The following is a 57,671-nucleotide window of genomic DNA, read 5'->3' on the forward strand; positions in this document are numbered from 1 at the left end:
CAGTCGGTCGGCTGGTCCGGCATGGGCAGGGGATCCCAGCGCATGCGGTTGGGATTGGGCGGGGTCTCGACGAAGGGACCGGAACGCACCCGGCCCTGCGCGAACGGCTGATACGGCCCGTGCTGGGCCGAGGGCCGCAGGCGGTAGAGCCAGCTTCTCAGATTATGGTCGCGCGGGGCGGTGAAGGCCGTCCCCGACAACTGCTCGGCGTACAGCCCCAGGGCCGGACGTTGCGGCGAGTTCCGACCCTCCGGCAGCGCACCCGCCACCGCCTCCGTCGCGAAGTGATTGCCGAAGCCGCTCTGGTAAACGGGCGCGTTGGGTCGGGCGGACGACATGGCGAAATCCCGGGCTACGTGAAACTTTGGAAGAAAGGGTCAGGGACGGGAGATGCAGGAACCGCCCCTGACCGCCGGGTCAGGCGTCGACCTTGATGACGCCGCGTCGGATCTGGTCCAGCTCGATGGACTCGAACAGGGCCTGGAAGTTGCCGTTGCCGAAGCCTTCGTTGCCCTTGCGCTGGATGATCTCGAAGAAGATCGGGCCGAACAGGTTGTCGGTAAAGATCTGTAGCAGCAGGCCTTCGTCCCCGATGTTCCCGTCGATCAGGATGCGGTTCTTCTTCAGGCGCTCCAGATCCTCGCCATGGCCGGGGACGCGCTTGTCGACCAGCTCGTAATAGGTCTCGATCGTGTCCTGCAGCTTGACCCCGCGGGCGCGCAGCTTCTCGACGGTCTCGTAGATGTTGTCCGTCGTCATCGCCAGGTGCTGGATGCCCTCGCCGTTGTACTGGCGGATGAATTCCTCGATCTGGGACTTGTCGTCCTGGCTTTCGTTCAGCGGGATGCGGATCGCCTTGTCCGGGGCGATCATGGCCTGGGAGAAGAGGCCCGTGGCCTGGCCCTTGATATCGAAATACTTCTGCTCCTCGAAGCCGAAGATCTGGTTGTAGAAGGTCGACCAGGTGCGCATCTGGCCGCGCTTCACGTTGTGGGTCAGGTGGTCGAGGATATCGAGGCCCACGGCGTTGGCCGCCTCGGCTTCACGCCAGCCTTCGATCTCGGTCCAGCCGTCGTAGAGCGAGTCCTTCGCGCCGTGCCGGTCGACCAGATAGAGGTAGGAGCCGCCGATGCCTTCCAGCACCTTGGCGTCGGCGTCCAGGGCGCCGACCGAGGCGTCCGCCGCCTTGGCGCCGCGCGACAGGGCCAGGTCATAAGCCTGGGCGGCGTCGGCGACGCGGAAGGCCATGCCGCTGGCCGAAGGGCCGTGGGCGGCACGGAAGTCGGCGGCCTGGCCGGTCGGCTCGTTGTTGACCAGCAGGTTGGTGCGACCCTGCTTGTAGCGGACGATGTCCTTGGTCGGGTGACGGTGTGTCGGCACGAAGCCCAGCTGTTCGATGAGGCCCTTCATGGCGGCCGGGTCGGGGCTGGTGAACTCGACGAACTCGAAGCCGTCGAGGCCGATGGGGTTTTCCGGGGTGATGGTCATGCTGGGGCTCCGGCGCGTCGGCGCTTTGGGAAAATCAGTTGGACAGGACGGCGTCGAACGCCTGGACGAAGCGGGGGACGCTTTCGAGGGTCAGGCCCGCGATGTTGATGCGGCCGGAACCGGCCATGTAGACCGCGTGATCCTTGCGGATGGCGATCACCTGATCCGGCGTCAGGGGCAGAAGGGAAAACATGCCCTTTTGGCCGCCGAGCGGGGCCAGGCGGGGGTGGGCGGCGGCCAGGGCCTGGCGGACGGCGTTCAGTCGCTCGCGGACCGTGTCCAGCTCCATGCGCCAGTCGGCGGCCAGGGCGGGCGTCTCCAGGATGATGCGGGCGGCGGCCGCGCCGTGATCCGGCGGCATGGACCACATGTAGCGCGCCAGGGCGTGCAGGTTCGATCGCGTCGCGTCGATGCTGCCGGCCGCCTTGACGAAAAGGGCGCCGGTGCGTTCGCGATAGAGGCCGAAATTCTTGTCGCAGCTATAGGCGACCAGGGCCTCGTCGACGGCGGCGACGACCAAGCGGGCGCCGGCGGCGTCTTCATCCAGGCCTTCGCCTAGGCCCTGATAGGCGAGGTCGATCAGGGGCACGACGCCGCGTTCGGCCGTCAGGCGGGCGATCTCGGCCCACTGACCCGCGTCCGGATCGGCGCCCGAAGGATTGTGACAGCAGCCGTGGATCAGGAAGACATCGCCGGCGGACGCCTGACCCAGGGCTTCCAGGATGTCTTCGAAGGCCAGGGCGCCCGTGGCCGGGTCGTAATGGCGATAGCTGCAGACCTTCAGCCCGGCGCTTTCGAAGATGGGGGCGTGGATGGGCCAACTCGGGGCGCCCAGCCATACCGTCCCGCCGGGACGGGCGCTCTGCACCAGGGCGGCGGCCAGCCGCAGGGCGCCGGTGCCTCCGGGCGTCTGGACGCCGATCAGGCCCTCAGCCTGTGGTCCCATGGCCAGGCGCGCGGAAAGAGCGACGAAGCCGACGTCGCCTTCGGGGCCGAGGTAGGACTTGGTCGGCTGCTCATCGACCAGCTTTCGCTCCGCCGCCTTCATGGCGCGCATGATGGGCGTATGCCCCGCTTCATCGCGATAGACGCCGACGCCCAGGTCGATCTTCTCGGGGCGAGCATCCTCGCGATAGAGGGCGATCAGGGACAGCAGGGGATCCGGCGCCTGGGGCGTCAGGGCGGCGAACAGGCCTTGGGCGGGACGGTCGAACATCAGGCGGCGCTCCGGTTTTGCGCCCAGGCCTGCGTGCCGCGCGTATGGACGCGATCGGTCAGCAGGACGTCGGCGGGGGTCAGTTCGTCCTGATCCGCCAGTTCGGCGTAGATCGGGGCGAAGTCGGTATCGAGCGTCTGCTTCAGCAGGTCGTCGAAGCTGTCGATGACGAAATAGGTCTGTTGGAAATCATCGATGCGATAGCGGGTGCGCATGACCCGCTTCATGTCGAAGCCGATGCGGTTGGGCGAGGCGTCGTCCAGGGCGAAGACCGATTCAGACCGGCTGGACACGATCCCGGCTCCGTACAGCCTCAGGTCGTCGTTCTCGCGGATCAGGCCGAACTCGACCGTGTACCAGTAGAGGCGCGAAAGCTGGTGGATGGCGTCATGCTTCATCGCCTTCAGTCCGCCCAGGCCGTAGGCCTGCATATAGTCGGCGAAGACAGGGTCGGCGAGCAGGGGGACGTGGCCGAAGACGTCGTGGAAGACGTCGGGCTCCTGCAGGTAATCCATCTGCTCGGGCGTGCGGATGAAGGAGCCGGCGACGAAGCGGCGATTGGCCATGTGCTCGAAAAAGACGCCGTCCGGCACCAGGCCCGGAACCGCCACGACCGACCAGCCGGTCAGCTTCTGCAGGCGCTCGGACAATTCCTCGAAGTCGGGGATGCCGGACCGGGACAGGCGAAGCGTCTCCAGGCCCTTCATGAAGGCCGGCGTGACGCGGGACGGCAGCATCTCGACCTGACGCGCATAGAGGGCGTCCCAGAGCGCATGCTGTTCGGGGGTGTAGGCGGACCAGTCCTGGGGAATGCTCCAGTCGGCGGCCGCTCCGGGCGGAGGGGCGGTTGTTCCTGCGGCCATGGCGATCCTCCCCTCGCACGTCAGGCCGACAGATTGCGCTTCATTCCGCGCGATTTCTTTTCATTGTTCTACGATTTCAGGCGTGTGATGATTGGTTTGTTTCATAAAGGCGAAAAATGTGAATGGCATGATGCTTGATGCGGTGGATCGCAGAATTCTGGCCGTATTGCAGGAAGATGCGGCCCTGAGCCATGCGGCCCTGTCCGAGAAGGTCGGGGCGTCTTCCGCATCCTGCTGGCGGCGGGTGCGGGCTCTGGAGGAAGCGGGGGTGCTTCTCGCGGCCGTTCGTCTTGTCGATCCCGAAAAGGTCGGGCGCAGCGTCAACGTCATGTGCCAGGTGCGGATGCGTTCCCATGCGCCGGACGATCGCCAGGCCTTCGAGAGCTTCCTGCAGACCAAGCCGGAGGTGATGGAGGCCCACTCCATGTCGGGGGAGTGGGACTATCTGCTGCGGATCGTGGCGGCGGACGTGGCGGGCTATGAGCGTTTCCTGATGCGCGAGCTGCTCAACCACTCGAACGTCGCCACCGCCGCCTCTCATTTCGCCCTCAGCCAGGTGAAGTATTCGACGGCCCTGCCGGTCTGACCTGACGGCTTGGGATCATCTCAGACTGTAGCCGCCGTCGGAAAAGAGGGTGGCGCCCGTCATGTTGCGGTTGTCCAGCAGGAAGAGGGCGGCCTGGGCCAGGTCCTCGACCGCGCCGGGACGACCGACGAGGCTGAGGCGGCTGAAGGCTTCATAGGCCGGTTCGCGCACCTCGGCCGGGCGACGACGCCACAGGTCGCTGTCCACGGTTCCGGGCGACAGGCAGTTGACGCGGATCGGCGACAGTTCCTGGGCCAGGGCGCGGGTCAGCCCCTCGACGGCGGCGTTGCAGGCGGCGTAGGCCGGGTGGCCCAATGGCCGCACCGAGGCGGCGCCGGACATCAGGACCACGCCCGCCTCCGGCAGCAGGCGAAGCAGGGCGGCGCGGACGGCCCAATACTGACCCCAGAACTTGGAGCGGAAAGCGCTCTCGGCGACTTCCGGCGTGGCGTCGGCGAAGGATCCCGTGACATAGGCGGCGCCGGGGGTGAACAGGCCGGACAGCGGCGGCGCCTGCTCGAAGAACGCTTGGAGCGAGGCGTGATCGCCGGTGTCGACCGGGCAGGCGAGGACGTTCGATCCCAGGCTGTCGCGCGCCCTAGCAAGACGATCCTGCGACCGACCGCCGATCAGGACTCGATCTCCGCGTTCGACGAGGATTTGCGTCAGGGCCAGGCCCATGCCGGAGCCGCCGCCGATGACGGCGTATGTTTTCTGTTCCATACGTCGAGATTAATGTGGATTCATGCGATCCAATCCTGATCATTCTTCTCATCAATAAGGAAAAAAATGCGTCAATGAGCATGGACGACATCGGTCCAGGCGGAGCCGTGCGGGTGTTCCTGTCCGTCTGCGAACATGGCGGATTCGCGCGTGCGGCCGACGACCTGGGCCTGACGCCGTCTGCGGTGGCCAAGGCGATCGCGCGACTTGAGAGTCGTCTCAAGGTGAGGCTGTTCGACCGCACCACCCGACGTTTCGCGGTGACGCAGGAAGGGGCGGCCTATCACGCCGTTTGCAGCGCGGCGGTGGCTGCGATCCGACGTGTGGAACGCGACATGGTTTCAAGCGCCGCCGAGCCGGTCGGCCTTGTGCGGATATCCATGCCGCCCTTGTTCGGGGCCGAGGTGATCGCTCCGGCCCTGTTTGAATTGGCGGACCGTCACCCGCGTCTGGACTATGAACTGTCCCTGAGCGGAGAGCCTGTCGATCTTCTGAGCGGCGGTCATGATCTGGCGGTGCGGATCGGCGAACCGCCGGACGTCGCGGGCGTGAAGGGGCGGTTGATCGGGGAGCAGCGCCTGACGCTGTGCGCCTCCGTCGCCTACCTGGAGCGCGCGGGGCGTCCGACGTCCTGGCGGGACCTTGCGGGGCACGACCTGATCGCCTCGGCGCGGCGAGGACGCATCGCGCCCTGGCGATTCAGGGAGGACGGCGCCGAGGTTTCCTGGACCCCGACGGCTCGTCTGGTTCTGGACGGCGCGGCCCTGTCCCTGGCCGCCGTACGGGCGGGACGGGGCATAGGCCTGGCGCCGACCTGGCTTGTTGCACGCGATGTGGCGGAGGGGCGGCTGGTCTCTGTTCTGGAAGATCAGGTCGCGGGTCATCGGCCAGTCTATCTGCTGTGGGCGGAGACGCCTGTTCTCATCCCCCGGCTGAGGGCGACGATCGACGCCGTCGCGGAGGCGGCTGCAGCGGTCGTCGGGCGCTGAGATGCAGGAAAGCTGCATCCTCGCACAGCATTTCTACATTTGGCGGAACGAGGCGGCGTGAGAGGTTGGAACTGTCTCCCGAGAGACATTTCCTCCCCTTTTGAAACTGCGGGCCGCGATGCGGCCCGCATCTTTCCATTGTCGAAGCTATTCGGGCGGAATGTGATCGTCGCCCTCGACGCGGTCGCGATAGACGGCGGCGCGCGCCAGCAGGACGAGAGTGACGGGCGTCGTGACCGTCAGGAAGACGCCGATCAGCAGATCCTTGAGCGCCAGTCGTCCCTCGACGAACGACCAGAACATCGTCGAGCCGATCACGATCAGAGCCATGCCAAGCGTGGCGCCGAGGGTCGGCGCATGCACCCGTTCGTAGAACCGCTTGAACACGATCAGGCCGACCGAGCCGGTAAGAGCGAGCAGACTGCCGCTGATCGCCAGGGCGACCACGATCCAGGCGGCCCAGATGGGAAGTTCGGACGGCGTGTTCATTCAATCACCTCGCCCCGCATCAGGAACTTGGCCAGGGCGACCGTGGCCGTGAAGCCCAGCATGCCGATGATCAGGGCGGCTTCGAAATAGAGGCCGCCTGCGCTGCGCATGCCGTGGACCAGGATCAGCAGCATGGCGTTCAGATAGAGGGTGTCGAGCCCGAGGATGCGGTCCTGGGCGCGGGGGCCGCGCATCATCCGCCAGGTCGCGAGCAGCATGGAGAGCAGCAGCAGGGCCTGAGCCACGCCCAGTCCCCAGAAAAGAACGGCGGCGGCGCTCAAGGAAAGATCTCCAGCAGCAGGCTCTCGTACCGGCCCTTGATCAGCTCGATCCATTCATCCTCTTCGGTCAGGTCGAGGACGTGCAGCAGCAACCGGCCGCTGGGGCGGTCATACTGGACCCACAGCGTGCCCGGCGTGCTGGTCAGGACGATGGCCAGCACCGCCAGGCCGTATCGGTTCCGCAGGTCGAGCGGCACATGGATGAAGCCGGATCGGCGCACGCGGCGCTTGCGCCCCATGATGAGGGTCGCGACGGCGTAGTTGGACTTCACGACATCCACGGCGACGTAGCCGGCCAGCCGGAGGATAGCCAAGGGAGAGCGGACGCCGGATCGGTCCGGCTCCAGCACGCGCATGACTTGGGGGATGGTCAGGGCCGCCAGGGCGGCGACCACGACGTCGCCGGCCGAGACGGGGCCGTTCAGCAGCAGCCAGGTCAGGAAAAGGCCCGCAGCGAGGAGGGGGTGGGGGAGAAGGGCCTTGATCATGCGCCCCCTCCCAGCACGGCGCCGATGTAGTCGCGCGGCGTCGCCAGCCACTCGCCGGTCTTGTCGGCATAGGTCAGACCCGCCGCGGCGCCCATGCTGAGCCACAGGCAGCAGAGCACCAGCCCGCCTATCGCCAGGAATTCCGGACTATGGACCAGCGGCGGGGCGCCTTCGCGTTTCCAGAAGCCCGCCACCCCGAGCCGGGTCAGCGCGACCAGGGCTGCGAAGCTGGACAGGGTCAGGACGGCGATCAACACCCAACTGGCCGCCGACAGGACGCCTGAGCCGGACAGAAGCGCCGCGAAGATGGTCAGCTTGCCGGCGAAACCGGCCAGGGGCGGCAGGCTGATGGTCACCAGGGCGGCCAGGATGAAGGCGCCGCCGAGGAAGGCGGTGGAGGCGGGCAGGACGCGCCCGACCTCCTGTACGTCGTCTGCGGCGAAGGGGTCGTCGTACTCGTCGTCGAACACCGCATCCTGGGGCGACACCGCCTGATCCTCGCCGCGCGCCAGGACCTCGGCGATCAGGAACAGGGCGCCCGCCGCCAGGGTGGAGGCCGCCATGTAGAAGAGGGCGCCGCCGACGGCTTCAGGGCGGGCCGTGCCCGCAATGGCCAGGACCGTGCCTGACGACACCATGACCGCATAGCCGGCGGCCTGTTCCAGGCGGCGCGAGGCGAGCATGCCCGCCGCGCCGAACAGGACCGTCGCCGCGCCAGCCGACAGCAGCCATAGGTTTCCGAACCCGGCGGACGCGCCGGCGTCAGCGCCGAACAGCAGGGTCGCCAGTCGCAGGATCACATAGACTCCGACCTTGCTGAGAATGGCGAACACGGCCGCGACCGGGGCGCTGGCCGCCGCATAGGCGCCCGGCAGCCAGAACCCCAGGGGCCAGGCCGCGGCCTTGACCAGGAAGGCCACGCCCAGGACCGCGCAGCCGATGTGGAACAGGGCCCGGTCGTGCGCGGGAATGGTCGCGACGCGGTCGGCGATGTCGGCCATGTTGAGCGCGCCGGTCACGCCGTAGATCAGGCTGACCCCGATCAGGAAGAAGAGCGACGCCGTCAGGTTGATCGCCACATAGCCCAGGCCGGCGCGCACCCGCTTCTCTCCCGAGCCGTGCAAGAGCAGGCCGTAGGACGCCGCCAGCATGACTTCGAAGAAGACGAAGAGGTTGAAGAGGTCCCCGGTCAGGACCGCGCCGTTCACGCCCATGACGAGCAACAGATAGAGGGCGTGGAAACGAGGACCGGCCCGGTCCCAACGCGCCAGCGAGAAGAGCAGGCCGCCGGCCGCCAGGGTCGCCGTCAGGGCCAGCATCAGGGTCGAAAGCCGGTCCGCCACCAGGGTGACGCCGAACGGCGCAGCCCATGCGCCCAGGCTGTAGACGCGCGCCGTGTCGTCGCCGCCCGGTCCGCCCACGGCGGCTTCATGCAGCAGGGCGTAGGCGGCGCCGACCAGGGCCATCAGGCAGCAGAGGCTGATCAGGGCCTTGAGCCGATAGCGTTGCTCCTTCAGCAGCAGCATGGCCGCCGCCGCCGCCAGCGGCAGGACGATGGGGACGACGATCAGGTGGTCCTGCCAATTGATCATTCGCCAGGCTCCTGTCCGTCGATATGGTCGCTGCCGGTGATGCCGCGACTGGTCAGCAGCACGACCAGGAACAGGGCCGTCAGGGCGAAGCTGATGACGATGGCGGTCAGGACCAGGGCCTGGGGCACCGGATCGGCGTAGGCGGTCGGATCGACCGGACCGGAGTCCTTCAGCACCGGCGGCGCTCCGGCGCGAAGGCGTCCCATGGCGAAGATGAACAGGTTGACCGCATAGCCGAGCAGGGACAGGCCGATGATGACCTGGAAGGTCCGGGGGCGCAGCAGCAGCCAGACCCCTGCGGCGGTCAGCACTCCGATGCCGAGGGCGAGGACGACTTCCATCAGGCGGCCTCCTCGTCAGCGACAGCAGCGCGCGACTTGCGCAGCGACTGGTGGGCGATGGCGACCAGCATCAGGACGGTCGCTCCGACCACCAGAAGGGCTACGCCTGCGTCGAACACCAGGGCCGAGGCCAGCGGCGTCTTGCCGACAAGGGGCAGGTCGACATAGCGGAACCAGGAGGTGAGGAAAGGATAGCCGAAGAGCCATGAGGCCGCGCCCGCCAGGACGGCGATCAGCAGCCCGCCGCCGATCCACACCAGGGGACGGATCCGCAACCGCTCCTCGACCCAGCGCGCGCCGGACGCCATGTACTGAAGGATGAAGGCGATCGACAGGGTGATCCCGGCCGCGAAGCCGCCGCCCGGCAGGTCATGGCCGCGCAGGAACAGATAGAGGGCCAGCAGGATGATGAAGGGGAACAGCCAGCGCATCACCACGCGCGGGATCAGCATGGTTTCGGACAGGGTGTCGCCGACCGCTCGATCCTCCCGGCGATCATCGCTGTCGTTCTGAATCCGCTTCTGTTCGGTCTCGCCCAGGCTGTCGGCCGCTGGACGGAAACGACGCAGCAGGGCCCAGATGGTCAGGCCCACAATGCCCAGGACGGTGATTTCGCCCAGGGTGTCGAAGGCGCGGAAGTCGACGAGAAGGACATTGACGACGTTGCGGCCGCCGCCCTCTGAATAGGCGTGATCCAGGAAGTATTTCGCCAGGGGCGACCCTGATGGGCGCGTCATGACGGCGAAGGCGATCAAGGCCGTGCCGGCGCCCGCGGCCGTCGCTATGGCCAGGTCCGTCAGGCGGCGTCGGCGCGCCTTGGCTTCCTGTACGGTCGTCAGGCCCGGCAGGCGCTTGGGCAGCCAGCGCAGGCCAAGCAGCAGCAGCACGGTGGTCACGATCTCGACCAGCATCTGGGTGGTGGCCAGGTCGGGTGCTGAGAACCAGACGAAGGTCAGGCAACTGACCAGGCCGACGCCGCCGACCAGGACCACGGCGGCCAGGCGATGATACTTGGCCTGCCAAGCTGCAGTGACGGCGCAGGCGCCGCCGACGACCCACAGCAGGGTGAAGCCCAGGCCCGGCCGCTGAACGGTCAGGCCCGCCTCGTCGAAGCCCAGTCCGGCCAGACCGCTGGCCAGGAGGGCGGCCAGCATGCAGGTCAGGATGATGGCGCGCAGGCGGGCCTGTTGTCGGGATGCGCCGAGGCGGCGCACGATCCATTCGGCGGCGAGGTTGAAGCCGCGCATGACCCGGTCATAGGCGCGAGCGCCGTTGAAGCGGCCGACCACCCACGGACGATCGCTGCGATTGATGCGCGGTCCCAGCACCTTGTAGAGGGCCACGCCGCCGATCAGGGCGACGGCGCTCATCAAGAGCGGCAGGTTGAAGCCATGCCACAGGGCGAGGCTGTAGTAGGGAACCTCGGGCCCCAGGACCGAGCGGACAGCGACGGCCAGCACCGGACCAATGGTGACTGCGGGCAGGACGCCGACGATGATGCAGAGACCGACCAGCACCTCGATCGGGAAACGCATCCATCGCGGCGGCTCGTGCGGGGTCTTGGGCAGGTCTACCGGCTCGGGGCCGAAGAAGGTCTGGTGGATGAAGCGGACGGAGTAGAGAACGCTGAGCAGGCTGGCGACAGTGGCCAGGACAGGCAGGGCCAGGTTCAGGTGCCGGCCGCCGGTGTGGGCGACGGCTTCGGCCAGGAACATCTCCTTGGACAGGAAGCCGTTGAGCAGGGGAACGCCCGCCATGGCCGCCGCAGCCACGATGGCCAGGGCCGCCGTGACCGGCATAGAGCGTCTGAGGCCGCTGAGTCGGCGCATGTCGCGCGTGCCGGTCTCATGGTCGATGACGCCCGCCGCCATGAAGAGCGAGGCCTTGAAGGTCGCGTGATTGACGGTGTGGAAGATGGCCGCGACCGCCGCCAGCGGACTGCCCAGCCCCAGCAACAGGGTGATGAGGCCCAGATGGCTGATGGTCGAATAGGCTAGCAGGCCCTTGAGATCGTTCTGGAAGACGGCGCTCCAGGCGCCGAAAAGCAGGGTCGCCATGCCCGCCGATCCGACGATGACATACCAGGCGTCGGTTCCCGCCAGGACCGGCCACAGGCGGATCATCAGGAAGACTCCGGCCTTCACCATGGTGGCGGAGTGCAGATAGGCGCTGACCGGCGTGGGGGCCGCCATGGCGCGGGGCAGCCAGAAGTGGAACGGGAACTGGGCGCTCTTGGTCAGGGCGCCGGCCAGGATCAGGATGAGGGCGGTCAGGTAGTAGGGGCTGTTCTTTATCGCGTCGCCGGACGCCAGAACCACGTCCAGGTCGAAGCTGCCCGCGATCCGCCCCAGGACGACCACTCCGGCCAGCAGGCAAAGCCCGCCTGCCGCTGTAACGGTCAGCGCCATACGCGCGCCGTCGCGCGCCGCCGCATTGTGATGCCAATAGCCGATCAGCAGGAAGGAAAAGAGGCTGGTCAACTCCCAGAAGGCGGCCAACTGGATCAGGTCGCCGGCCATGACCATGCCGGTCATCGCCCCCATGAAGGCGAGCAGGAAGGCGAAGAAGCGAGGAACCGGATCGTCCGCCGACATGTAGTAGCGGGCGTAGAGCACCACCAGCGCGCCGATCCCCTGCACCAGGACCGCGAACAGCCAGGCCAGGCCGTCCAGGCGCAGGGTGAAGTTGACGCCCAGGGTCGGCATCCAGGGCGTGGACCAGCGGACAGGTTCGCCCGTCGCCACGGCAGGGAAGAGGAAGGCCAGGCAGATCAAGCCGATCAGCGACGCCGACCAGGCCAGCCCCGCCGCCAGGTTCCGAGCGCGTGACGGCAGGAAGATCGCCAGCACAGCCGCCGCGAAGGGCGCCCCGAACGGAACAAGCAGCAGGAGGGCGTGAGGCATGCGTGCGGGGGCTCCTGGTGCGGAAGGCTTTGAACCGAGAGCCTAAACGGCGGCCTGACGGCGAACCATAGGAAGTCTGCGGCTATCGGCCCCATATCGACACACGGTCTCGTGAAGTCCGCGTTATCCGGAGTGAGGTCGGGACTGCGACCGGGGCGGCCGGACGCAGTCCCGCTTCGTCAAGCGGACAGGGCCATCACCACGAAGGCGGCGCCCGCTGCGGCGACCAGGCCGCCGACCAGTCGGGTGAAGACCGCGTGACGCGCCGCCAGCCAGCGCGCGGCGACGAGGACGGCCGTGGCCACGAAGCCCTGGATCAGGACAAGGCCGGCCAGATAGGCCCAGACGGCGCCTGTCTGAGCGCCAACCATGGTTTCCGCCAGGGCGTAGCCGTGCAGCAGACCGCTGATTCCGAACAGGCCCAGGGTCAGGGGCAGGGGCGCCGTCGGCCGCAAGGCCGCCGTCAGACCTACGGCGAAGACCGACAGGGCCACCCAGATTTCCAGAAGGGGCAGGTCTACTTTTGCGAAATGCAGGCCGCATCCGGCGGCCATGGCGATGATGAAGACGAAGGGCAGGCTGAGGCCGCGCTGGAAACGGGCGGCCAGCAGTCCCACGCCGATCAGGATGGCGAAGTGGTCCAGGCCCAGGACCGGGTGGGCCAGGCCGGCCGCAAAGCCTTGGGCGGGCGTGGACGGCTGGTCTCCATGCATGCCGTGGTGGGCCAGGGCGGGCCCGGCGGACAGGGCCAGCAGGACGGCCGGAGCTGCGAAGGCCAGGGCTTTTCGGTGCAGGTTTCTCATTTCAGTTCCTCTCATGGTCGGCGGGGGATTGTGGAAAGGGAGAGCGGCGGCGTCGGCTCGTCCGGGCTGCAGTCAGAGCATGGCTCAGGCCCGAGATGTCGCGCCCGATGCGGCGGAAGCTCATCCAGGCGCCGGTGGCGCAGACCAGGGTGACGCCGAACAGCAGGGGCAGGACCACCAGATCCCAGATCGGGCGCGTCCGCAGACCGTCGAAATCCAGGCCGTGCAGGCCGTTGCGGATCCAGCGCGACCATCGTCCGTCGCGATCGACCACCCGGCGAACCTGTCCCGTGTCGGCGTCCAGATAGACGCGGGTCTTCTGGGCGTCGGACAGGACGGCGCGCCAGACGGGCAGGGCGGGCCGATCGCCCTTGCGCCCGTAGTAGTAGGCGTCTTCCCGCGTCAGGCGCTCGATCGAGACGGGCTTCAGCGGCGCCAGCATGCTCCGCACCTCGGCCTCGGTCACGGGATCGGGGAGGCCCGTGGGGGCGAGACGAACCTGGCTCCCGTCGCCGTGGACCGCCGCCAGGCGGACCTGACCCGCTATGGGGACGGCGACCAGTTGCGCCGTCTTAGCGTCGGGCGTGATGCGGGCCGCGTCGGTCAGGGCTTGCCGGAATTGCTCGCCCGTCGCCTCGCCGGTCAGCACCTGGCGCACCGGACGGTCGCCGCCCCCTTCCAGAAGGCCCCAGGGGTTCATGGTCATCAGGCCGCTGAACACCCAGGTCAGGGTCAGGACGCCGAAGATCAGTCCGATCATATGGTGCCAGAACCATAGACCCCGAAACGGCGACATGCGCCCGTTCCGGCGTCGTCCGAAATGGACGACGCCGACATAGAGGCCGGTGACGGTCAGGAACGAGCCCGCGACCGAGGTCCAGACCACCACGTCGTTCCACAGCTTGCCGTTCTGGCGCAGGACGGTCGGGTAGAGCCAGTGAGGCACAGCGCCCAGCCAGCCCAGCAGACGTTCGCGCGCATTGGTGTGCTGAAAGGCCTGGCCGTTGACGCCGGAGACATAGATGTCGCTGCGTCGCGGGTCGTCGAAGCGGACCTGATAGAGGGGCTGATGACGCTTGGCGAACTGGACGGTCCATTGATCCTGCCTGATCGGCCGAACCCAGGCGGGATCGGCCCAGATCTCCAGCGCCTCGGCCTGTCGTCGCGCCATGCGGCCGGCCATGTCCGCGTCGATATCGCCGAAGGGAAGGCCGGTGGTCAGGTCATAGGTTTTCCCCGCCGAGCCGCGTCCCATGGCCGCCCGCAGGATCGGGCGGCCGTCCAGCATCTCGATGCGGAAACCGGACAGGGCCGCCGCATCTTCCGGATCGAGTTCAGGCACGACGCAGCAGTCGTGCAGGTCCAGGGGCTGCAGACCGGCCAGGCGTTCCGGTTCGGTCAGGGCCGGATAGCCCTGGTACATCATGACGAAGCCCGACAGGCACCAGACCGTCATCAGCACCCCGGTCGCCACGCCCAGATAGCGATGGATCACCATCAGGGCGCGGAACAGAGGGCCTCTTGTCTTCGGCGCGCGGGGCGTTCCGCCCTGCGTCGCAAGGGAGGCGCCGCGCATCAGAAGCTGTAGCCCAGGGTGACATAGGCCGTGCGGGGCATGCCCAGGCGGCGATAGAGGAAGCGGCGGCTGGGGCTGGAACCGCGCAGCACCGCCGAGGCGACAGAGGTGGCGTAGTCCTCGTCCAGGGCGTTCTCCAGCCGCAGGTTCAGGCGCGTCCGCCGCGCCTCGCCGTCGATGAACCAGTGGGCGGACAGATCGACCACGGCGTAGTCGCCGTAGGGCTGGACGCCGAAGCCGGAAACCGTGTTCTCCGTCTGGCCCACGTATTTGACGGCGGCGGAAGCGCCGAACGGGCGATCGACCGGGGCGTAGTTCAGATTGAACTTGGCCGAATGTTCGGGGCGCCCGGCGATCTGCACGCCCGTCGTGCGCGCTCTTTCGCGGCTATAGCTGTAGGCCAGGGTGTAGTTGAACGATCGCGCCAGGTCTCCGCGCACCGTCAGCTCGGCGCCGGAAACATCGGTCTTGCCGTTAATATTGACGTAGATCCCGTCGAAGCCGTCCGGCGGGTTGCTGTTGTCGGCGGCGATCAGATTCTTGACTTCGCGCCTATAGGCCGTGACCTGCCATGACAGGGGCCGGGCGGCGTCGAGCCGGCCGCCGAAAGCGAGGTTGAAGTTCAGGCTCTCTTCAGGCTTGAGGTTCGGGTTGCCGCGCGTGCAGCAGGGATCGACGCCGTATAGCTTCTCCGCGTCCGGCAGCAGGAAGGACGTGCCGACGGACCCTTCGACATAGAGACTGTCCGTCAGGTCATAGACGCCCGAGGCGCTCCAGACCACGGTGTCGGCGCCGCCGGCATGGTTGTAGCGAGCGCCGGCGGTCAGGCGGGCGCGGGACGAGAAGGCCTCGGTCGTTCGAACCTGGCCATAGACGGCGTGAACCTGTTCGGTCTCGCCCTCGATCAGCAGGACTTCGTCGCGACCCTTGTAGTTCTGGAAGTCATAGCCGAGATCATAGTCGGCGAGCCGCGTGCGGAACCGGGCCAGGCCGCTGAGACCGAAATCCTTGTAACCCCAGTATCTGGACGGGTTCGGGCGGGTGTAATAGTCCGTATCCCATTGGTGATAATAGGATTTCAGGAAGAACTGAGGGCCGGTGTCAGGCGTGTAGTCCAGGCGGACGATGCCGATGGTCTCGTCGCGGTCATTCACGGACACGCCGGACTGGCTGGGGTAGTCCAGGGCGGCCGCGGTGCGGATGTACTGCAACGTCAGCGACAGGTCGTCGGTGAAGTCATAGCCGTATTTCACCCCGCCGCTCAGCACGTCATAGCCGCGCTTCTTGTCGGTCACGTCCGGCTGATAGGCGTCATAGAGGTCGTAGCCGTCGCTCTTGTCCTTGGACGCCCAGACAACGAACTTGTGGCGTCCGAAGGCATCGCTGACGGCGCCGTTCACATGAAGGCCGTCGTTCGTGTCGGCGCCGAGGTTCACGGCGCCGGTCAGGTCGCGGCTGAACGGACGGCTGACGACATTGACGACGCCCGCGGCCGCCTGGGTGCCGTACAGGACGCCGTGGCCGCCCTTCAGCACCTCGATCCGCTCGACCATGGCCGCGGGCAGGGTGTCGGCGGGGCTGGTGGAGTTGTACAGGCGGTTGTTGATGCGGACGCCGTCGATGGTCCACAGGACGTCGCTGCTCCGCGATCCCTGCAGCGAGAGGTTCACATAGCTGAACGGGCCGGCCTGGGTGGTCATGAAGGCGCCGGGGACCAGCATCTCGATGGCCTGGGACACATCGACGAAACCGCGGTCGCGCAGTTGGCGCGCACTGATCGTCTCCACGTCGAAACCATGGTCCGACAGAAGTTTGGGCAGGGTCTCTTCAAGGCTTTGACCCGTCACGACCACATCGGCGACGGCGTGGGCCTGATCGGTGGAGAGAGGCGTTTGGGTCGAAGTCTGAGCCAGGGCGACGGCAGGCGAGCAGGCGAGGGCGGCCGCAATCGCGGCGCGCGAAATCATATGGGACACGCGGTCCTCCATCAGCGTCCGTGCGACATGACGGAGAGCGTCCTCCGGAACCTGGGAAGGCGCCCGGCGGTCGACGCGCCGGCGGGCGCAGGACGCGAGAAGGCGCCCGGCCGGACCGGTCGATGCGGCTCTCCGCCGCTTCGTCGTCGCTCAGACGGAGTTCCGCGCCTGGACCATCCCCTGGACCCGGGCAAGAGCGACTCGCGACGGCCGGTCTCCTGGCTTGCGGATCAATGCGCGATGCGCGGCCTTCCCAGGGCGAGCCCCAGTGGCTGCGATCCCGACGCCTTTCGGCGGGCCGGGACCACGATGCGCATCGCACTAGCCGCTCACAGTTGCAGGGACAGCCTCGGACCCGGCGCGAACGCCTCACCGATGTTCCCGTAGAGCCCTCGCGGGCGCCGGCGCGATGTCAGAGGCAGGCCGCAGGGCCTGTCCCATGAATAGGCCATATCCCCAATCCGGCGGCCCGCCAAGCTTGATGTCGTCGGCTTGACCCGCAGGCGTCGCCCGGCCTATCGACGCGAGCGTCAAGGTTGGAGGGCTTCGGTCCTCCTTGGGAATGCGGTGCGGTCGTCAGACCAAATCCGCAGCTGCCCCCGCAACTGTAAGGGTCCGTCGACCGCGCGGCGAACGCCACTGGAGCCCAGCGCTCCGGGAAGGCGCCGATGCGATAGGGCCTGAGCCAGGAGACCGACCTGACGCGACAGACGACGACGGTGCGGAGGGCGCCGGACGGTGCGAAACGGCGACCGGCCGCGCTTTCGCGTGCGCCTGCGCCTTCACGCCGTCATTGCCCTCGATGGATGATCACGAGGGACGGCTGATGGCGAAAATTCCGACGACGGTGGTGACCGGTTTCCTGGGCGCGGGCAAGACGACCCTGATCCGAAGCCTGCTGGAGAACGCGGGCGGGCGCCGCCTGGCGGTGGTGGTCAATGAGTTCGGCGACGTGGGCGTGGATGGGGAAATCCTGCGCGGCTGCGGCATAGAGACCTGCTCGGACGACGACATCGTCGAACTCGCCAACGGCTGCATCTGCTGCACCGTGGCCGACGACTTCCTGCCGACCATGCGCAAGCTGATCGACCGGGCCGATCCGCCGGAACATATCCTGGTTGAAACCTCGGGCCTGGCCCTGCCCAAACCGCTGGTGAAGGCCTTCACCTGGCCGGAAGTCCGCACCCGCGCCACCGTCGACGGGGTGATCGCCCTGATCGACGCGGACGCCGTGGCGGCGGGACGCTTCGCCCATGACGAGGCCGCCCTGGACCAGGCGCGCCGCGCTGACGCGACCCTGGATCACGAGACCCCGCTGGAGGAGTTGTTCGAGGAGCAGTTGGCCTGCGCCGACCTGGTGGTGCTGAACAAGACCGATCTGCTGGACGCCGAAGTCATGGTCAGGGTGGAAGCCGAGGTGCGCGCCCATATGCGGCCCGGCGCCAAGTTGATCCACGCCGCCCATGGGCGGGTCGATCCCGCCGTCCTGCTGGGGCTCGGCGTGGCGGCCGAGGATGATCTGGACAGCCGTCCTTCGCACCACGACGGCGCGGACGACGATCATGACCACGACGATTTCGACACCTTCGTGGTTTCCGGAGAGGAGATCGCCTCGCCTGAAGTCTTGTCCGATCAACTGGCGGGCGTGATCGCCGAGCACGACATTCTGCGCCTGAAGGGCGTCGTCGCCGTCAAGGGCAAGCCGTCGCGTCTGATCCTTCAGGCCGTTGGACCGCGCATCCAGACCTACTTCGACCGACCCTGGCGCGCGGGCGAGGCGCGGGTCAGCCGTCTGGTCGTGATCGCGGAGAAAGGCGTGGACCGCGCCGCCGTGACGCCGCGCATGCAGGAAGCCCTGATCGCGACGGACGCCTGATGCATCTGCTGGCGGTCCAGGCCGGCGCCGTCCTGGACGGCGAGGAGGCGATCGACCTGGGGCAGAGCCCCGGCGACATCGTCATCCTGTCCAGCAATGATACGGACCTGGCCTGCCTGTCGGCGGCGGCCGCCGGTTTGCTCGACGACTTTCCTTCGGTGCGTCTGGCGAATCTGTTGCATCTCAAGCACCCGTTGTCGGTGGACCTCTATGTCGAGCGGGTCGTGTCGCGGGCCAGGTTGGTGGTGGTGCGTCTGCTGGGCGGGCGCGGCTACTGGCCCTACGGCCTCGATGAGATCCGGCGCGAATGCCGCCTGCGGGGCCTGCCCTTCATCGCCCTGTTGGACGACGGGGCGGGGGAGGCTGAGTCGGCGGAACTCACCACGGCGCCGGCGGAGGCGCGACGACGCCTGGCGCAGTTCCTGCGCGCGGGCGGGCTCGTCAATGCGACGAACGCCTTGCGTTATGCGGCGGAATTGATCGGCTGGACGGACAAGGGCGGCGAGTCCTGGCGTGAACCCGCGCCCGTGCTGGACGCGGGCCTTTTCCTGCGGGGCCACGCGGGACCTTCGCTGGACGATCTCAAGGCCGGGTGGGTCGAAGGGGCTCCGGTCGCGGCGGTGATCTTCTATCGCGCCCTGTTCCTTTCCGGACAGACGCAGGCGGTGGAGGCGGTGCTCGCGGCGCTGTCGGCGCGGGGGCTGAACCCGTTGCCGATCTATGTGCAGAGCCTGAAGAACGGTTTCGCCGCCGAATTGATCGGCGACCTGTTCCGTCGTTGCCCGCCCCAGGTCGTACTGAACGCCACCGCCTTCGCCACGGCGGCGCCGGGGCAGGAGCGATCACGGGGCGTTCTGGACAAGGCCGACGCCCCGGTGTTGCAGCTGGTCTTCGCGGCCACGCACCGCGCGGCCTGGATCGACAGCGCGCGCGGGCTCGCGGCGCGGGACCTGGCCATGAACGTCGCCCTGCCGGAGGTGGACGGCCGCATCCTGGCGGGCGCCGTGGCCTTCAAGGCCGAGGAGCGGTTCGATCCTCGGACCGAGTGCGCGGTGGTGGGGCATGACCCCGACCCGATCCAGATCGCTCACGCGGCGGACATGGCGACGGCCTGGGCGCGATTGAGGCGGACATCCGCTTCGCAAAAGCGCGTCGCTCTTATCCTGGCCAACTACCCTAATCGCGACGCCCGTATCGGCAACGGCGTCGGCCTGGACACCCCCGAAAGCGCGGCCTGCGTCATCCAGGCGATGAGGGAGGCCGGCTATGATGTCGGGCATGGGCCGGAAGACGGGACCGCGCTGATGGCCTGCCTCCTGGCGGGACCGACCAACGCCGGAGGCAAGACGACGGAGGCCGGTGCTCCGGCCTTGTCCTTGGGCGACTACGTGGCCTTTCTTTCCGATCTCGATCCGGCCGTCGGGGCGGCGGTTCATGAACGCTGGGGCGCGCCGCAGCAGGATCCCTTCTTTGCCGAAGGCGCCTTTCGCTTGCCGCTCCATCGGTTTGGAAACCTGACGGTCGGGATCCAGCCGGCGCGCGGCTACAATATCGATCCCAAGGGCAGCTATCACGATCCGGCCCTGGTTCCGCCTCATGGATACCTGGCCTTCTACGCCTGGCTGCGGCGCGACTTCGACGCCCATGCCATGGTCCATATGGGCAAGCACGGCAATCTGGAATGGCTGCCCGGCAAGGCCCTTGCCCTGTCGCCGCGCTGTTTCCCCCAGGCGATCGCCGGGGCGACGCCCCAGCTCTATCCCTTCATCGTCAACGATCCGGGCGAAGGCGCGCAGGCCAAGCGGCGCATCGGCGCCGTCATCATCGACCATCTGACGCCGCCCCTGACGCGGGCCGAGACCTATGGACCGCTCCGGACGCTGGAGGGCCTGGTCGATGAATATTATGCGGCGGCGGGGATGGACCCGCGTCGGTTGACCTCGCTGCGCGACGACATCCTGGCCCTGGCCGCCAGCGAAGGCCTGGACGTCGACTGCGGCGCGGACCTGTCCGACGGCGATCAGGCCCTGTCCGCGCTCGACAACTATCTGTGCGAACTGAAGGAGATGCAGATCCGCGACGGACTGCATGTCTTCTCGCGTTCGCCGCAGGGGCGTTTGCGGACAGACCTTCTGGCCGCCTTGGCGCGTATCCCTCGCCGACTGGGACGCGACGGCGACGCCTCGCTGCCGCGAGCGCTCGCCGACGATCTGGGGCTGAATTTCGATCCGCTGGACTGTCGTCTGGGCGATCCATGGTCTGGCCTGCGCCCGGCCGTCCTGGCGGAGATGAGCGAAGAGGCCTGGCGGACCTGCGGGGATACGGTCGAGCGGCTGGAGGGCCTGTGCGCGGACTTGATCGCGGAACGCGTGGTCGTCGATCCGGGCTGGACGAAGACGGCTTCGGTTCTGGCCATGATCGCCGCCGACCTGGCGCCGCGTGTGGACGCCTGCGGCGGGGCGGAGATGGAGGCGCTGTTGGCCGGGCTGGACGGGCGGTTTGTCACGCCGGGGCCGTCGGGCGCGCCCACACGCGGGCGGCCCGAGGTCCTGCCGACGGGGCGCAACTTCTATTCGGTCGATACGCGCGCCGTGCCGACGCCGACGGTGTGGAAGTTGGGCTGGGCCTCGGCGCAGATGTTGGTCGAGGATCACCTGCAGCGCACGGGCGACTATCCGCGAGCTGTCGCCCTGTCGGCCTGGGGCACGTCCAACATGCGGACAGGAGGCGACGACGTGGCCCAGGCCCTGGCCCTGATGGGCGCGCGCCCGACGTGGGAGGCGACGACAGGCCGGGTGACGGGGTTCGAGATCCTGCCGTTGGCGGCGTTGGGACGGCCCCGGGTCGACGTCACCGTGCGTATCTCGGGCTTCTTCCGCGACGCCTTCGTGGAGCAGATCGATCTTCTGGATTCGGCTGCGCGCGCCGTTCAGGCCTTGGATGAACCGGAAGAGGACAATCCCGCCGCAGCCCGTTTTAGGGCCGAGAGCCTGGCTGAGGCAGCCGCCGGGGCGTCTCCGACCGAGGCGGCGCGCCGTGCCGGAACGCGCGTCTTCGGTTCGCGTCCGGGCGCCTATGGAGCGGGACTGCAGGCCATGATCGACGAAGGCCTGTGGGAGGCGCGAGGCGATCTGGCCGAAGCCTATATGGTCTGGGGCGCCTATGCCTATGGCGCGGGCCAGGAGGGAGCGGACGACCGGCGGGGTCTGGAGGTTCGACTGAGGCAGGTCGACGCCGTGATCCACAGCCAGGACAATCGCGAGCACGACCTGCTGGACTCCGACGACTATTATCAGTTCGAGGGCGGGATGACGGCGGCGGTCGAGGCTCTGAAGGGCGTCGCGCCGCTGGTCTATCACAACGACCACTCGCGACCGGAACGGCCGGTGATCCGCACCCTGGAGGACGAGATCGCCCGCACCCTGCGCGCCCGTCTGGTCAATCCCAAGTGGATCGCAGGCGTCATGCGTCACGGCTACAAGGGGGCGTTCGAGATTGCGGCGGGGGTCGACTACCTGTTCGCCTTCGCCGCCGCCACTGATGCGGTGAAGAGCCGCCATTTCGATCTCGTCCACCGCGCCTTCATCGAGGACGAGGCGGTGCGCGCCTTCCTGCGCGACGCCAATCCGGATGCGCTGCGCGACGTCGCCGCTCGCCTGTCGGAGGCGATCGAGCGCCGTCTATGGACCCCGCGCTCAAACAGCGCCCAGACCCTGCTTTCCGACCTGATGAAAGGCTCGCCATGACCGTGACCGACGACAACGACCGCCACGCCGAGAAGATGAGGAAGATCCAGGCGGCCCGGGCCCGGATGATGCAGTCCAAGACCGTCGAGCGCGGCCTGGTCATCGTTCACACGGGGACGGGCAAGGGCAAGACGACGGCCGCCCTGGGCATGGTCTGCCGGATGATCGGCCATGGGATGAAGGTGTCGATCATCCAGTTCATCAAGGGGGCCATGGAAACCGGCGAGCAGGCGGTGTTCGACGCCTTTCCGGATCTGGTGGAGATGCGGCCGCTGGGCGAAGGCTTCACCTGGGACACCCAGGACCGCGAACGCGACATCGCCAAGGTGCGCGAGGCGTGGGAGGCGGCCAAGGCGCGCATCCTAGACCCCGAATGGAAGATGGTCGTCTGCGACGAACTGAACATCGCCCTGCGCTACGACTATCTGCCGGTCGAAGAGGTGCTGGCGGTTCTGGCGGCCAGACCGGCTGACACCCATGTCGTCATCACCGGGCGCAACGCCAAGCCGGAACTGATCGAGGCCGCGGATCTCGTCACGGAGATGGGGTTGGTGAAGCATCCCTTCCGCAGCGGCGTGAAGGCCCAGGCGGGCGTGGAGTTCTGATGACGGGATCGCGGCGATCCCTGATCACGGCGGCGGTTTCCAGTTCGGTCGCGGCGGGAGCGGCGATCGCCTCGGCCGCCTCCCGCGCGGGCCAGGGTGGGTCTGAGCCACGCGTCGCGAGACAAGCGAGGGTGGAACCTCGTCGGATCGTCTCTCTCGGCGCCTGCCTGGACGCTGTCCTGCTACGGGTCGCGGAGGCTGATCGGATCGTGGCTTTGAGCCGCTATTCGCGCGACCCAGACACATCGACCGTGACGGCCGAAGCTGTCGCCTTCGACGTCGTCGGAGAAACGGCAGAGGAGGTGATGCGTCTGGAGCCGGACCTGATCCTGGCCAGCCGTCGCACGGGCCTGCATACACGCCAGGCGCTGACCCGTTTGGGCCTCGAACTCTCAGCCTTCCCTCCGCCTGAAACCATCGCCGACAGCATGGAGCAGGTCAGGACGATCGCAGAGCTGGTCGGTCGGCCGGAGCGTGGCGAGACGCTGGTCGCGGCGATTGAAGCCGCCATGATCCGCCATCAGCCGGCGTGCTTATCCGCTTCGCGTCCTACGGCCCTGATCTATCAGCATGACGGCCTTTGTCCGGGCGCGGGAACCCTGATGGACGAACTGCTCGACCGGATGGGGTTCGAGAACGCCGCGGCGCGTTTCGGCGTCCGGCGTTGGGGCAGGGTTTCGTTGGAGCGTCTCGTCGCCGACCCGCCCCGGGTGCTGTTCGTGAGCGAAGGGCGGCACGGCGCAGGGGCGCTGGACGACCGCGTCGTCTCGCACCCGGCCTTGCGAGCGGTGCGCGATCATATGCGGCTGTTCGTTTTTCCGAGCCGTTACCTCTATTGCGCCGGACCCACCTTGATCGAAGCCTCCAGGATCATGGCCGCTGCCCGCGAACGGATCGGGGCGGAGATCAGACCAGAAAGCAAAGTCGTCGAAATCTAGCGGGACAGTTGCGGGGGGAAGGGCAGTTCGAATTCCGAACGTTCCGGCGCGACGCCGAACGTGGCCTCTCCGTTTCGGCCCGCATGGCGGTCGAGGAGGGTGGAATAGGTGTAGAAGCGGATCACCCTGGCCTCGGTGTCGAAGGCCATGAAGCGCAACCAGCCCGCGCCGCCGTTGGCCGAACCTGCGAGGCCGTCCGGACCGACCGTATTGCCCTGATAGTCCTGGATCAGTTGATAGACCGGCCGGCCGGCGTCGTTGCGGTCGATCCGCAGGTTTTCGCCGTTCGACACGCCGTCCACCGGGCGGGTGTAGTTGTGCCCGCTCAGGATCATGAAGATCATCGGATTCTTGCGGACGAAGCGGTCCCACACCTGGTCCGGCGGCAGGTTGTCGGCCCCGGCGAAATAGCTGTCATAGCCGTTGGAGCGTTCCTGGACGTCGGGCTTCAGCCATTCGTGAGTGGTGAGGATGACGGCGGCGTCGGGGTGGGCGTCGATCACGCCCTGGGCCCAGTCCAGCGTGACCTGGGGCGGCTGCATTTCCAGCGACAGATGCAAAAAGGACAGGCCGCCGGCCGTGAAGGTCTGGAAGCTGTTCAACCCGTTCGGCGAGGCGCCGCCGTACCAGGCCTTGTCCGCGAAATGGCGGGACTGGGGACCGAAGTAGAAGGTCCAGGCGCGGCCGCCGGCCAGGGGCTTGGACGCGCCCGGGCCGTCGCCGATCCACCAGGAATAGTTGTCGTAGTCGTGATTGCCGAGAACCATGCCGAACGGCAGGCCGCTGCTCGACAGGATGGAGATGGAGCGGTTGGCGATGTCCCATTCCTCGCGCGTGTCGAAGCGGTCGAACTGGCCCTCCGCGCCGGGCCGGGGTCTCTGGAACTGGCCGTCGCCGTGCTGGACGATGTCGCCGACGAAGGTGACGAAGGCCAGGTTCTTTTCTTCGCGCGTTTCGACCAGATAGCGCATCTGCTGGGCGAAGGTGTCGGCGCCGCGCGGTTGGGGCAGGGTGACGTCGGAATAGTTCTGCGTGTCCGACACCACGGCGATGGTGAAGATTTCGGCCCAGGCCGGGGCGGCCGAGCCTATGACGGCGGCGCCGAGGGCGAGGGCGGCGGCCAGGGATTTGAACATCTTCATGCGCGGGGTCTCGAAAGCGGGTGCCGTCCGCCCATAGCGACGCCGTGTGACGTTTCGACTTCAGTGCTGATACGGAAATGTCGTGCGACCGACATCAGGCGGTGACGCGGCGCCGTCATCAGCGCGCCTCGTGAGCCAGTCATCGAGTCAGCCGTACGACATGGGAGGCGCGCCGTCCGGCGCGGCGCAGGACGAGGCGTTCGCCGCCTTGACGCGACGCCTGCGCGGCCCCCTGACCCAGTTCTTCTTGCGGCGCACGAAATCTGCGGCCGATGCGGAGGAAATGGTTCAGGAACTTTTCCTTCGCCTGCTTCGTCGAGCCGATCTGCTGAGCCTTGGCAACGTCGACGGCTATGTGTTCGAAGCGGCGGCCAACATCGCTCGGGATCGCGGACGCTATGACCAGGCGCGGGGGCGGGGGCTCCATGTCGAGATCAACGAGGTCGTCGCTGAAAGCGACCAACCGGACGCCGAACAGATCGTCGCCGGAAAGCAGCGCTTGAAAAGGATGCTGGCGATCCTGAACACGCTGCCGCCCAGGGCGCGCGAGGTGGTCATCCTGCGCCGCTTCGAGAACCTGACCTATCCCCAGATCGCCGATCGGCTGGGCATCTCGGTCAGCGCGGTCGAGAAGCACATGGTGCGGGCGATGTCGGCCCTCAGGGTGAAGCTGATCGAGGGGGAGGGCTGATGCGGCAGGATCCTCTCTCGCCAGACGCGTCCGAGGCCGACCTTGCCGCCTTCTGGTTCGCGCGCATGAACGGCGGCCATGCGCCCAGTCCGCAGGATGAAGCCCTCTTCCATCGGTGGTTGGACGAAGGCGCGGCGAACATGCAGGCCTACCGCGACTGTCTCGAGGCGTGGCGGATGCTGGACATGGATGCGGGCGAGCCGGAAGTTCTGGCCCTGCGGGCGGCGGCCCTGAGGCGCGATGAGCGTCTTACGACGCGCCGTCGCGCCCTGTTCGGCCTGACCGGCGGCGCCGTCGCGGCGGCGTGCGGCGGGTTGTGGGTAATGACGTCGCCGTCGTCTGCGCGGGCCTTGATCTCGACCCAGGCGGGGCAGAGGCTGACCGCCCCCCTGCCGGACGGGTCGGAAGTGACCCTGGCGCCTTCGTCCCGACTGCGGCTCGACTACGCCGGCGATCGGCGCGGCGCGGTGCTTGAAACCGGCCAGGCCTATTTCGATGTTCGTGCGGGGACGGCGCCCTTTGTCCTGCAGGTCGGCGACCAGGTCCTGGCGACCGAGCAGGGGCGTTTCCAGACGACCTATCGCGCCGAACGGCCCGAGACGGTCGTCGAGCAGGGAAGACTGCGGATATCGGATCGTCGCGACGGGAAGCCGCCGGTTTCCCTGATCGCAGGTCAGAGCGCCGAGGGACGGACAGTCGTCCAGGCTGATGTCGAGGCCGAGACGGCGTGGCGGCTTGGGCGCCTGGTGGTGCGCGACCGTCCGCTGCGCGAGGTGGTCGAGCGGTTCAATCTCTATTCTTCCGAACGCCTGGTCCTGCAGGACCAGGCGGCGGGCGATGTCCGTATTTCAGGCTCGTTCCGATACGACGGGGGCCGGGAATTCGCCCTGGCCCTCGCCCAGGGTTTCGACCTGTCGGTGCGACGGACCGCGGACGGAGTCTGGCGGATCGGCTCGCCTGACCGTGCGGCGACGCTTTGATGAAATTTCCAAGACGGGGTGAGGAGGCGGGCGGGGCCTCCCGTTTCTGAGGGGGAGCCGACGACGAGCGGCTGACCAGATTTCAGGGGCTACCCATGTTCATTTCCAAGCCGCGTATCGGCGCTTTCAAACGCACGCTGCTGGCCTGTTCGGCCGTCGCGGCGATCTTCGCCGCGACGCCGGTTCTCGCCCAGTCGCAGGGCGGCGCTTCCGTCGCCTTCGCCATCGAAGGCCAGTCGATGGAGCAAGGTTTGACAAACCTGGCGCGCGCCGCCGACGTCCAGGTGCTGTTCGCGCCCGAGACGGTGCGCGGACGGCGGGCCAATCGCGTCGTCGGCGTCCTGTCGCCGGCCGAGGCGCTGCGTCGCATGGTGGAGGGCACGGGCCTGACGGTGACGTCGGTCGGCGCACGCACCTTTTCTGTTGCGGTCGCCCGCGCCGATATCGACGCCGAAGGCGCCACTGCGATCGAGGATGTGATCGTCACCGCCCAGAAGCGCGCCCAGCGCATCCAGGATGTGCCGCTGGCCGTCACCGTCCTGAGCGGCGACGACGCCTCGCGTCGCGGCATCGGCAGCGTGACCGGCCTGGTGGACGAGGTTCCGGGCGTTTCCGTCAACTACGCCTTCGGCGGCGCCAACTACGGCCTGATCAGCATTCGCGGCGTGGGCGGCGCAGACGACTACAAGCCGAACGGCAACCCTTCGGTCGCCCTGCATATCGACGGCGTCTATCAGACCTCCAACGCCTATCTGGGCATGCCGCTGTTCGACCTGGACCGGATCGAGATCCTGAAGGGGCCGCAGGGCACTCTGTACGGCCGCAACACCACGGCGGGCGTGATCAACGCCATCACCAAGGGACCGGGCGACACGGTGGAGGGGAGCGGCCGCATCGAGTTCGGCAGCTACGACTATACGGCCATGGAAGCCGCTGTCGGCGGCCCGCTGGGGGACAAGGTCGGCGTGCGCCTGGCGGTTCTGGCCGAGCAGGGCGGGGGCTTCATGACCGGCGCAGGGGCAGGGAAGCTGGCCGGCTATCGTCCGGTCATCGGCGGGGTGATCCAGACCCAGGTGCCGCCGATCGTCGATCCGGGCCGCCGCGAAGGCTTCGGCGACAAGGACCTGTTCGCCGGTCGCGCGACCTTCGGCTTCGCCTTCACCCCGGACACGGAACTGACGCTGAAGCTGTTCGGCAGTCGGGACCGCGGCGACACGCGGCAGTACGACCGCATATCGGCCGCCAAGGACAGCAATATCGCCAACGCCGGGGAGAACGACGACCCCTACGAATTCTACTCGGCCGAATATCCGACCCACGAGATCGACATCTATGGCCTGTCGGGGACGCTGCAGCATCGCTTGGGCGAGAATCTGAACCTGGCGGTGATCGGCAACTTCCAGGGCACGACCCGATCGATCCAGGGCAACGGCGACGGCTCGCCCTATCCGGCTTCGCGCTTCGACGCCGATGAAAAGCTGAGCCAGACCTCGCTGGAGATGCGTCTCAGCGACGACACCGGCGGTCGGCTGGATTGGATCGCGGGCGCCTTCTACGTCTCGGACGACGTGGACTTCGACACCCACTGGACCAGCTATACGGCGCGCACCAAGTACGACAACCTGCACAAGCAGACGCGCAACAGCTTCGCCGTCTTCGGCCAGGTCGACTATGACCTGACGGACAAGCTGACCTTGTCCGGCGGCCTTCGCTACACGCGAGACGAGGCGACTTTCAGCGGCCGCAACGACGACCTGGATCCGTGGGGCATCTCGACCTTCACCACGACCTTCGCCACCACCAATCCCTTCGTCTGGGACCGCAGCTTCAAGGACGACAATGTTTCGGGACGGGTGACGGCCAAGTACGCCTTTACGCCGAACCTGAACGTCTTCGTTTCGGCCGGAACCGGTTATCGCGGCGGCGGCTTCGACGGCACCTCGATCTTCACCCAAGAAGAGACCCTGCCGTTCGATTCCGAAACCGTGACCGCCTATGAGGCCGGGCTGCGCTGGACGACGGATCGCCTGCGCCTGTCGGTCGATCTGTTCTCGTATGAGTTCAAGGAACTGCAGGCCACGACCCGCCTGGCAAACGACACCAATGGCCGGGCCAATGTCGGCGAGGCCGAGAGCAAGGGCGTGGAGTTCGCCGTCAACGCCCTGCTGTTCGAGACCGTGAACCAGAGCCTGGACCTCGACCTGGCGGCGTCCTTCCTGGACACGGAGATCATCTCCTTCTCCTCGGCGCGGGTGGCAGAAGTGCTTTCGACCGTCGGCGACCCCCTGCCGGGCGCGCCCGATGTCACGGCGACCGTGTCGTTGAACCATGCCCTGACCCTGGCCAACGGCTGGCGCCTGGGCACGCGGGTGTCGGTTTCGCACCACGGCGAGGAGAGCAACCGCCTGAACGCGACGCCGGGCAATACGGCCGAGGCCTACACCCTGCTGAACGCCCGGATGGAGTTGGAGACGGCTTCGAACTGGGCCGTCTACGCCTATGGCCGCAACATCACCGACGAGGTCTATTTCCCGGAACTGAACGGCGCCTCGCGTCTGGTCGGCGCCCCGGCGACCTATGGCGTCGGCCTGCGCTATCGGTTCTAGGCGAAGTCTGAAGGGGATCGACGCGTCGGGAACGGCGCGTCGGTCCTCGATCCCTGTCCCTTCCTGAAACGTGGCGTGCTAGTGCGGGCGCGCAAGGAGGAGGCATGCGGGGCGTGACGCGCAGGTTCTGGCTGGCCGGCATGGCTGGTGCGGCGATGTTCGGCGTCGTCGCTTCCGCTCGCGCGTCGGAGGATCAGGACGCCCGTCGCTTCGACATGACGGCGCAGCCCCTGGATCAGGCGTTGGCGGCCTTCTCGGTCTCGACCGGACTTCAGATGCTGTACGACAGCGCCCTGGCGGCCGGGCGTCGTTCCACGCCCGTGGCGGGCGTGATGCGGCCGCGAGAGGCGCTGGCGCTGATGCTCGGCGGCACCGGCCTGTCGGCGCGGTTCACGGCGAGCGGGGCCGTGGTGATCTACGCCGGTTCGGGATCGGCAGTGACCCTGAATCCCATCACGGCGACGGCCGCGCCCATGGTCGGGCGACCGGGAGCGAACGCGGCGGCCAGGGCCTATGCGGAGACGGTCCAGCGGCATGTGGTGGAAAGCCTGAGGAACGATGCGGCCCTGTCAGCGGATGCCTATGTGGTCAGCATCCGACTGTGGGTGGCGGACAGCGGCGCGGCGCGAAAGGCGGATATCCTGCAAGGGTCTGGCGACGCCGGACGTGATGCGGCCTTTGTCGATTTCGCCTCCCATCTAGTGTTTCCGCCGCCGCCCGCCGATCTGCCGCAGCCGATGCGGATCGAGTTTCGCGTCCGTCCGCGTCGCTGACATATCAGCGTCACTGTTCTGTCGTCGGCGGCGGTTTAGGAAGGGGCGCTTCGGCAACCCTCAGGGCTCGGCCTCCACCCATGACGCGAAACTGGCTTATCGGCGCGACGACGTCGGCGGTCCTGCATGGCGGGGCGGCGGTCATGTTCCTTGCGTCCGCGACCGTGCCGCAGGGCGCGCCGATCCCCCTCGAACAGCCTCGGGCCATCACCGTCGAACTGATCAATGCGCCGTCCAGGCAAGCCGGCAAGAGCCTGAAGACGGATGAGGTGCTGTCTGCGACGGACCGATCCGAACAGACCTCTCCAGCGCCGCCGACGCCTTCGCTGGGCCTGTCGGCGGCGACCCAGGCGTCGGCCGTCGCGGGCGGAGAGGCGCAGGCGTCGGTCGCGGCGCCCGATCCCGGCGCCGTGTCGGACTATTATCGCCGGGTGGAGACGCACCTGGCGCGTTTTCACGCCTATCCCGCCGCCCTGGCTTCGGCCCGGCCCAACGGCGTGGTTCGTGTCGGCGTGATCGTCCGCCGCGACGGGCGGGTCATGGACGCCTGGATCGAAACCAGTTCGGGCGTGGTCCCCCTGGATGAAGCCGCCCTGCAGACCCTGCGTCGGGCCGAGCCCCTGCCTGTCCTGCCCGCGACCCTGCCGGGTGCCATCGACCTGATCGTGCCGCTGCGATACGCCGCGAACACCCGCGCCGAAGGGTGAGGCGGAGGCATGGTGACGGACGCCGCCGCCCGCTTGAGAGGGCATCTGGTCGACAAGTACGAGACCCTTCTGACGGGGCTCAGCGTGCGTCTGGGCTCGCGCGAGATGGCCAGGGACGCGCTTCAGGACGCCTATGTGAAGCTGTCCGGCGGGGGGCCGCAGGACGAGGTGCGACACCCGACGGCCTACCTGTTCCGCATGGCGTTGAATATCGCGGCCAATGCGCGTCGCAAGGATCGTCGATTGCTGGGCTTCGACGAGGTGGCCGCTCTTCTGGACGTGCCGGACGATAGTCCCGATCCGGCCTCGGTCGCCGAGGCGCGGTCCGATCTGGCGACGGTCAAGGCCGCGATGGCGCGGATGCCGGCGCGCCGCCTGACCATCTGCACGGCCGCCTGGCTGGACGGCCTGTCGACGGCGGAGATCGCGGAGCGGCACGGACTGGCCCAGCGGACGGTTCAGCACGAACTGAAATTGGCGACCGAAGTCCTGCAGAAGAATTTAGCCCAGCCCAAGGTGATAAGCTTGCGCCGTTCGCGAGATGGCGTGTCATGACTAACAGGAGCGCAAATAACGGCGGCGTCTCGGAGGCCGGGCATGATCGGCGAGAGCAGGACGTGAGCGACGCGGTCGCCGAACGGGCGCAGGCCTGGGTGCGCCTGTTGATGTCGGGCGAGGCGACGCAGGACGACGCCCTGGACCTGGCCGTCTGGCGCAACGGCGATCCAGGCCACGAGGCCGCCTTCCGTCAGGCCGCCCGCCTGCACGGCCTGGCGCGCGATGCGGCGCAGGAACTCCGGACTGAAAGGAAAGGCGTTTCCGCCCCCACGGGCCGCGGATTCAGTCGCCGCATGGTCGTCGGCGGGGCGATCGCGGCCTCGGCCGCAGGTCTGTCGGTCGTGGCGCTGCGTTCCGGGGCGACCCGTTTCGGTGCGCCGCCTGCCGATTTCGCCACGACCAAGGGCGAGACGCGGCGTATCGCCCTGGCGGAAGGCGTCTCGGTGGAGCTGAATACCCTGACCCGGATCGCCCTGCGTCCCCAGGATGGACCCGGCGCGTTCGAACTGCTGACCGGAGAGGCGGCGGTGACGATCGATCGGCCGGACGCGCCCCTGTCGATCTTCGCCCAGGATGGAAGAACCACGGCGACCCAGGCGCGTCTGGCGATGCGCTGCCTGGATGGAGAGGTTCGGGTCTCCTGCCTGGAAGGCGAGGCGCGCGTCGTGTCCGGCGGCCAGGCTGCGCTTCTGCCGGCGCGCCACAGCGTGACCTATGACCGGGAGCGCCTTCAACCGTCGCACGCCATTGATCTGGAGGCCGAGGCGGCGTGGCGGCGCGGCCTGCTGATCTTCAAGGATCAACGCCTAGGCGACGTGATCGAGGAGATCAACCGCTATCGCACAGGCCGCATCGTCATCGCCGATCCCCGTCTCAGAAATCGTCGCGTCAACGGCGCCTTCCACACGGATCGCATTGATCAGGTGATTGATCAGATGCGGCTGGCCTATGGGGTGCGTGTGGCGCACATGCCCGGCGATATCGTTCTGGTGACCTGACGAACTTGCACGCAAGCGACTGAAAACCGTCGCGAAATCTTCACGCTAAATCTTTGCGCCTGTCTCCGGCGCGCGTGTCTCTCCCCTGACGACCGAGTGCGAGGCGTCGGCGGTTTCGGCCTCCGACCGTCACGGGGGATTGATGCAAGATTACAAGAGACATCACGCGCTGAAGGGCGCGGCCGGCGCCTTGGCGTTGGCCGCCGTTCTGGCTGTTTACGCCTCGCCCGCCGCGGCCAGGGACGAAGGACGTTTCGACGTCCGCGCCTTCCAGGTGAAGGGCAACACCGTCCTGGCGCCGGACGTGGTCGAGCGGGCCGTCTATCCCTTCATGGGGCCGGACCGGAGCTCCGACGACGTCGAGGCGGCACGCTCGGCGCTTCAGGCGGCCTATGAGGAGCGCGGCTTCGTCGCCGTGTCCGTCTTCATTCCGGAGCAGTCGGTCGAAGGCGGCGTCCTGATGCTGGAGGTGGCGGAACAGACGATCGGCCAGGTTCTGATCGAAGGCGCCAGGAAGCCCGACGTTCTGCGCGCCCAGGCGCCGTCGCTGACGCCGGGCCGGACGCCGAACCTGCCGGACTTCCAGCGCGACGTCGTGGCGCTGAACCAGAACCCGACCCGCCGGGTGACGCCGGAACTGCGCGCGGGCGCGGCGCCCGGAACCCTGGATGTCGTGCTGTCGGTCGAGGAGAGCTCGCCCTGGCACGGTTCGCTGGAGTTGAACAACTACTCCAGCGCCTCGACCACCCAGTTGCGGACCTCGGCCAGCCTGCGGCACGACAATCTGTGGGGGCGGGGCGACAGCCTGAGCCTGTCGGCCCAGACCGCGCCCGAGCGCCCGGACGACGGCACCGTCTATTCCGGCAACTACATGATGCGGCTGGGCGTCGGCTCGCAGTTGCTGGCCTACGCCGTCCATTCCGACAGCGAGATCGCCGTCGTCGGCGGCACCAACGTCATCGGCAAGGGCGATCTGGCGGGGCTGCGCTACATCCGCTCGCTGGGCGGGAGCGACGGCTTCTATCACTCGCTGACGCTGGGCGCGGACTGGAAGAACTTCAAGGAAGACGTGATCCTCGGCGCCGATCGGGCCGCGGCGCCGATCGAATACTTCCCGGTCATGGCCTCATGGCGCGGCGACTGGACGGGCGAGACGCGCCGCAGCGATCTGACGCTGGGCGCCGTCATGGGCCTGCGCGGTCTGGGCGACGACAAGTGGGCGTTCGACGCCAAGCGCTACAACGCCCGTCAGAGCTTCTTCGCGGTCAAGCTGGACGCCTCGCACACCGAGCGCGTCGTCCATGATCTGGAACTGATGGCCAAGCTGACGGCCCAGTGGACCGACCGGCCCCTGATCTCCAACGAACAGTTCGGCATCGGCGGCCAGAGCACCGTCCGCGCCTATCGCGAGAGCGAGGCCATGGGCGACTTCGGCCTGGCGACCCAGATCGAGCTGCGCTCGCCGCCTCTGCTGTCCGACTGGCCGGGGGTGGATGAGGTCCGCCTCTACGGCTTCTGGGACGCGGGCTTCGCCGGAATTCACGACCCTCTGCCGGGTCAGAAGGAAGAGAACCTTCTGATGAGCGCAGGCGTCGGCGGCCGGGCGCGCCTGTTCCGCTACCTCAACGGGGCCGTCGATGTCGGCACGCCCCTGATCTCCACGCCGGGCCGCGATGTCGGTCTGGTTTCCGTTCGCTTCCGCATCTGGGGGGAATTCTGATGGCATTGACCAAGACCAAGGGGCTGCTGGGCGGCCTCGCCGCCGCCGTGCTGATCGGGGCCGCCGCTCCGGTTGCGGCCGCCGGCTGGTGGCAGGCGGACTACGCCTACCGCACCAAGATCAACCTGAACGCCCAGGCGGCGGGCGTGACCGGCGAGGTGGCGCGCGCGCCCGTCCTGGTCCGACTCCACACCGGCAATTTCGACTTCGCCGACGTCAAGAAGGACGCCTCGGACCTGCGTTTCGTGGCGGGCGACGACCGCACGCCTCTGGCTTTCCACATCGAGAAGTGGGCGCCGGACGAACAACAGGCCCTGATCTGGGTCGATGTGTCGAACCTGAAGCCGGGCGCCGCAGCGGCCATCTACGCCTACTACGGCAATGAGAAGGCCGAGCCTGGGCAGAACGTCGCCGGGACCTTCGGCCCCGACTATCGTCTGGTCTGGCATTTCGACAACGCCGGCGCCCCGCGCGACGTCACCAGCAACGGGCTGAACGGGGCAGGCGGCGAAGGCCGCAATCCCGCAGGCCTTATCGGTCAGAGCCTGACGCTGGACGGCGCGGCCGCCGTGTCGGTTCCGGCCGAAGCCTTCGCCCAGGGACCGATCTCGATCAGCTTCTGGGTCAAGCCCGGTTCGGACGGCCAGTTGCTGGGCCTGCCGGGTCTCGTTCTGATCTCGGAAGGCGCGACCCTGTTCCTCGACGCCGCTGGCCAACGCAGCGCGGGCGCCGCCCTGCCGGCCGGAACCTGGACCCATGTCGCCCTGGTCAACGACGGTCAGAAGTCCGCCCTCTTCATCAACGGCCAGCCGGCCGGCGAGGTGGCGGGCGCGCTGGCGGCCGGTCCCGCCGTCCTGGGGCAGGGCTTCGCCGGCGAGATCGACGAGTTCCGCGTGGCGGGCGTCGCCCTGCCGCAGGCCGCCTTCCAACTGGCGGCCGCCAGCGAGGGGCAGGGCGCCAAGCTGCTGACCTTCGACACGGCGGAGCAGACCGAGAGCAGCGGCCACAACTATTTCGGCATCCTATTCAAGGCGCTGACGGTCGATGCCTGGGTCGTCATCGTCATCCTGGCCTTCATGCTGGCCCTGGCCGTCTGGGTCATGATCTCCAAGGGCATGATGCTGGGGCGCACGGCCCGCGCCAATGAAGCCTTCCTGGACGCCTATCGCCAGTCTGCGCGCGCCTCCAGCGGCCATGACGGCCTGGGCGCCCTGCCGCAGGCCCTGACCGAGAACTCGCCCCTGGCGCGCCTCTATCAGATCGGTCGCCACGAGCTGGGCATGCGTCTGGCGGAGGGCAAGGAATCCGGCAGCCGCTTCGCCGTCCGTCCGCAGTCGATCGCCGCCATTCGCTCGGCCCTGGACGCTGGCCAGGTGCGCGAGAGCCAGAAGCTGAACAAGTGGATGGTGCTGCTGACCATCGCCATCTCGGGCGGTCCCTTCATCGGCCTGCTGGGCACGGTCCTGGGCGTCATGATCACCTTCGCCTCGGTGGCGGCGGCGGGTGAGGTCAACATCAACGCCATCGCCCCCGGCATCGCCGCGGCCCTGCTGGCCACCGTCGCCGGCCTGGCCGTCGCGATCCCGGCCCTGTTCGGCTACAATTACCTGTCGAGCCGGGTCGAGGACGTCACCGCCGACAACCAGATCTTCGTCGACGAGCTGGAAAAGCGCATCGCCGAAACCTGGCAGGACGCTCCTGCCGCCGCCCTCGCGGCGGAATAGGGGAGCGCTGATCCATGCAGGTTCAGGGCAAGAAACCCTATAACGAGATCAACATCACGCCTCTGGTCGACCTGACCTTCGTGCTGCTGATCATCTTCATCCTGCTGACCACGGCGGCGGTGCAGGGCATCAAGGTCGACCTGCCGTCGGCCTCGGCCTCCCAGGTGCTGGACCAGCCCAAGTCGCGGGTCATCGCGGTCGCCAACGACGGAACGGTGTCCATCGACGCCGTTCCGGTCTCGATGGCCGAGCTGGAGCAGGAACTGCGCGTCTCCATCGCTTCGACGCCGGACCTGCCGGTGATCCTGCGCGGCGACCGGGCGGTGCAGTACGACCAGATCATGCAGGTGCTGGACGTCTGCTCCAAGGTCGGCGTCGCCAGCCTGGGCATGGCCTCGACCCGTCCGCCCGGCGGAGGAGCCTGAGCGCCATGACCTACGCCTTCATGGCGGATGATCCGCCGCCGCCGCGCCCTCGGCGCAGGATCAACTGGCCGGTGATCGGCGTGGCGGCTGTGCTGGCCGCCCTGGTGGCGGCGACCTTCCTGCGACCCGCCTCGATCAGCGAGCGTCAGCGCGAGGACAAGACGGTGCGGGTGGTCCTGCCGCCCCCGCCGCCTCCGCCCCCGCCGCCCGAGGTCCAGCCTCAGGAAAGGCCGCCCGAACCCACGCCGACTCCGATGGAGCAGCCGGTCGAGGATACGCCTCCGCCGCCGGACGCGCCGTCGGAGCCGACGGTCGGGGACAGCGCCCTGACCGCCCGCGAAGGGGCCGGACCGTCCAACTATGGCCTGGCGCGCGGCGACGGCTCGGGAACCCGCATCGGCGGGCGACCGGGCGGGGGCGACGGCGGCTTCGGCGCCTACGGCGAACTGACGCGCCGCGAGGTGACCCAGGCCGTCCAGGGCGATCGCGACCTGAACCGGGGTCGCTACTCCGTCCAACTGGCGGTCGAGGTCGATCCAGAAGGACGCGTCGTCTCGATCCGCGTCCTGCGCGGCACGGGCGACGCCCGACGCGACGCCGCCCTGCAACGGGCCCTGACCGGCCTGCGCCTTTCCCGCCGCCCGCCCGACGGCCTGCCCGTCATGCGTATCGAACTGAACGCCCGAAGCGGCGCCTGACCTCCCTGGGGATTATCGTAATGAACCGTCCGAACCGTCTCAAACCGGCTCTTCTGGCCTGCGCCGCCGGCTTGACCCTGCTGGCCGCCCAGCCCGCCTTCGCTCAGTCCGTGGATTCCGCCAAGCTGCTGGAGTTGATGGTCGCCAAGGGATTGGTCACGCGCGCCGAGGCCGACGCCTTGCTGGCCGAAGCGACCGTGGCTCCCGCGCCCGCGCCGGTTCCGGCCGGGGGCGTCGCCAACGGGGTGCAGACCATCCCCTACATCCCCCAAGTGGTTCGCGATCAGATCAAGCAGGAACTGCGCGCCGAGTTGGGAACCCAGGCCGAGGCCCAGGGGTGGTCCGCGCCCGGCCAGACGCCGCAATGGACGCGGGGGATCACCCTGTCCGGCGATGTTCGGGTGCGCGGCGAAGGCGTCTTCATGGACGACAACAACGCCGACGTCTTCGTCGACTACGGCGCGATCAACGCCGGGTCGGGCCAGAACATCAACGACAGGACGCCCGGCTATGTCGGACCGGCCTATCTCAACACCCTGGAAGATCGTCAGCGCGCCCGCATTCGCGCCCGCTTCGGCCTCAAGGCCCAGATCGACAGCTGGATCTCGGCCGAGCTGCGCGTCGCCACGGGCAACGACACCTCGCCTGTTTCGACCAACCAGACGCTGGGCGGCGGCGACGAGTTCGGCAAGTACGCCCTGTGGCTGGACCGCGCCTCCATCCGCCTGACCCCGGTCAAGGACGTGGCACTGGACTTCGGCCGCTTCGCCAATCCGTTCTGGACGGGCGAACTTCTGTTCGATGAAGACCTCAACTTCGACGGCGCGGCCGTTTCGGCGCGTCGCGCGCTGAACCCGGAACTGTCCGTCTTTGGGACCGCCGGCGCCTTCCCGATCTTCAACACCGACTTCAACTTCGGCTCGCGCAACGCGCCGGAAGGCAAGGGCGGTCCGTTCGAGAGCCGGGACAAGTATTTGCTCGCCGCCCAACTGGGCCTGGACTGGAAGCCGCGCGACGACGTCCGGGTGCGCGCCGCCGTCGGCTACTTCAACTTCGACGGCGTCGAGGGCGAGACATCGCGGCCGTGCCAGTTCTACGAAGCCGTCTGCAACACCGATCCGACGCGTCCGCAGTTCCAGCAGTTCGGCAACACCATGTTCCCGATCCGCAACGTCGTGCCGGATCCGCAGAATCCGGCCACCAGCCCGGAGAACCAGTACTTCGGTCTGGCCACGGCTTATGAGGTGCTGAACGTCCGCGCCAGCCTGGACTTCAACGCCTTCGACGGCGTCGGCTTCCGCATCGAGGGCGACTATGTCGAGAACCTCGGCTTGGATGAAACCCTGGTTCGGGCGCGTGCGGTCAACAACCTGGGCCCGTCGCGCTTCATACCCGATCCGGGCAACTCCAACGGGGTCAAGGAAGTCTACGGTCCCTGGGCCGGCGGTTCGTCGGGCTGGGCGATCAAGCTGACGGCGGGCAAGCTGGACCTGGCGTCGCGCGGCGACTGGAACGTCCACGCCGGCTATCGCCGTCTGGAATCCGACGCGGTCCTGGACGCCTTCTCTGACAGCGACTTCCACATGGGCGGAACGAACGCCCAGGGCTGGATGGTCGGCGGCGCCTACGCCTTCGGCAAGAACACCGCCGTCAGCGCTCGCTGGCTGTCGGGCGAGGAAGTCGCCGGCGCGCCCCTGTCGGCGGATCGCCTGCTGCTCGACCTCTTGACCCGGTTCTGATCCGCGCCATGGCGACGGCCTTTCTCCTATCGCGGCTGTTCCACTGTCTCGCCCGCAAGGGCGAGCCGGCGGAACGGTCGTTCAAGGTCGTCGCCCGGCGCCTTCGGTTCGTCGTCGTCCCCGTTCTTCGCCAGTCCCGGGATCGACCCGGGGGGACGACGACGCAGGCGGACCGCTCCGGCCTATCCCCGGTCGGAGCGGTCCTGTTCCTGATCCTGTCCGCCTGGAGTTCGGCCTCCGCCGCTCAATCCCAGGCGCAACTCCAGTCTCGGCTGGAAGCGCCGTCCGCCGATCGCCTCTGCGTTCAGGTCGATGTCGGCGGTGATCGCGTCGGCCATCTGGAGTGTGCGGCCGAGGCTCTGCAGAACGCCGCCAGGGCGGCCCAGCGCCAGGCGCGCGCCGCCTTCGACGCCCCGGTCCCGGACGCCCGCGCCTCGGACCTGACGGTCGGCACGGTCAACCAGGCCGCGACGCGACAGAGACTGGGTTCCGCCTTTGGACATTCCGTCCAGCCGCAACGTCCCGCTCGACCTGTGTTCGAGCCCCGATCCGGAGGGCGGCGATGACCGCCCCCGATCCCTTCCGTTTCCAGGCCGGCGCCGTCGTGCGCCGCGCCTGCTTCCCCCTTCGCCCAGAGGCCGCGCGTGCGGCCCATGCTCCTCTGGAGATCGCCCGATGACCCGTCTCGACTCCCGTTCCCTGCGCCGCCGTCTGCTGGTGGGGGCTTCGCTGGGCTCCCTGATCATCGCGGGCGCGGCCGAGGCCCAGAACCGGGGCGGCTTCGGCGGACGGGGCGGCGTGGGCGCCAATCCGACCGCCGCCGTGACCCAGGCCATCCAGGCCGAAGCTGGTCGCGCGGCCCAGGCCAATACGGCCAGCCAGCGCGCCATCGCCGCCTTCGCCCGCGCCGCCGCCACGCGCGAGGCCATGAACAGCGCCCAGGCGGCCGCCCGCGCAGCCGCGATGGCGGCCCAGAGCAACATTCGCAACGGCCTGGGGCAGGGCGGTCTGCAGGTCGCCGAAGGCGTTCAACTGGATCCCAGCCTCTGGGTCGGCGCCAATGGCCCGATCCAGACGACCGGCGCGGACGGCCGCACCGTGGTCACTGTCGGCCAGACGGAACAGAAGGCCATCCTGACCTGGGACAGCTTCAACGTCGGACGCGAGACCGACCTGGTCTTCAACCAGCAGGGCCGTTCCGACTGGGTCGCCCTGAACCGGCTTACCGACGCGAGCGCCGATCCGACCAAGATCCTCGGCAACATCAAGGCGGACGGCTCCGTCTACGTCATCAACCGCAACGGGGTGATCTTCGGCGGATCCAGCCAGGTCAACGTCCGCAACCTGGTCGCCTCGACCGCCGGCATAACGGACATTCAGTTCCTTGAGCGAGGCCTCTTCAGCGCCACCAAGCCGGGCGGCACCATGTGGGATCCGCCGGTCTATGTGCCCAGCTTCACCGGAGCCCGGGGCGATGTGATCGTCGAGGCGGGCGCCCGGATCACCACCAGCCAGCCCAAGACCGTGGTCGAGGGCGGCGGATTCGTCGCCTTGCTGGGCGCCAAGGTCGAGAACCACGGCGCGATCCGGACCGATCGCGGCCAGACCATCCTGGCGGCAGGCGACGACTTCGTCCTGCGTCCCGGCTATGGTTCGAACGCCAACACCGGCTCCACCACGCGCGGTCTCGAAGCGGCGGCCAACCTGGTCGCCGGCAGCCGGAACGGGCGGGTGATCAACTCTGGCCTGATCGAGGCGGCGCAGGGCGACATCAGCCTGGTCGGCAAGCATCTTGTTCAGGACGGCGTGGCCATCGCCACCACCTCGGTCAATACGCGGGGCACGATCCATCTGATGACGGATCTGACGGCCGCGGATGCAAGCGTCATCCTGACGGATCGCAGTCTGACGCTGATCCTGCCCGAGCTCGACAGCAAGACCACGGCCACCAACGCCCAGCGCGACGCCCTGCTCAAGGAGTCGGGAAACAGCGCCCTCGACGGCACGCTGAATAACCAAGGTATCAACCGCCTCAACTACATGTTGCCGGACCGCAAGGACATGTCGCGGGTCGAGATCATGACCGGCGGCACGGTCGATTTCGCGGGCGGCTCCCAGACGATCGCCCAGGGCGGGCAGATCGCGATCCTCGGTCTGAAACGCGTGACTGTGGCGGATGGGGCCGAACTGAACGTCTCGGGCGTGCGCGGCGTGGCCATGGACATGGCCTCCAATAATCTGAAGGTGAACATCCAGCCGTTCGAGCTGCGGGATTCGCCGCTGAACCGCGAAGGCGAGAACCTCAAGAACAACGACATCTGGATCGACATTCGCGATCTGGTGCTGATGCCCAGCGGCACGGGCGGCCATCAGGGCGACCGCTATTACACGCCGGGCGGCCTGATCGAGGTCGGCGGCCACCTGGGGAATACGGCCCACACCATCGGCGAATGGGCGGCCCAGGGCGGCACGATCAACGTGCGCAGCAATGAGATCGTGGCCGGCAAGAAGGCGGTCTTCGACATCTCCGGCGGTTCGCTCGACTATGCGGCGGGCGTCATCCAGTCGACCCGCATGCTGGGTTCGGACGGCAAGCTCTATGACCTGGGCAAGGCCCCGGCCGGGGTGAAGATGCTGGCGGTCGGCGACGCCTTCGTGGTCAACCACAACCGCTGGGGCGAGGCCTTCCGTGAGGTCTACGCCACGCCCCTGTTCAACTCGGCGCGCAGTGTTCGCCATGAACAGGGCTACACCGTCGGCCGCGACGCGGGCGTCCTGACCCTGTCGGCGCCCACGGTCCTGTTCGACGGTCAGATCGTGGCCGACGTCGTGGTGGGGGAACGCCAGACCGGCGCCCGGCCGACGACGCCGCCGACCATCAAGGACGGCTATATCACCGGCGCCTTCCCGGATCGCCTGGACGGCTACGCCCTGCCGCAGAACGTCACGCCCCTGGCGGGCGGCTTCTATGTCGGCAACCGCATCTGGCGGCACTACCTGCCGAACCCCAACCCGGAAGCGCCCTTCGCCAATACGGTGACGATCGGCGAAGGCGGCGGTTCGACGGGTGTCCAATCGGGAGCCGCCCTGGCCCCGGATCTGGTGAACAAGGTGGTGCTGTCGGCCGAGAGCCTGAGCGCGGCGGGTCTGGGTGCGCTGCGCGTCAACGGCGGCGAGATCAGGATCAAGGGCGATCTGACGGTCAGCCCCGGCGGCGAGGTCGCCATGCAGGCGACCAAGATCGCGGTTGAAGGGGACATCACGGCCCGTAGCGGCTCCATTTCCCTGGCGGCCGTGCCGCCCTGCGTCAGCGGCTGCAACACCATCACCGACCTGAAGGTGGCCGAGGGCGTGACCCTCGATGCGCGTGGTCTGTGGGTGAACCTGAAACAGGGCGGGGACGTCCGCGACCTAGCCCACCTGGACGGCGGCCAGGTGATGCTGGAGAGCCGCCAGGGCCGCCTCGACTTCCAATCGGGCGCTCTGATCGACGTCTCGGCCGGCGGCGCGATCCTGGAGGACGGCAAGACGCGCGGCGCGCGCGGCGGCGACGTCGGTTTCGCCGTCAGCTCCTTCCCGCGCGGGAACGCCAACGAGATGATCCTGGCCGGGGACATCAAGGCCTATGGTTCGGGCGACAAGGGCGGCGGCGTGCTGACCATCGCCGCCGGCGGCCGCGCGATCACCATCGGCGACGCCGTCATGGGCGGAGGCGACACCCTGACGGGCGGCGAGCCCGCGCCGATCGACCTGCAGTTGCTGGAAGACGTGACCCTGAAGGCCGGCGGGATCCTGCCGTTCGACTATGCCTACACCATCGACCACGTGGCGGCCGGCAAGCCTCTGCCGACGGACGTCAACGCCTCCATCGACTCTCCGATCACCCTGTCTGCGGACTGGGTCGTGCCGGAAGGCTTCGAAGTCTACGATTCCGATTACAACATCTACTATGGCGGGGACGTGCTGCCTGCCGGGCTGCAGATCGAGTTCGGCTACGGCACGCTGCCCAAGGGCTATGTCGTCGATGCGACCGTCTGGCCGGACGGCATGACCATCCCGCCGATGGCCTTCACCTACAAGAAGGGCGACGTCCTCGTCTCCGATCTGACCTTGACGGCCGGCCGCACGATCGCCGCCGGGACGGTCCTTCCGAGCGACGCTAAGGTGGCCAAGCCGCTGCACCTGGACAGGTCGCTCTTCCAGAGCGGCTTCGGCCGCTATGACGTCACGGCGGGCGGCGACATGCTGGTCAGCGGCGCGCTGGACGTGGCGACGCCGGTCCGGCGCATCACCGACGCCAGCACCTCGATCCGCAGCGGGGCCGACCCCGAGGCGGCCATGGAACTCTGGCTGCCGGACATGTTCCAGCAGGACGCCGTCAACGGCCGCTTCGTCCAGCGCCAGGGCGCGAGCCTGAACCTGCGCGCCTACGGCTGGGGCGATCGCAACTGGGTGACGGGATACGGCAATACGATCTCCGACCCGCAACCGCTGGGAAGCTTCGTGCTGAAGGAAGGGGCGTCGATCCGCGTGGACGACGGCCAGTCCGTGAGCATCGTCTCGGGCGACGCCATCCGCATCGACGGCCGGATCGAGGCGCGCGGCGGCAAGGTCTCCCTGGCGGCCGGACCGGCCGAGAACATGCGCCGCGACCAGCCGCCGCCCATCATCGTCTATGATGCGGGCCGCTCGATCTGGTTGGGCGAGAAGAGCGTCATCGACGTTTCCGGCCGTGCGATCAATGCGGTCGGCGCCGACGGCCTGCGCTACGGCCATGTGTCGAAAGGCGGCGACATCTCCGTGGGCGGCGTGCTGTCGGCCTATGTGGTGGTGCGCCCCGGCGCCGTGCTGGACGCCTCGGGCGCGGCGACCCAGATCGACTATCGCGCCTCGACGCTCAACGGCGGGAACGCCTCGTCCTTGACCCTGGCCAGCGACGGCGGCTCGATCAGCTTCGCCTCACAGTACGGCGTCTATCTGGACGGGAACATGCGCGCCCATGCGGGCGGCGCCGGCGCGTCGGGCGGCACGCTGTCGATCGCCCTGTCGACCCCCTTCTACATGCAACTGGGCAATATGAACGGGCGCGACATGCCCGACTTCATGCGTCGCCTGCGCAACATCGTCCTGACCGAAACCGGCGGCAGCGGTCTGTCGCGCGACCTGCAGTTCGGTGACTGCGTCACCGGCTGCTGGGCGCCCGGCCAGGAGGCGGCGGAGGCCTACGCCGCCAACGAAGGCCTGACGAACCTGGTCGGCCAGGCCCGTATCGGCGTGGATCAGATCAAGGCCGGGGGCTTCGGCAGCCTGACGCTGGAAACCGCCGACGTCGTCGTCCTGGACGGCGCGGTGAACCTGAATCTGGCGCGAAACCTGAAGGTCACGGCCGGCGCTGTCGGCCTGACGGACGAGAACGCCGACGCCAGCCTGAGCGCCGCCTATGTCAAGTTCGCGGGCGGCGGCGACCTGGCCGGCTTCAACATGGTCCGTTTCGAGAACGGTTTCCCGTCGCAGCAGAAGGTCGCGCTGCTCGGGGATGCGACGCTGAAGATCACCGGCGGCCTGGTCGACCTGGGCGGCGCACGATTCGGGGTCAACGGCTCGATCGGCCTGTCCGGCAACCGTCAGCTCAACTACGAATACGCGTCTCCGAAGAAGATCGACATCCACAGCCGCTCGGACATCCGCATGACGGGCGGAGACGTCGTCGCGGTCGGCGACATGTCCTTGACTGCGGCTCAGGTCTATCCGCTGACCGGCGTGACCAGCGGGCTCTACGCGGGCATCTACGCCTACCGGATGCCTGCGGGCGGCATGCAGTACCGGACCATGATGCGGGGCGGTTCGATCAGCTTCCACAAGCTGGACGGCGTGACGCCGTCCGCGCCGCTGTCGCTGTACGGCTCGCTGCAGGTCGGGGCGGACATCATCAATCAGGGCGGCGTTTTGCGTGCGCCCCTGGGATCGATCACGCTCGGCGCGGGCGGCGATCAGTATGTTCCGGGCTTCGACAAGGCGAGGCCGGACCAGCAGGCCTGGCCGAACACCTCGATCACCACCACGGAGGTGAACCTGCTGCCGGGCAGCCTGACCTCGGCCAGCGCCAAGGATCTGGTCATCCCCTACGGCGGCACGACCGACGGCCTTCGCTGGCTGTTGAACGGGGTAGAGCGCCAGGGGGGGCTGCTGCATCAGGGCGTGACCGTCCTGGGCTCCCTGCGCGCCGACCAGGGCGCCGTGCTTGATCTGTCGGGCGGCGGCACGCCCTCGGGCGCCGGCTTCATTCCGGGACGGGGCGGATCGGTCGATATCCTGAAGACCGCCCTGGCCAACATCAGCCCGGCCTTCGCCGGCCTCAGCCACGCCGATAATCAGGTCTACGCCATCGTGCCGGGCTACGCCGGCTCGGCGGCGCCGACGGCGATCGACGGCCATGCCCAGCCGGGCGTCGGCCAGCAGATCGTCATTCCAGAAGGCGTCAACGGTCTGGCCGCAGGCGTCTACACCCTGCTGCCGGCCGAGTACGCCCTGATGAAGGGCGCCTTCCGGGTCGAGCTGGGGTCCAATGTTCCGGCCGGCGCCGAGCGCGTCACGCGTCTGGCGGATGGTTCGACCCACCTGGGCGTCAACACCGGCTTCGCCCATACGGACGTCCGCAACGCCCTGAAGACCGAGGCGATCCTGACGCCGGCCGATGTGGTCCGGACCTATTCGCAATACAATGAGACCAGCTTCGGCGACTTCCTGCTGAAGGCGCCGGCCTCAGCCCTGTTCAACAATCCGCTGTCCCTGCTGCCGCAGGACGGCAAGATATTCCTGCTGGCCTTGGTGTCGCAAAAAGAAGGATCGGACCGTCCGGCCTTCTCCTTCAAGGGAACGGGTCGTTTCGACGCGGCCGAAGGCGGCGTAGGCGGCGCCCTGGCCGTGACCGGCGGCAACTACTACGAAACCGGCAAGCACAGGCTGGAGATTCTGGCTGACGGCCAGACCGGCGCGACGGGCTCCATCTCCATCCACGCCTCGGACCTGAACGCGGTCGGCGCGAAGGTCATGACCCTGGGCGGCGTGGCCTATCGCGAGACCGCCGGCGGGCTGTCGGAGATCAAGATCGTCGCAGGCGGCGGCCCCTACAACGCCCGCTATACGCCATCGGGCTTCGACTCGATCGTGGTGCGGCAGGGCGCGGTCCTGTCGGGCCCGCAGGTGCTTCTGGTCGCCGACCGCAACGCCGACATCACCGTCGAGACGGGCGCGCAGATCAACACCCTGGGCAAGGGCAAGCCCGGGTTTGACTCGACCATGGGCTACACTCTCCGGGCCGATAACGTGAACCTGTTGGCCGTGGGCAACGGCCTGCTGGAGTTCACGACGGGCGCCGCCTCGGCCGGCAGCACGGGCGTCATTCGGGTCCAGGACGGCGTCTCCCTCTATTCGGACGGCTCCCTCAGCTTCGTCACCCAGGCAGGGGTCGAACTGGGCGAGAACGTGAACTACGGCGCGCGCTACCTGGGCTTCTCGTCGGCCATGGTGAACATCGGCGACAGCAAGGGGCTGGCGGATGCGGCGGCCGACGGCGTCCTGCCCGCCGGCATTGCGCTGAACCAGGCTGTGCTGGATCGCCTGATGCGCGGCGATCAGAGCAAGGGCGCGCCGAAGCTGGAGCGACTGATCCTGTCGGCCAGCCAGTCGGTCAACTTCTACGGCTCGATCAGCCTGGACACTCGCGACGCGGCGACGGGCAAGTCGAACCTGCAACTGGTGCTGAACACCCCCGCGCTCTACGGCCGGGGCGGCGCGGACGACGTGGCGCAGATCACTACGGGGACCCTGGTCTGGAACGGCGTGCTCGGGACGTCCGCAGTCGATCAATGGAACCGGACGGTTGTCACCGGTCTGCCCGGCGCTCCGGTCGCCGGGGGCGCCGGAACGGGTCTGGGCCGGTTGAACCTCGTGGCCGACCGTATCGTGCTGGGCTACCAGGACGACGTGGCCGTCAGCGCCACGCTTCCCCTGAACCGCCTTGCCCTGGGCTTCAGCAGCGTGAACCTGTCCGCCTCGCAGCGGATCGAGGCGAACCACGTCGGCGAACTGGCCGTCTATCAATCCCAGGCTGAATACGGGAAGCCGGGGCAGGGGGGCGTGCTGAACATCTCCACGCCGCTGCTTACCGGCCAGGCCGGATCGAAGATGCACTACAGGGCCGGGGATCAGATCAATCTGACGGCGCCCGGCGGCGCAGGTACGCCCGCCGATACGACGAAGGCGCAACTGGGCGCCGAGATCCGGATGACGGCCGGCGCGATAAACGCCGACACCGCCATCGCCCTGCCCAGCGGCCGTCTGGTCATGACCGCCACCCAGGGCGACATCGTCCTGGGTGATCGGACCCGGATCGACATGTCCGGCAAGGCGACCAAGATCTTCGACGAGACCCGCTACGGCTGGGGCGGCGACGTCGAGCTGGAAAGCGCCGACGGCGACGTGCGCATGGGCTCCGGCGCGGTCATCGACCTGAGCGCCGACTATAACCACGCGGGCTCGCTCAAGGTGACGGCCGTCAACGGAACCGCGACGCTGGACGGCCGGATCGACGGCGCGTCCCGCAACGGGGGCAAGCCGGCGGACGGTTCGCTGCGTAACGGCTCGATCGACATCCGCGCCAATGTGATCAGCGACTTCGCCCAGCTGAACCGCCGCCTGACCGACAGCAACGTCACCGACAGCCGCACCTTCATCATCAAGTCCGGCGATCTCGTCGTCGGCGACGAGGTGAAGGCGCGCCAGGTGGTGATTGCGGCGGACGGCGGCGACCTGACGGTGACGGGCAGGATCGACGCTGCAGGCCATCGCCCGGGCTCGATCCGTCTGTCGGCGCGCGACGACCTGACCCTGGCCTCGACGGCCAGGCTGGATGCGAGCGCCGACAAGCTGGTGGTCGACAGTTACGGCGCACCGGTCGAGGCGTCCAACCGCGGCAATATCGAGCTGACGTCCGCAGGCGGGACCCTGACCCTGGCTTCAGGCGCGACCCTGGACCTGTCGTCGCCGGACGGCGTGGCGCGAGGCCGCGTGGAACTGAACGCTCCGCGCATCGGCGGCGACGACATCGCCATCGACGCGCGCGGACAACTGAACATCCGCGGCGCCGACAGCCTCTCGGTCAACGGCTTCCGCACCTATGAGATCGCCGACGGCGTCATCAATCAGGGGCTGATGGACGGTGTCCACCAGGACAACAAGGCCTTCATCGACGCCGCCATCGCCAACCAGGCCCTGCTGGCGCGGGTCGAGGGACTGCGCGCCTACAAGGACGTCTTCCACCTGCGTCCGGGCGTCGAACTGGTCAGTGCTCCAGGCAAGAGCCTGACGGTCTCGGGCGACCTGAACCTGGCCGGCTATCGCTACGCCAGCCTCAACGCCAAGACCCAGCAGACGGGCGTCTATGGCTCGGGCGAGGCGGGGGTCCTGCTGATCCGCGCCGCCGACGACCTGGACATCCACGGCAGCATCACAGACGGCTTCGGCCAACCGGCCCGCACGCCGGACGACAACGGCTGGGTTCTGTACAGCACCGCCGACGCCGGAGGGATCAACGCCTGGCCTCAGGACCACCAGTTGTCGGCTCCGACGCGACTGGCGGCCGGGACATCGTTCGACAAGGGCGTGACCCTGACTTTCGACGTCACGGTCGAGAACTTCAACGTCCACTCCAACACCCTGATCGGGGCCGAGGCTCGCCTGTCGACGGCGGTTACGCTGTCGCAGGACTGGGTGGCGACGTCGGCCATCCGCCTGCCGGACGGCACGGTCATCCAGAAGGGCGCGATCCTCAAGGCGGGCATGGTCCTTCCGGCCGACGCCCAGATGGAGGCGGGCGCCATGTTCCCGATGCCGATCACGCTGAAGGCCATGACCTGGCCCCGCGGCGTGAAGCTGCCGGGCAAGCTGACCCTGGCCGCGACCGCCCAGTTGCGGGTGGGCGACGTCATACCGCGCAACACGAATGTGATCGTGAAGGGCCTGGTCGGTCTGCAGACCGAGCCGGTGGTGCTGGACAAGGCCTACACCCTGATCGGCGGGGCGGGAGGAAGCGGCGTCACCACCATCAAGGGCGGTGCGGACTCGAAGGTGGTGCTCGACTTCGACATCGAGGTGCGGAACTTCACCACCGTCCGGACGGGCGTCTACATCCCGTTCGGCTTCGTCGCGACCAATCTCGCCACCTCTCGCAGCGGACCCTGGACGGTTCCGGTCGATATCTGGGCCAGCAAGGCGGCCTTCGACGCAGGCGAGGCGCCGGTTCACCGGCAGGGCGACGTCATACGGGTCGGACAGTTCGTCCGCGCCAATACCTATTGGGGCGCGGGAGCGGTCATCCCGACCTTGCTCGGCGACGCTCGGAGCATAGCGCCGACGGTCGTTCCGGCCGGCACGCCGATGAGCGTCTTCTCGACGGACGTGTCGCTGAACAGCAATGTCGTGGTGAAGGCCGGCACGGTGATCCCGGCGGGCGTGAACCTGCAACTGCTGAACGCCGGCGGTCCGCAGGCCACGCGTCCGACGCAGGCTGACGGAACCCAGGGTCGCATCTGGGCCGTGGCGCCCATGCTGGCGCCGGGGTCGCAGTCCTGGTCCATGCGCCTGGTCGCGGGCGCCGACATCGCCTCGTCCGACGGTCGCACCCTGCGGACCGCGACGGACCTGGCGCGCACCGGCCAGTCCGGGGACCTGACCCTGTCCGATCGCCACTATGTGAACCCGCAGGCGACCACGGACGGCGGTCTGACCACCGAGTGGTTGAGCGCGCTGCGGCTGATGCAGAACTTCAGCGTCATCCGCACCGGCACGGGGGCGCTCGATCTGCTGGCGGGCGGCGGCTATAACCAGATGTCGCTCTACGGCGTCTACACGGCCGGCACGCAATCGGCCGAGATCGGCGGTCAAACGGCCGACGGCTACAACGTCTACAACCAGCCGCGCGCCAAGCTGGCGGGATCGAGCGGCCTAGCCAATCCCTGGATCGGCCTGCACTTCGACGACTATGCGGCGGCGATTCAGGACTATCAGGCCTGGTATCCCGAACATGGCGGCGATCTGTTGCTGGCCGTCCAGGGCGACCTGACGAGCTTCAGCACCGGGCGCGACTCCGCCATGCAGCGGGTCGGCAGCGGCAGCGTCAGCAACTGGCTGTGGCGTCAGGGCGGCTACGGCGTCAGCGAGGGCGTCGCGGCCCGCCTGGGTCAGGACACGCCGACGGCCTGGTGGATCAACTTCGGCGGTTATGTGCCGAACAACGCCAGCTCGATCAGCACTATCGTCAACTACAACGCGCCCGTGCTGGAAGGCTTCATGGGCATAGGCGCCCTGGGCGGCGGCAACCTGACCGTTCGGGCAGGGGGCGACGCCGGCGTTCACCAGAACTGGGGTATCTCCGGAGAAGGGGTCAGCGAATCCACCAAGGCCGTGATCGCCAGCAGCGCCCTGAACTTCGCCATCGGCGCAACGGGCCGCGTGACCTCCGTGGTCCGCACGGACGGCGTCGTGACCAGCGGAACCGTGGTGCAGACGGGCGGCGGGGACATGGACATCCGCCTGGGCGGAACCCTGAATCTCAGCGGCGGCACGTCCGACCTCAGCGGCAGCGTGGCCAATCTGCGCGGGGACATTTCCATCCTCGCCTCCAGCATCGGCAACATGACCTCAAGTCTCTACAAGGATCGTCTCGATCCGCGTCTGGCTGATCCGACCCGTCCGAGCTCCAAGATCGTGGGCGGGGGCCTGACGGTGATCATCGGCGACGGCGACGTCAGGTTGGACGCGCGCAAGGACGTGGTCCTGTTGGCCGTCGGCGATCCGGGTTCGCTGACCAGCTCGGCTGGCGGCGTTTCGCTGGGCTATATCGATGCGAACGGAACCTTCGTGCGGCCGGACGGTCTGACCATGCGGTCGTCCTTCTCGCTCTGGCATGACAGCACCAGCATCAGCCTGTTCGCTGCGGGCGGCGATGTCACGCCGATCGTCCGCCCGGCTGAGAGCGCCGCGAACTCGATCAACGCCGGAGTTCGCGACGGGCGCTACTGGTATCCGCCCATCCTGAAGGTCACGGCGGCCGAAGGGAGCATCCTGTGGAACGGCGACGCCTGCGGCGAGTACAACTGCAACGGCTCCGTCGGCATCGCGCCGCTGGAACTCGCGCCGTCGCCGCTCGGACAGCTGGAGTTCCTGGCGGGAACCTCCATCCTCGGCGGCGGCTACCGCGCGACGGAAAGCAAGGGCGACTTCGCTGCGGGTCAGATGATCGCTATGTCGGGCATGTCCAGTTCGCTGGATCTGCTGCCCAACCCGTTCCGGCCGGTCTGGACCACGGAGTTCCAGCGCACGCCGAGCGGGGCGGCCAACCCCGTCCTGCCCTTCAACGGCAACACGACCCAGCCCGGCACCCTGCTGGCCTTCCAGAAGGACGACGCCACGGGGACGCTGATCAAGGGACGCAAGAAGCCGGCGCTCTTCTATGCGGCCGACGGCGACATCAGCAATCTGAACTTCGGCTTCATTACCTTCGAGGGACAGAACCAGCGCTATGTCAGCTCCGGCGCGGTCATGGTCCGGGCTTCGCGCGACATCGTCAACTTCGGCACGGGTCCCGCCCTGGGCTGCTCCGGCCCGGCGACGTTCGAGTGCAGTGCGACGGCCTACCTCTTCGGCGTGGCCAATATGGGCGGATTGGCCGTCCATAACGACAAGGCCGACATCTCGCTGATCTCGGCGGGTCGCGACATCATCTACGCCAATATGAGCGTCGCGGGGCCGGGCAATCTCGTGGTCGAGGCCGGTCGGAACATCTATCAGGCCGACAAGGGTCGCTTCACCAGCATCGGGCCGTTGTTCGATCTCTCGCCTTCCACCCGCAACGGCGGCGCGGGCATTTCGGTCATGACCGGGATCGGCGCGGGCGGTCCGAACTATGACGCCCTGGCCAAGCTCTATCTGGACCCCGCCAATCTGGCGGAGGCGGGCCGGCCCCTGGCCGATCAGCCGGGCAAGGTGGCCAAGACCTATGACAAGGAGTTGATCGCCTGGCTCGAGGACCGCTTCGGCTACAAGGCCGCGGACGCCAAGCAGGCCCTGACCTACTACGACGCCCTGGATCCGCTGCAGCGCGCGGTCTTCGCCCGCAGCGTCTACTTCGACGAGCTGAAGGCGGGCGGTCGTGAATACAATGACGCCGCCGGCCCGCGCTTCGGCAGCTATCTGCGCGGCCGCAACGCCATCGCCGTCATGTTCCCGGAGAAGGACGCCCAGGGGCGCGACATCTCCTATCAGGGTGACCTGACCATGTTCGGCCCGTCGGGCGTGCGGACCCTGTTCGGCGGAGACATCCAGTTGCTCGTCGCCGGCGGCCAGACCCTGGTGGGCGTCGGCGGGATCCAGCCGCCGGCCACGGCGGGCGTGCTGTCCATGGGCTCGGGCGACATCGACGTCTATTCGTTGGGATCGGTGCTGCTGGGCCAGAGCCGCGTCTTCACCACCTTCGGCGGAGACCTGTTCATGTGGTCGGCGGAAGGCGACATCAACGCCGGTCGCGGCTCCAAGTCCACGGCCGTCTATCAGCCGCCGCGCCGGGTCTATGATCAGTACGGCAACGTCACCCTGTCGCCGCCGACGATGAACACCGGGGCCGGCATCGCCACCCTGGCGCCCATTCCGGAGATTCCGGCGGGCGACGTCGACCTGATCGCGCCGCTCGGCACGATCGACGCCGGCGAGGCGGGCATCCGGGTGTCGGGCAACGTCAACCTGGCCGCCCTTCAGGTGGTCAACGCCGCCAACATCCAGGTCAAGGGCGACGCGACGGGCATCCCGGTCGTCGCGGCGGTCAACACCGGCGCACTGACGGCGGCCTCTTCGGCGACCAGTTCGGTCGTGGCCGAGGCCGCTCGCCTGGCCGAACGGGCCCGGCCCAAGCCGACGGGGGACATCCCCGCCATCATCACCAGCCGTTTCCTCGGGTTCGGCGAGTAACCGACCGCGCAGGGGAGGGCCCACGGCCTTCCCCTCGCAACCCCTCCCTTCCGGAGCATTTCATGTCCGACGCTTCCCAACCGGGCGCGCTGCCGCTCTTCTATCGTGATCCCCAGCCGCTTTCGGCCGAGACCCACGGCGCGTGGCGCCTGAGGGACGGCGACGCCGCCTTCGCCGCCGACACGGCCTTCGCGCCCCTGGTGGTTGCGGAGATCGCCGCCGCGGCGCGCGACTATCCCGTCGTCTTTTCCGCAGGCGAGAGCGCCCAGCCCGTCGCTGTCCTGGGGTTGGAGCAACGCAATCTGTTCGTCGAGAACGGGCGTTGGGCCGATGACGCCTATGTGCCCGCCTATGTGCGTCGCTATCCGTTCGGCTTCGTCGCCACGGTCAATCCGGACGGCTTTATCCTGGCCGTCGACGCCGCCTCCGACCGCCTGATGCAGACGGGTGACGAAGGCGCGCCCCTGTTCGACGGCGATCAGCCATCGGCCTTGACCCAGGACGCCATGGCCTTCTGCCGCGCCTTCCAGGGAGAGGCGGAGGCCACCCGCGCCTTCGGAGAAGCGCTGCGCGCGCAGGGCCTGTTGATCGACCGCCGCGCCGACGCCGTCCTGGCGGACGGCCGCAAGCTGGGCCTGGACGGTTTCCAGGTCATAGACACCGAACGGTTTGCGAACCTTGATGAAGCTGTCGTGGTCGAGTGGCATCGTCGGGGCTGGCTGGCGCTGGCGAACTTCCACCTGGCGTCGCTCGAGCGCTTCAACGCCCTGCTGACCCGACAGGGCAAGGCGGGGAGCGCCGAACCGGCGCCCAAGCCGACCAAATCCAAGAAAGCCTGATCCATGTTCCTTCGTATCCTTTCCGTTTCCCTGTCCGCCGCCGCCGTCATGGCCGTCCTTCCGGCCGCCGCCCAGACGCAGGCCCAGCCCCTGGGCGGTTCGGTCGTGCCCGGAGTCTGCCTGCTTTCGCGTGAGGCGGTCTTCGCCAACGCCGCCGCCGGTCGTGCCGCCAGCGCCCGCCTGGCGGAACTGACCCAGGCCGCCCAGGCTGAGGTCGAGGCCGAACGCCAGCCGCTGGAAGCCGAGCTGCGCGCCCTGGAAGCCCAGCCGGACGACGCCGCCCGCCGCCAGAAGGCCGAGGCCCTGTCGGTTCGCTGGCAGGCGCTTCAACAGAAGGCCGGCCATATCAGCCAGGAGGTCGAGGCGACGCGCGTCAAGGCCATGGAACGCATCGCCAACGAGGCCCAGCCGTTGATCGCCCAGGCCTATGCGGCCAAGTCCTGCGGTCTGCTGCTGGACCGCAACTCGGCGCTCGGCGGCAACTTCGCCAACGATCTGACGGCTGACGTGGTCCAGGCGCTCGACGCCCGCCTGTCGACCATCACCTTCGAGCGGGAACGCCTACCTCAGGCGACCGCCCAGGCGGCGCGCTAGGAGACGCGGTCTTGACCGTTCGTCGTTCCAGGCTTTCGAGCCTGCGCGCGCTCGCGGCCGGGGTCGCGGCGGCCTTGGGCCTGGCGGCGCCCGTATCGGCGGCGGGCCAGAGCCTGTCGCCGGAGGCCGCGCCGAAGGAATGGATCGCCTATGCCGAGGCCTCCATGCAGGCGATGAACGGCTGGCTGGCCGAAGAAGGCGAGGCGGCCTCCAGCCTGCGCCGGTCGCTGGAGCAGACCCGGCCCGCGCCGGACCAGGCCACGCCTGCGGTGGAGGTCCGGCTGTTCATCGACAAGAACGGATCTGTGTCCCTTCACGGGCATTCGCCCCTGCCGGACGCCGATGCGGCGGTCGCCCTGCGGTCCGTGCTGAACGGGCGGCGTCTGGCCCCGCCGCCTCCGAACATGCTTCAGCCGCTTCGTCTCGCGATCCAGTTGGAACCGAACGCCTGACGCTGCGTCTACCGGTCGGGCGACAGGCGGGCATAGGCGACGGGCGTGATCTTCTGTCCCAGAAGAAAGGCGACGGGAGGAGCGGCGAACAGACCGTCGAAGGCTGAATCCCGCAGGTTCAGCCCGCCCGTATAGGCGCCGAAGGCGGGCAGGATCATCCGCCGGCCGTCCGAGACGAAGCAGCGGCGGCGCACCACGCCTGCGCGCCCATGCAGCCGGGCGCAGGGATGCAGGTGACCCGCCACCTCGCCCGTCATCGGTTCGGGCGAAGGGTCATGACGAAGGATCAGACCCTCCGTCTCGTGCGTCGCGGCTGTCTCTCCGCCCAGATCGCCGGCGCCGTCGGGGTCGTGGTTGCCGCATATCCAGATCAGCCGCAGTCGGCTCGCCAAGGCGTTGATGCGGTCGCGTTCAGACGGGGCGATCCGCTCCACGGCGCCCATGTCGTGCAGGGTGTCGCCCAGCATGACGACGGTTTCGGCAGAGAGGGCGTCGATTTCCCGCGTCAGTCGATTCAGGGTCTCGCCGGTGTCATAGGGCGGTAGAAGCTGGCCGCGCGCGGCATAGGCCGAACCCTTCTCGAAATGCAGGTCGGCGACCACCAGGGTGCGCGCCGCGCTCAGCCACAGGACGCCGGAGGGACGCAGGATCACCTCGGCGCCCGCCAGTCGAAACGTCTGTCCGGCGGTCAAGACATGGCCTCCTCAACCAGGGCGACCTCGTCCAGCATCATCTCGGCGGCGGACACGCCGGGCGACCGTTCCTTGCCGATCTCCATCAACAGGGGGGCGGCGAAGGGCGAGAGGTGCGGCAGGCGCTCGACCCGGATGCGCCCCTGGATACGGGTCAGAAGTTCGCCCAGACGCGCCACGTCCAGCAGGCCGCGCGCCGCGTCCTCCCGCGCACAGGACAGCAACAGATGGTCGGGATCGTGACGCCGCAGGGTGTCGTAGATCAGGTCGGAAGAGAATGTGACCTGCCGGCTGTTCTTCTCGTGGCCGGGCATGCGTCGCTCGATCAGGCCTCCGATCAGGGCGCATTCCTTGAAGGCGCGGCGCATCATGAAGCTTTCGTCCAGCCAGGCCTCCAGGTCGTCGCCCAGCATGTCCTGCTGGAACAGGTCGTCGAAGTCGAGATCATCCATCGGCCGCATGGCCCAGATGCACAGGGCGTAGTCGTTGGCCAGGTAGCCGATCGGGCCGACGCCCGCTCGCTCCAGCCGTCGCGTGATCAGCATGGCCAGGGTGGTGTGGGCCAGGCGGCCTTCAAAGGGATAGCAGGCCATGAAATGCCGACGGCCGCGGCTGAAGGTCTCGACCAGCAGGTCGTCGCTTCCCGGCAGGCTGGAGTGCGCCTTCTGGGCGTGCAGCCACTCCTGAACGTCCGGCGGCAGGCGCGTCCAGGCGTCTTCCTCGCTCATCATCCGGCGCACGCGCTTGGCCAGATAGGTGGACAGGGGGAATTTCGACCCGCCCCAACTGGGGACCTTGGGCGAGGCGTCGGTGGAGCGGGTGACGATGGCGTCCATGCCCTGGACCCCTTCGAAGCGCCAGATTTCGCCGCCGAACAGGAAGCTGTCGCCGGGCGAGAGCTGCTCGAAATACCATTCCTCGGCCTCGCCGATCTTGCGGCCGGAGCCACGTCGGCCGGGCAGGCGGATGTTCAGGGTCTGGCCCGCGACGATGGCTCCCACATTCATCCGATGACGGCGCGCGGTCTCCTCGTTCCGGACGCGCCACAGGCCGTCGCGTCCGCGGATCAGTCGGTGGAAACGATCATAGGTCCGCAGGGCGTAGCCGCCGGTGGAGACGAAATCCACGACCTGTTCGAAGGCCTCCCAGGTCAGCTCGGCGTAGGGGGCCGCCCGGCGCACCTCGTCATACAGGGCGGGCAGGTCGAACGGCTCCGAACAGGCGCAGCCCATCAGGTGCTGGGCCAGGACGTCGCGCGCGCCGACGCGGACAGGCTCGCCGTCCAGGGCGTTTTCGGCCACCGCTTCGACGGCGGCTTGGCATTCCAGCATCTCGAACCGGCTGGCGGGGACCAATACAGCGCGCGAGGCCTCGTCCAGGCGGTGATTGGCCCGCCCGATCCTCTGCACCAGTCGGGACGAGCCCTTGGGCGCCGCCAGTTGGATCACCAGATCGACCGCGCCCCAGTCGATCCCCAGGTCCAGGGTGGAGGTGCAGACCACGGCCCGCAGTTCGCCGCGCGCCATCATGGCCTCCACGCGTCGCCTCTGTTCCGCGGACAGGCTGCCGTGGTGCAGGGCGATGGGCAGGAGGTCGTCGTTCAGCCGCCACAACTCCTGAAAGGCGAACTCCGCCTGCCAGCGGGTGTTGACGAAGATCAGGGCCGTGCGCGCCGTCTTGATGGTCTGATAGACCTCGGCCATGGCGTGCTGGGCGGTATGCCCGGTCCAAGGCACGCGGTTCTGGGACAGCAGGACCTCTAGTCGGGGCGGGGCGCCTGGGCGTCCCATGACGATGTCCCGGCCGCGATCCGACAGCCAGCGGCGTATGCGCGGCGGGTCGTCCACCGTCGCCGACAGGCCGACACACCTGACCTCCGGCGCGAAGGCCCGCAGTCGCGCCAGGCCCAATGACAGCAGGTCGCCGCGTTTCGAGGCGTGGATGGCGTGAATCTCGTCGATCACCACGCATTTCAGGCCCTCGAAATAGGCGCGGGCGCCTTGCCAGGAGCAGAAGAGGGCCAGTTGTTCGGGGGTGGTCAGAAGGATGTCGGGCGGCGTCGTCTTCTGGCGCTGCCGACGGGCCTGTCCAGTGTCGCCGGTGCGGGATTCAACGGTGATCGGCAGACTCATCTCCCGCACAGGCGCCAGCAGGTTGCGCTCCACGTCCACGGCCAGGGCCTTCAGCGGCGAGATGTAGAGGGTGTGAACCGAAGTCGGCGTCTCCGGCTGCGGCCGTTCGGCCAGCTCGACCAGGCTGGGCAGGAAGCCCGCAAGCGTCTTGCCGCCGCCCGTAGGGGCGATCAGCAGGACATCCGCCCCGGCGCGCGCCTTTTCGACCATGGTGAGCTGATGCTCGCGCGGGGACCAGCCGCGCTGGGCGAACCAGTCGCGAAATCGCGGCGGCAGAAGATCGTCGGCGGAGGGCGAAGGGATCAAGAGCAAAGGTCCAGAAGAACCTCGTATATAGATGCGTTCCCGTTCCGTTTCACCCCGGCGCGGCGCCTTCCGCCTCGTCCAGCATCCGCTCCAGCACGGTCAGTTCATCGGCTTCGTTCGCGGGCTTGTCCCAGCGGATGCGGCTGATGCGCGGAAAACGCATGGCCACGCCCGACTTGTGCCGTTTCGATCTCTGCAAGCCCTCGAAGGCCACTTCCAGCACGAGGCCGAAGGTCCGATCGGCTTTGACGGAGCGCACCGGGCCGAAGCGTTCGACCGTGTGGTCGCGAACGAACTTGTCGAGTTGTTTCAACTCCGCGTCGGTGAAGCCGAAATAGGCCTTGCCCACCGGGGTCAGGATGGGGACGCCGTCCGCATCCTGGGTCCAGACGCC

The 57,671-nt window shown here is 68.1% G+C and carries 41 protein-coding genes and 2 riboswitches (1 of these 43 running past the window's edge); of the genes, 23 read left to right on the plus strand and 18 right to left on the minus strand.

Annotated features, from left to right (window positions below; genetic code table 11):
* From ABIE19_RS11000 to phhA, 4 genes are all read right to left on the minus strand, one after another.
* Nucleotides 1–338, minus strand: a 338-nt coding sequence (locus ABIE19_RS11000) for a homogentisate 1,2-dioxygenase (protein ID WP_354089245.1), incomplete at its 3' end; no start/stop codon positions are given.
* A 79-nt stretch (nt 339–417) separates the two neighbouring features.
* Nucleotides 418–1,488 carry a 4-hydroxyphenylpyruvate dioxygenase gene (gene hppD, locus ABIE19_RS11005; protein WP_354089246.1) on the minus strand — a complete coding sequence of 357 codons (1,071 nt, stop codon included), beginning with the start codon at nt 1,486–1,488 and terminating at the stop codon, nt 418–420.
* Between the two features lie 34 nt (nt 1,489–1,522).
* Nucleotides 1,523–2,704, minus strand: coding sequence for an amino acid aminotransferase (locus ABIE19_RS11010; RefSeq protein ID WP_354089247.1), 1,182 nt, complete (start codon nt 2,702–2,704; stop codon nt 1,523–1,525).
* Nucleotides 2,704–3,567, minus strand: a complete 864-nt coding sequence (gene phhA / locus ABIE19_RS11015; RefSeq protein WP_354089248.1) for a phenylalanine 4-monooxygenase — start codon at nt 3,565–3,567, stop codon at nt 2,704–2,706. Before phhA ends, ABIE19_RS11010 begins: the two co-directional genes overlap by 1 nt.
* 127 nt (nt 3,568–3,694) lie before the next feature.
* Here phhA and ABIE19_RS11020 point away from each other — a divergent pair, with 127 nt between their 5' ends.
* Nucleotides 3,695–4,153: an Lrp/AsnC family transcriptional regulator gene (locus ABIE19_RS11020; RefSeq protein WP_354089682.1), complete on the plus strand. Its 459-nt coding sequence runs from the start codon at nt 3,695–3,697 to the stop codon at nt 4,151–4,153.
* A 15-nt stretch (nt 4,154–4,168) separates the two neighbouring features.
* Here ABIE19_RS11020 and ABIE19_RS11025 read toward each other — a convergent pair whose 3' ends face one another.
* Complete coding sequence (locus ABIE19_RS11025; RefSeq protein ID WP_354089249.1) at nt 4,169–4,876, minus strand: SDR family oxidoreductase; 708 nt, start codon at nt 4,874–4,876, stop codon at nt 4,169–4,171.
* Between the two features lie 74 nt (nt 4,877–4,950).
* On the opposite strand from ABIE19_RS11025, the gene ABIE19_RS11030 reads away from it, so the two are divergent.
* A complete protein-coding gene (locus tag ABIE19_RS11030; protein WP_354089250.1) occupies nt 4,951–5,865 on the plus strand; it encodes a LysR family transcriptional regulator in 915 nt (304 codons plus the stop codon).
* A gap of 147 nt (nt 5,866–6,012) precedes the next feature.
* Here ABIE19_RS11030 and mnhG read toward each other — a convergent pair whose 3' ends face one another.
* The 9 genes from mnhG to ABIE19_RS11075 all read right to left on the minus strand — a co-directional run bounded on the left by mnhG (nt 6,013) and on the right by ABIE19_RS11075 (nt 16,305).
* Nucleotides 6,013–6,354 carry a monovalent cation/H(+) antiporter subunit G gene (gene mnhG / locus ABIE19_RS11035; RefSeq protein WP_354089251.1) on the minus strand — a complete coding sequence of 114 codons (342 nt, stop codon included), beginning with the start codon at nt 6,352–6,354 and terminating at the stop codon, nt 6,013–6,015.
* Complete coding sequence (locus ABIE19_RS11040) at nt 6,351–6,635, minus strand: K+/H+ antiporter subunit F (protein WP_354089252.1); 285 nt, start codon at nt 6,633–6,635, stop codon at nt 6,351–6,353. Before ABIE19_RS11040 ends, mnhG begins: the two co-directional genes overlap by 4 nt.
* Nucleotides 6,632–7,123, minus strand: coding sequence for a Na+/H+ antiporter subunit E (locus tag ABIE19_RS11045; protein WP_354089253.1), 492 nt, complete (start codon nt 7,121–7,123; stop codon nt 6,632–6,634). The genes ABIE19_RS11040 and ABIE19_RS11045 overlap by 4 nt, the downstream gene beginning before the upstream one ends.
* A complete protein-coding gene (locus ABIE19_RS11050) occupies nt 7,120–8,715 on the minus strand; it encodes a monovalent cation/H+ antiporter subunit D (protein ID WP_354089254.1) in 1,596 nt (531 codons plus the stop codon). The genes ABIE19_RS11045 and ABIE19_RS11050 overlap by 4 nt, the downstream gene beginning before the upstream one ends.
* A complete protein-coding gene (locus ABIE19_RS11055; protein ID WP_354089255.1) occupies nt 8,712–9,056 on the minus strand; it encodes a Na+/H+ antiporter subunit C in 345 nt (114 codons plus the stop codon). Before ABIE19_RS11055 ends, ABIE19_RS11050 begins: the two co-directional genes overlap by 4 nt.
* Nucleotides 9,056–11,959, minus strand: a complete 2,904-nt coding sequence (locus tag ABIE19_RS11060; protein ID WP_354089256.1) for a monovalent cation/H+ antiporter subunit A — start codon at nt 11,957–11,959, stop codon at nt 9,056–9,058. The genes ABIE19_RS11055 and ABIE19_RS11060 overlap by 1 nt, the downstream gene beginning before the upstream one ends.
* A gap of 179 nt (nt 11,960–12,138) precedes the next feature.
* Complete coding sequence (locus ABIE19_RS11065) at nt 12,139–12,762, minus strand: HupE/UreJ family protein (RefSeq protein WP_354089257.1); 624 nt, start codon at nt 12,760–12,762, stop codon at nt 12,139–12,141.
* Between the two features lies 1 nt (nt 12,763).
* Nucleotides 12,764–14,338, minus strand: a complete 1,575-nt coding sequence (locus ABIE19_RS11070) for a PepSY domain-containing protein (RefSeq protein WP_354089258.1) — start codon at nt 14,336–14,338, stop codon at nt 12,764–12,766.
* Complete coding sequence (locus ABIE19_RS11075; protein ID WP_354089683.1) at nt 14,338–16,305, minus strand: TonB-dependent receptor plug domain-containing protein; 1,968 nt, start codon at nt 16,303–16,305, stop codon at nt 14,338–14,340. Before ABIE19_RS11075 ends, ABIE19_RS11070 begins: the two co-directional genes overlap by 1 nt.
* Nucleotides 16,306–16,505: 200 nt before the next feature.
* Nucleotides 16,506–16,735, minus strand: a riboswitch (cobalamin riboswitch).
* A 95-nt stretch (nt 16,736–16,830) separates the two neighbouring features.
* A riboswitch (cobalamin riboswitch) is annotated at nt 16,831–17,029 on the plus strand.
* Nucleotides 17,030–17,140: 111 nt separating this feature from the next.
* Between ABIE19_RS11075 and cobW the strand changes: the two genes are divergently transcribed.
* The 4 genes from cobW to ABIE19_RS11095 all read left to right on the plus strand — a co-directional run bounded on the left by cobW (nt 17,141) and on the right by ABIE19_RS11095 (nt 23,479).
* Complete coding sequence (cobW, locus tag ABIE19_RS11080; protein WP_354089259.1) at nt 17,141–18,190, plus strand: cobalamin biosynthesis protein CobW; 1,050 nt, start codon at nt 17,141–17,143, stop codon at nt 18,188–18,190.
* Nucleotides 18,190–21,936 (plus strand): cobaltochelatase subunit CobN, encoded by a 3,747-nt coding sequence (gene cobN, locus ABIE19_RS11085; protein ID WP_354089260.1) that lies wholly within the window; start codon nt 18,190–18,192, stop codon nt 21,934–21,936. The genes cobW and cobN overlap by 1 nt, the downstream gene beginning before the upstream one ends.
* The gene (cobO, locus tag ABIE19_RS11090; protein WP_354089261.1) at nt 21,933–22,541 is read left to right on the plus strand and encodes a cob(I)yrinic acid a,c-diamide adenosyltransferase; all 609 of its coding nucleotides are present in this window, start codon (nt 21,933–21,935) and stop codon (nt 22,539–22,541) included. Before cobN ends, cobO begins: the two co-directional genes overlap by 4 nt.
* 131 nt (nt 22,542–22,672) lie before the next feature.
* Complete coding sequence (locus ABIE19_RS11095; RefSeq protein ID WP_354089262.1) at nt 22,673–23,479, plus strand: ABC transporter substrate-binding protein; 807 nt, start codon at nt 22,673–22,675, stop codon at nt 23,477–23,479.
* Here ABIE19_RS11095 and ABIE19_RS11100 read toward each other — a convergent pair.
* A complete protein-coding gene (locus ABIE19_RS11100; protein ID WP_354089263.1) occupies nt 23,476–24,621 on the minus strand; it encodes a metallophosphoesterase in 1,146 nt (381 codons plus the stop codon). The two genes, ABIE19_RS11095 and ABIE19_RS11100, sit on opposite strands and share 4 nt — an antisense overlap.
* A gap of 130 nt (nt 24,622–24,751) precedes the next feature.
* On the opposite strand from ABIE19_RS11100, the gene ABIE19_RS11105 reads away from it, so the two are divergent.
* From ABIE19_RS11105 to ABIE19_RS11185, 17 genes are all read left to right on the plus strand, one after another.
* Complete coding sequence (locus ABIE19_RS11105; RefSeq protein WP_354089264.1) at nt 24,752–25,312, plus strand: RNA polymerase sigma factor; 561 nt, start codon at nt 24,752–24,754, stop codon at nt 25,310–25,312.
* Nucleotides 25,312–26,292 carry a FecR family protein gene (locus ABIE19_RS11110; protein ID WP_354089265.1) on the plus strand — a complete coding sequence of 327 codons (981 nt, stop codon included), beginning with the start codon at nt 25,312–25,314 and terminating at the stop codon, nt 26,290–26,292. Before ABIE19_RS11105 ends, ABIE19_RS11110 begins: the two co-directional genes overlap by 1 nt.
* A 95-nt stretch (nt 26,293–26,387) precedes the next feature.
* Nucleotides 26,388–28,898, plus strand: coding sequence for a TonB-dependent receptor (locus tag ABIE19_RS11115; RefSeq protein WP_354089266.1), 2,511 nt, complete (start codon nt 26,388–26,390; stop codon nt 28,896–28,898).
* Between the two features lie 104 nt (nt 28,899–29,002).
* Nucleotides 29,003–29,671 (plus strand): STN domain-containing protein, encoded by a 669-nt coding sequence (locus tag ABIE19_RS11120; RefSeq protein WP_354089267.1) that lies wholly within the window; start codon nt 29,003–29,005, stop codon nt 29,669–29,671.
* 80 nt (nt 29,672–29,751) lie between these two features.
* Nucleotides 29,752–30,378: an energy transducer TonB family protein gene (locus ABIE19_RS11125; RefSeq protein ID WP_354089268.1), complete on the plus strand. Its 627-nt coding sequence runs from the start codon at nt 29,752–29,754 to the stop codon at nt 30,376–30,378.
* A 9-nt stretch (nt 30,379–30,387) separates the two neighbouring features.
* A complete protein-coding gene (locus ABIE19_RS11130) occupies nt 30,388–30,933 on the plus strand; it encodes an RNA polymerase sigma factor (RefSeq protein ID WP_354089269.1) in 546 nt (181 codons plus the stop codon).
* A 62-nt stretch (nt 30,934–30,995) separates the two neighbouring features.
* Entirely contained in the window at nt 30,996–31,934 is a 939-nt protein-coding gene (locus ABIE19_RS11135) for a FecR family protein (RefSeq protein ID WP_354089270.1), read from the plus strand.
* Nucleotides 31,935–32,076: 142 nt separating this feature from the next.
* Entirely contained in the window at nt 32,077–33,654 is a 1,578-nt protein-coding gene (locus ABIE19_RS11140; RefSeq protein WP_354089271.1) for a ShlB/FhaC/HecB family hemolysin secretion/activation protein, read from the plus strand.
* Nucleotides 33,654–35,378 (plus strand): DUF2341 domain-containing protein, encoded by a 1,725-nt coding sequence (locus ABIE19_RS11145; RefSeq protein ID WP_354089272.1) that lies wholly within the window; start codon nt 33,654–33,656, stop codon nt 35,376–35,378. Before ABIE19_RS11140 ends, ABIE19_RS11145 begins: the two co-directional genes overlap by 1 nt.
* A gap of 14 nt (nt 35,379–35,392) precedes the next feature.
* Entirely contained in the window at nt 35,393–35,803 is a 411-nt protein-coding gene (locus ABIE19_RS11150; RefSeq protein WP_354089273.1) for an ExbD/TolR family protein, read from the plus strand.
* Nucleotides 35,804–35,808: 5 nt separating this feature from the next.
* The gene (locus tag ABIE19_RS11155) at nt 35,809–36,501 is read left to right on the plus strand and encodes a TonB C-terminal domain-containing protein (protein WP_354089274.1); all 693 of its coding nucleotides are present in this window, start codon (nt 35,809–35,811) and stop codon (nt 36,499–36,501) included.
* 20 nt (nt 36,502–36,521) lie between these two features.
* A complete protein-coding gene (locus ABIE19_RS11160; RefSeq protein WP_354089275.1) occupies nt 36,522–38,240 on the plus strand; it encodes a putative porin in 1,719 nt (572 codons plus the stop codon).
* Nucleotides 38,241–38,248: 8 nt separating this feature from the next.
* A complete protein-coding gene (locus ABIE19_RS11165) occupies nt 38,249–38,806 on the plus strand; it encodes a hypothetical protein (protein WP_354089276.1) in 558 nt (185 codons plus the stop codon).
* A 109-nt stretch (nt 38,807–38,915) separates the two neighbouring features.
* Entirely contained in the window at nt 38,916–52,262 is a 13,347-nt protein-coding gene (locus tag ABIE19_RS11170; protein ID WP_354089277.1) for a filamentous hemagglutinin family protein, read from the plus strand.
* A gap of 62 nt (nt 52,263–52,324) precedes the next feature.
* Nucleotides 52,325–53,101, plus strand: coding sequence for a SapC family protein (locus ABIE19_RS11175; protein ID WP_354089278.1), 777 nt, complete (start codon nt 52,325–52,327; stop codon nt 53,099–53,101).
* 3 nt (nt 53,102–53,104) lie between these two features.
* Nucleotides 53,105–53,695 carry an OmpH/Skp family outer membrane protein gene (locus ABIE19_RS11180; protein WP_354089279.1) on the plus strand — a complete coding sequence of 197 codons (591 nt, stop codon included), beginning with the start codon at nt 53,105–53,107 and terminating at the stop codon, nt 53,693–53,695.
* An 11-nt stretch (nt 53,696–53,706) separates the two neighbouring features.
* Complete coding sequence (locus ABIE19_RS11185) at nt 53,707–54,147, plus strand: hypothetical protein (RefSeq protein WP_354089280.1); 441 nt, start codon at nt 53,707–53,709, stop codon at nt 54,145–54,147.
* Nucleotides 54,148–54,155: 8 nt separating this feature from the next.
* Here ABIE19_RS11185 and pdeM read toward each other — a convergent pair whose 3' ends face one another.
* The 3 genes in view from pdeM to ABIE19_RS11200 are tightly spaced (at most 49 nt apart) and all read right to left on the minus strand, a layout consistent with a single transcriptional unit that may run on beyond the window.
* Nucleotides 54,156–54,839: a ligase-associated DNA damage response endonuclease PdeM gene (gene pdeM / locus ABIE19_RS11190; RefSeq protein ID WP_354089281.1), complete on the minus strand. Its 684-nt coding sequence runs from the start codon at nt 54,837–54,839 to the stop codon at nt 54,156–54,158.
* Nucleotides 54,836–57,277 (minus strand): ligase-associated DNA damage response DEXH box helicase, encoded by a 2,442-nt coding sequence (locus ABIE19_RS11195; protein ID WP_435521148.1) that lies wholly within the window; start codon nt 57,275–57,277, stop codon nt 54,836–54,838. The genes pdeM and ABIE19_RS11195 overlap by 4 nt, the downstream gene beginning before the upstream one ends.
* 49 nt (nt 57,278–57,326) lie before the next feature.
* Nucleotides 57,327–57,671, minus strand: the 3' end of a protein-coding gene (locus tag ABIE19_RS11200) for a cisplatin damage response ATP-dependent DNA ligase (RefSeq protein ID WP_354089282.1). Its footprint extends 1,284 nt past the window's final position; 345 of the gene's 1,629 nt are visible here — the last part of the coding sequence; its start codon lies beyond the right edge, outside the window; it ends in the stop codon at nt 57,327–57,329.

Source organism: Brevundimonas faecalis, assembly GCF_040549405.1.
Classification (GTDB): Bacteria; Pseudomonadota; Alphaproteobacteria; order Caulobacterales; family Caulobacteraceae; genus Brevundimonas; species Brevundimonas faecalis.

What these genes read in the sequence shown, in the direction of transcription:
- hppD (WP_354089246.1), bottom strand. Translation starts at nt 1,488, where the DNA reads ATGACCATCACCCCGGAAAACCCCATCGGCCTCGACGGCTTCGAGTTC.
- ABIE19_RS11010 (WP_354089247.1), bottom strand. Translation starts at nt 2,704, where the DNA reads ATGTTCGACCGTCCCGCCCAAGGCCTGTTCGCCGCCCTGACGCCCCAG.
- phhA (WP_354089248.1), bottom strand. Translation starts at nt 3,567, where the DNA reads ATGGCCGCAGGAACAACCGCCCCTCCGCCCGGAGCGGCCGCCGACTGG.
- ABIE19_RS11020 (WP_354089682.1), top strand. Translation starts at nt 3,695, where the DNA reads ATGATGCTTGATGCGGTGGATCGCAGAATTCTGGCCGTATTGCAGGAA.
- ABIE19_RS11025 (WP_354089249.1), bottom strand. Translation starts at nt 4,876, where the DNA reads ATGGAACAGAAAACATACGCCGTCATCGGCGGCGGCTCCGGCATGGGC.
- ABIE19_RS11030 (WP_354089250.1), top strand. Translation starts at nt 4,951, where the DNA reads ATGAGCATGGACGACATCGGTCCAGGCGGAGCCGTGCGGGTGTTCCTG.
- mnhG (WP_354089251.1), bottom strand. Translation starts at nt 6,354, where the DNA reads ATGAACACGCCGTCCGAACTTCCCATCTGGGCCGCCTGGATCGTGGTC.
- ABIE19_RS11045 (WP_354089253.1), bottom strand. Translation starts at nt 7,123, where the DNA reads ATGATCAAGGCCCTTCTCCCCCACCCCCTCCTCGCTGCGGGCCTTTTC.
- ABIE19_RS11050 (WP_354089254.1), bottom strand. Translation starts at nt 8,715, where the DNA reads ATGATCAATTGGCAGGACCACCTGATCGTCGTCCCCATCGTCCTGCCG.
- ABIE19_RS11055 (WP_354089255.1), bottom strand. Translation starts at nt 9,056, where the DNA reads ATGGAAGTCGTCCTCGCCCTCGGCATCGGAGTGCTGACCGCCGCAGGG.
- ABIE19_RS11060 (WP_354089256.1), bottom strand. Translation starts at nt 11,959, where the DNA reads ATGCCTCACGCCCTCCTGCTGCTTGTTCCGTTCGGGGCGCCCTTCGCG.
- ABIE19_RS11065 (WP_354089257.1), bottom strand. Translation starts at nt 12,762, where the DNA reads ATGAGAAACCTGCACCGAAAAGCCCTGGCCTTCGCAGCTCCGGCCGTC.
- ABIE19_RS11070 (WP_354089258.1), bottom strand. Translation starts at nt 14,338, where the DNA reads ATGCGCGGCGCCTCCCTTGCGACGCAGGGCGGAACGCCCCGCGCGCCG.
- ABIE19_RS11075 (WP_354089683.1), bottom strand. Translation starts at nt 16,305, where the DNA reads ATGATTTCGCGCGCCGCGATTGCGGCCGCCCTCGCCTGCTCGCCTGCC.
- cobW (WP_354089259.1), top strand. Translation starts at nt 17,141, where the DNA reads ATGGCGAAAATTCCGACGACGGTGGTGACCGGTTTCCTGGGCGCGGGC.
- cobN (WP_354089260.1), top strand. Translation starts at nt 18,190, where the DNA reads ATGCATCTGCTGGCGGTCCAGGCCGGCGCCGTCCTGGACGGCGAGGAG.
- cobO (WP_354089261.1), top strand. Translation starts at nt 21,933, where the DNA reads ATGACCGTGACCGACGACAACGACCGCCACGCCGAGAAGATGAGGAAG.
- ABIE19_RS11100 (WP_354089263.1), bottom strand. Translation starts at nt 24,621, where the DNA reads ATGAAGATGTTCAAATCCCTGGCCGCCGCCCTCGCCCTCGGCGCCGCC.
- ABIE19_RS11110 (WP_354089265.1), top strand. Translation starts at nt 25,312, where the DNA reads ATGCGGCAGGATCCTCTCTCGCCAGACGCGTCCGAGGCCGACCTTGCC.
- ABIE19_RS11115 (WP_354089266.1), top strand. Translation starts at nt 26,388, where the DNA reads ATGTTCATTTCCAAGCCGCGTATCGGCGCTTTCAAACGCACGCTGCTG.
- ABIE19_RS11120 (WP_354089267.1), top strand. Translation starts at nt 29,003, where the DNA reads ATGCGGGGCGTGACGCGCAGGTTCTGGCTGGCCGGCATGGCTGGTGCG.
- ABIE19_RS11125 (WP_354089268.1), top strand. Translation starts at nt 29,752, where the DNA reads ATGACGCGAAACTGGCTTATCGGCGCGACGACGTCGGCGGTCCTGCAT.
- ABIE19_RS11130 (WP_354089269.1), top strand. Translation starts at nt 30,388, where the DNA reads ATGGTGACGGACGCCGCCGCCCGCTTGAGAGGGCATCTGGTCGACAAG.
- ABIE19_RS11140 (WP_354089271.1), top strand. Translation starts at nt 32,077, where the DNA reads ATGCAAGATTACAAGAGACATCACGCGCTGAAGGGCGCGGCCGGCGCC.
- ABIE19_RS11145 (WP_354089272.1), top strand. Translation starts at nt 33,654, where the DNA reads ATGGCATTGACCAAGACCAAGGGGCTGCTGGGCGGCCTCGCCGCCGCC.
- ABIE19_RS11150 (WP_354089273.1), top strand. Translation starts at nt 35,393, where the DNA reads ATGCAGGTTCAGGGCAAGAAACCCTATAACGAGATCAACATCACGCCT.
- ABIE19_RS11155 (WP_354089274.1), top strand. Translation starts at nt 35,809, where the DNA reads ATGACCTACGCCTTCATGGCGGATGATCCGCCGCCGCCGCGCCCTCGG.
- ABIE19_RS11160 (WP_354089275.1), top strand. Translation starts at nt 36,522, where the DNA reads ATGAACCGTCCGAACCGTCTCAAACCGGCTCTTCTGGCCTGCGCCGCC.
- ABIE19_RS11165 (WP_354089276.1), top strand. Translation starts at nt 38,249, where the DNA reads ATGGCGACGGCCTTTCTCCTATCGCGGCTGTTCCACTGTCTCGCCCGC.
- ABIE19_RS11170 (WP_354089277.1), top strand. Translation starts at nt 38,916, where the DNA reads ATGACCCGTCTCGACTCCCGTTCCCTGCGCCGCCGTCTGCTGGTGGGG.
- ABIE19_RS11175 (WP_354089278.1), top strand. Translation starts at nt 52,325, where the DNA reads ATGTCCGACGCTTCCCAACCGGGCGCGCTGCCGCTCTTCTATCGTGAT.
- ABIE19_RS11180 (WP_354089279.1), top strand. Translation starts at nt 53,105, where the DNA reads ATGTTCCTTCGTATCCTTTCCGTTTCCCTGTCCGCCGCCGCCGTCATG.